We start from the raw sequence: 57,671 nt of genomic DNA on the forward strand, positions 1-57,671 counted from the left end.
ACATCTCACCCGTACAATATGAGATGAAATTAATGCAATGCGCCTAACAATCTGTCCATGAATACTTGACCATTACATAGGGCAGGGTAACTTCTAGAGTTGGAAACCTATACTGATGTGACTCCCCTTTTTTACCTTGATTGGAATGAGCGATAATTTGATTATTTTCAAGTAAATAAATATCGACTTGTTCTAGTTGGCTAAAAGCGACATCTATCACCCATTTTTTATTTTCGGTGACATTACTAATGCTGGTATGTAGCCATACTCCTTTTTTCGAGATTCCATAATTTGATTTACCTGCCGCTTGCCAAGTAAATTCACTTTTTTTATCTACGATTTGATCTAAGGTCAGCTCTAGGTTTGACTCTCGGAATACTTTTAGTTGTGGAGATAATCTAATGGAAGTGTCAGTTGATATTAATTGAATATCGCTTTGAGCCCACAGCACTATAGGTTGTAAAACTATTAACACACATAAACACTTGAGAAACCTATTCCACATTCAGTTTTAGCCAATAATTATAGTAGTTGGAGAAAGGCCTATTAAAGCACTCGATTGTTGTTAAAGGCAATCCCTGAGTACTCAAACCAGTTTAAATTAAATGGACAGAGTAATATGTTCCGCGGTGAATAATGTTTATCCTGAGATGGTAAGAAATATGTTTATCTTTTGGTGATTTAATCCAGTGCATTAATAAGGTAACCTAGACCATTAGCATCTCATTCAGCAATCTATAAAGTGGTGTAAATAGTCCAGCATGAGCCAAGAAACTATAATTAATAAAGATGGCATCGAACAACTCACGATGCGCCGTTTCACCGAAGAGTCATATTTAAACTACTCCATGTACGTCATTATGGACAGGGCATTGCCACACATTGGCGATGGCCTAAAGCCAGTACAAAGGCGTATTGTGTATGCTATGTCCGAACTAGGGCTAAATAATGCTGCTAAGTACAAAAAGTCAGCCCGAACCGTAGGTGACGTGTTAGGTAAGTTTCACCCCCATGGCGATTCGGCTTGTTATGAAGCTATGGTCTTAATGGCGCAACCTTTTTCTTATCGTTATCCACTAGTAGACGGCCAAGGAAACTGGGGGGCCCCGGATGATCCTAAGTCATTTGCTGCTATGCGTTACACTGAATCTAGGTTGTCTAAATTTAGTGAGGTGTTATTAACTGAATTAGGTCAGGGCACAGTAGATTGGCAGCCTAATTTTGATGGCACTTTAGATGAACCTAAAGTGTTACCTGCTCGATTACCGCATATATTGCTAAATGGTATTACTGGTATTGCAGTTGGTATGGCGACGGACATACCTCCGCACAATGTGCGTGAAGTGGCTAACGCTTGTGCCCACTTATTAGATAACAGTAAAGCTGAATTACATGAGCTCTTAGAGTTTGTGCAAGGTCCAGATTACCCTACTGATGCAGAAATCATTACGCCTAAAGAAGACCTAAGCAAAATCTATCAAACAGGTAAAGGCTCAGTAAAAATGCGCGCGGTTTATCATGAAGATAACGGTGACGTGATAATTACGGCCCTTCCGCATCAGGCATCTGGTGGTAAAGTGTTAGAGCAAATTGCTGCTCAAATGCAAGCTAAAAAACTGCCAATGGTCAGTGATTTACGAGATGAATCTGATCATGAAAACCCTACTCGCCTATTGATTACACCTAGGTCAAATCGGGTTGACGTTGAACAGCTTATGCAACATTTGTTCGCGACTACAGATTTAGAAAAAAGTTATCGCGTTAACATCAATATGATCGGCTTGGATGGTCGTCCACAAGTTAAAGATCTGCGCATGATTTTGACTGAGTGGTTGAGTTTTAGAAAAGACACAGTGATACGTAGATTACAGTTTAGGTTAGATAAAGTACTAGCCAGATTGCATATTCTTGAAGGTCTAATGATTGCCTTCTTAAATATTGACGAAGTGATTCGAATCATTCGCTATGAAGATAAGCCAAAACAAGAATTGATGTCTCAATTCTCTCTGTCAGATATTCAAGCTGAAGCAATCCTAGATTTAAAATTACGTCATCTTGCCAAACTAGAAGAAATGAAAATTAAAGGTGAGCAAGACGAGCTAGCTAAAGAGCGTGATGAATTACAACAATTATTAGGCTCAGATAGACGTTTAAAAACCTTAATTAAAAAAGAAATTTTGGCCGCAGCTGAGTTATACGGAGATGATAGGCGTTCACCCATAGTCTCTCGTGGTGAAGCCAAAGCCTTATCTGAAAAAGAGTTAATGCCGTCTGAAATGGTCACTGTAGTCTTATCAGAAAAAGGTTGGGCTCGTTGTGCTAAGGGTCATGACGTTGACGTAGAAGGTTTAAGTTACAAAGCCGGTGATAGTTATCAAGCGAGTGCTAAAGGTCGTAGTAATCAACAAGTTATCTTTTTAGATTCATCTGGCCGCGCATTTTCTTGTGATGCTCACGGACTGCCTTCTGCAAGGAGTCAAGGTGAACCGTTAACCGGCCGTTTTAATGTGGTGGGCGGGGAACATGTAGAACATGTGATAATGGGGCAAGATAACCAGCAGTACCTTATGGCTTCAGATGCAGGTTATGGTTTTGTCGGTAAGTTTAGTGACATGGTAAGTAAAAACAAAGCGGGTAAAGCGTATTTGTCATTGTCTAGTGCAGCTAAAGTGATTAAGCCTCAAGCGGTGCACGACCTAAATACAGACTGGTGTTTAGCTATTTCAAATGAAGGGCGAATGCTGATGTTCCCACTCAAAGATTTACCTTGTTTAGGTAAAGGTAAAGGTAATAAGTTAATCAGTATTCCAAGTGCTAAAGCTCAGTCGCGGGAAGAATATGTCAAAGTATTAGCAGTTGTACCATTAGGCGCGAATGTTAAAATTCTTGCCGGTAAACGGGGTATGACATTAACCGCTAGCGACTTAGAACATTATCAAGGTGAAAGAGGCCGTAGAGGTAATAAATTACCTAGAGGTTTACAACGAGTGGATGGTATTGAAGTAGAAGCGCCAGCATTGCCTACAGATAATATTATTGAGTTTGACGATCCTAATCAAATGGATAATCAGCCTGATTAAATGCAATAAAATAAGAGTGACAAGCTTAGCTGTGAGCCACTCTTATTTTTCGCAATGTTGCGCTTCTTGCAAGGCAATATAATGTTGTAATGACAAACAATTTGAAGTTTCGAAAGTATGCTCCGTTGAAGTTAAACGGGTTATTTTGTCTAATCTAAATACGCGGTAATCTTGGCGTAATAAACACCAAGCAACGAGTGTCCAAACCTTGCCCCAATAAACCAAACCTAAAGGCCAAATCCCTCTTTCGGTTTGTCGGTTGTCTAAACTCTTGTAGCCAATCGTGACTTGCTGATTGGTCTTTATTGCCTTTTTTAATTTTTCATTAATATCAACATCATTGATTTGCTTAAATTTAGGTACCACCAACCAGTTAGCTTGTTTATCATGGCGGCTGTGCAGTGAATCTGGCAATATGGCTTTTATTTTATCGAATGCTCGTGATGCAGCGTCACCTAGCTGCTGGTCACTCCAGCCTTGCACCATTTTTACCCCAAGCAACAATGCTTCTAGTTCGTCTTCTTGAAACATAATAGGTGGAAGATTAAAGCCAGGTTTGATTCTGTAACCCACACCAGCTTCTGATTCTATCGGGATCTTAGATAAAGACAGAGCTTGCATGTCACGGTAAATAGTTCGAGGTGATACTTCGAGTAAATCAGCTAGTTCTTGACCTGTGATTACCGTCCTGCGGCTACGCAATATATTCAATAATTGGAATAATCGCTCTGCTTTTCTCATAAATGATCCACTTTATTAGTTTTGTTTAGTTTGACATTGTCCGCTATCAACCAAAATATGGCGAATAATTATACATATATCATTTATTAGTGTGTTAAGGGTTGGTTTAACTCTGAAGGATAACAAGCTCAATTGTCATCATTGTGTCAGTAGTCTTTTGGCTGGAATGACAAAAAATCATAAGCCGAAAAAGTTGTGTTTGCACAAAAGAGTCGTTAGTGTCGTTGGCCATTAATTATTTCTTACAGATGGAAGGCAAGATGCAATTCGTCAAAGCTTATTTAATTTTATTTACCCTTCTAGGTTGTTACACAACAAGTGCCAATAGCCAAGAAAAAGGCAACGCCTTAGTACGCATCAAGCAAGGTGAATTGTCAGGAAGCTTAGAGTTACAAAAGCAAGTTCGGGCATTCAAAGGTATTCCATATGCTGCCGCACCGGTTGGAGACTTACGTTGGCAACCGCCGCAACAAGCAGCTGTTTGGCATGGTACTCGCAATGCTCAGTATTTTGGCCACAAGTGTATGCAAAATCCTATGTTCAGTGATATGCAATTTCGCGATGCTGGCACCAGTGAAGATTGTTTGTTTTTAAATGTGTGGACTCCAGCTAAAAAAGCTAAAAATCTTCCTGTGTTGGTGTATTTCTATGGTGGCGGGTTTGCTGCTGGCGATGGTTCTGAAAAGCGCTATGACGGAGCCAATATGGCTAAACAAGGCATAGTTACAGTTACGGTTAATTATCGTTTAGGTATATTTGGCTTATTTGCACATCCGCAGTTATCTACTGATTCGGGCTATCAAGGCTCCGGTAATTATACATTTATGGATCAAGCCGCGGCCCTTAAATGGGTGAGTGAAAATATCCAGTCATTTGGTGGTGATCCTAAACGTGTGACCATAGCGGGTGAGTCAGCGGGTTCATTTTCGGTCAGTGCGTTAATGGCTTCACCTTTGTCTAGGCAATATATAAATGGTGCCATAGGTGAAAGTGGCTCCTTTTTAGCTGGGCGATTAAATTCGTTAGAAGTGGCTGAAAAAAAAGGAGAAGAGGTTGCTAAAAGTATTTTAAGTGGATTGAAACTATCAGCTAAAGACACTATTTCTGCCTTAAAAGAGTTGTCCGCTCAAGAGTTGTTAGACGCGGCAACTAAAGCTAAGCATGTTTGGTTTACAGCTAATGTTGATAATTACGTTATTCCAAAAACTCTTACACAAATGTATGCTCAAGGTGACTATGCCAAAGTGCCATTATTGGCAGGTAACAACTCTCAAGAAGGTAGCTATCAGAGTGTTTTAGGAAATAGATCGGCAACAGTTGAAAATTATAAACAAGCTCTCGAGGCGCGTTACCCGAATATCTATGGAAAAATGTTGGAACTGTATCCAGCTAAAAATGAAGAGCAGGTTAAGGATGCTGCCCAAGCTATAGCCAGTGACGAATTTATCAGTTTGTCTACTTGGAACTGGATGGACTTAGTTACTCAAACCAATTCCCAGGCTACTTTCTTTTATAACTACACCCATGTTCGTCCTTTAATGAAAGCAGAATATTGGAGCAATAGTTGGAAACAATCTGCCGCACGAGGGGCGACTCATTCAGCTGAAATTGAGTACGCTTTGGGAAATTTAGATATAAATCCGTTATATGAATGGAAAGAACAAGATTATAAAGTGTCTAAAATTGTACAGCAGTATTTTGCTAACTTTATTAAAACAGGTAACCCCAATGGCAAAGGTTTAGCCAACTGGCCAATGTTTAAACACAATCAGCAATTGATAATTAATAATGCACCTTTTGCTGAAAATGTAGATTATTTACGTGTTCGATATACGGGTTTAAATAAATTAAAAAATTAACTGGTAAAGTACAAATTGAACACTACATAAATTGACTGTCTGCTAAACAAAGGCCTCTATATATTTGAGGCCTTGAATGACAAACGCTTATATTTTTTGTAATCGTTGAATAATTTCTGGCTCAATCAGTTCAATTACGTCTTCGCATAAGGATGTACTTTGTAAAGTGGGCGCTAGTTGCCCCTTATCGTTTACTTCGATTAATTGATTTTCTTTTAGTGCACTTATAAAGCTTGATAACACGTTTTTGTCAAAAAATTCTGGTGAGCTCAGTCCATGTAAACTGGATAACCTTTGGGCGAATTGACGACTTTTTTTCTCAAGTTCACTGCGGCTTATCAAAGTTTGCTTGGATAACAAGGTCAGGACTAGCGCATATCTATGTAAGGTTTCTTGAATACCTTGACCGAGCAACCACGCGGAATAAAAAGCTGGATCACTTGGAGAAGGAGGCTGAATTTGTGTTTGCTCTTCAACTACGGGCCCTTCAAGCCCTTTTTCCTCAATCAGCAGCCCCATGTTAACCATATTATCGACCAAAACTTCAGTGTAAGACTCTGCTTGTGACTGCGACATATATATAAACAATTCACATTTTAACAACGGATACAGGTCAGCTACTAGTTGTAATATTTGTATTTTAGTCACACTTTTATGGGCAAACACTATGGCTGCAATTAGGCTAGGTAAAGCATATAGATGCTGAGTATTGTTTCGGTAATAAGTTAAAGCTACGGCGTTCTGATTTCTTAGGGAGATGATTTTTCCATAATCATCTTCAGTAATAGTAAACTTGTTACGTTTTAGAGTTTCTGCCAGTAACGCTTTGCCACTCATCTGTGGGATCGTGGCTAAATCGCTGTAGGGTGAGTTTTTCAATAACTCCAAATAATGATCGATCGCTTGTTCTAATTCTGCTTGAGGTATGGCGTGTTTTTTCGCTGCCAATAGACATGTAGCGCAAATTGACATACCGCTAATAGCTGCTGCTTGGTTGATTTTTGCCATTACATCAGTAGCTAGCTCGTTTACTAATGGAGTCAACCATTGAGGCTTTTTGTCTTGATCTTGGTCTTTAAAATCTCGCCAATTTGGTTCGTGTTGATCAAGGTAGTTTGATAAGTTGATAGGCTCACCAAAATTTAAGTAACCAACACCATAATTTTTAAGTTTTTTGAGCGCAGAGAAAACTTGAAAAAATGATTCTTTCTTTTTACCCGTGCCATTCAATTCTTTAAGGTAGCTTGATACTTCCATCACATGATCATAACCAATATAGACAGGTACTATGCTGACAGGGCGATTTACCCCTTTTATAAGTCCCTGCAAGGTCATAGCTAACATTCCCGTTTTAGGCGGTAATAAACGTCCCGTTCGACTACGACCTCCTTCTGGAAAGTACTTTACCGAATAGCCTTTGTTAAACAATAACTCTAAATATTCCCGAAAAACCGCAGTGTATAGCTTGTTACCTGCAAAACTTCGTCGTAAATAAAATGCGCCGCATTTACGTAATAGACCACCAACAGGTCGGAAGTTTAGGTTAATACCCGCCGCGATATGGGGCGTAACCAATCCTTCATGGTAAATTACATAGGTAAGTAACAGATAATCCATGTGACTTCTATGACAAGGAACATAGATGATTTCATGACCGTTTTGAGCTAGTTCACGCACTTTTGACGCATGGCTAACCTTGATACCGTTATATATTTTGTTCCATACTTTAGTCAGTATATTAGCGCCCCATCTGACTAATCCTTCGCGATAATCGGCAGCAATTTCATCTAAATATTTTTTAGCTTGAGCTTTAATTTGACGCTGAGTTTTATTTTTTAATTTTGCCTCTTGAGTAATGATACTGGTTACTGATTTAGCGCCTAACACACTATTGTATAGCTGGTGGCGTTCGAGTAAATTTGGACCCGTGATAGACTGTTGCCGTCTATGAAAGTGCGTGCCTGCAACGCGTATTAGTTTGTGCGCGATTTCTTTATCACTTCCATTAAGTCCTATCATAACTCTTGAAGAAACTGCCTTGCTGTAACAAACAAAGTTGTCTCGACCTAAAAACAACACGATGAAAAACTTTCGTAACCAGCTAGGTGACACTTGGTTAGCTATAACGTCTGACCATCCTGATAAGTTTTTACCAGGCGCTCGTCCCCACAAAATAGATACGGGCACAATTTGAATATCCAGATCTGGGTTTTGGCGGTGTAAACTAAATAATTTGGCTGCGTTTTCCTTAATATCAGTATTTTTAATTTTACGATTTAGTACCGAGTTTGGATTATTTAAAAATAAGCAGGACGGAAATGAAAGGTTGTCTATTTCTATACTGATGGTTGGCTTAGGTAAACCTAAGGACAATGCCGACATTTTTAACGCTAGCTGATCTGTCACTGAATTCGTTCGCAACAAATAAACGATAGGTTTGGTTTTGTCTATACCTAACTCATGCTCTAAATCACTAGGGATGCTTTTGACTTTTACCAACCATTTGATGGGAGTGGTTACCATTAAAAATAGCAATCTATCCAACCACTGCATATAACTGACCTTTCATAATTAAAACGAAAGTAGGATAACACAAAAACAATGTTTGAGATTTATTGATAACTGTATATACTCACACTAACTGTATAGAAAAACAGGCTGTTTATGCGTCCACTAACTGCAAGACAAGAAGAAGTACTTCAACTTATCAAAAATACTATGCTAGAAACTGGCATGCCACCCACTCGAGCTGAAATTGCCCGTGAATTGGGCTTTAAATCGGCGAATGCTGCTGAAGAGCATTTAAAGGCTTTAGCACGAAAAGGAGTGATTGAAATTCTTCCCGGTACTTCTAGAGGTATTCGCTTGAATACGCCACTTGAAGACCAACTTGAAGATCTAGGTTTACCACTTATAGGTCAAGTAGCTGCAGGTGAGCCTATTTTGGCTCAAGAGCATATTGAAGGCCATTACAAAGTCGATCCTAGTTTATTTAGACCTAGTGCAGATTTTTTGCTTAGGGTAAATGGCATGAGTATGAAAGATATTGGTATTTTGGATGGCGACTTATTAGCTGTGCATCGCACCACTGACGTACACAATGGTCAAGTTGTAGTGGCTAGGGTAGATGAAGACGTTACGGTTAAGCGCTTAGAGAAAAAAGGTCGTGAAGTACTATTACATGCTGAAAACGAAGACTTCTCGCCGATTAAAGTCGATTTAGCCTCTCAGCCTTTTAATATTGAAGGTATCGCAGTGGGAGTGATCCGAAACGCTGATTGGCTTTAAATGGCAAAAATTGGCAAAATTTTTAATTACTAAAACATCATTGCATTAATCTTATCTAACGCAGCAATTTTTTATTGCTGCTTTTTTGTTTTTTAGACCCGATTCTTTTTCAAATTTTCTTTGACAAGTGCAAAATTCGCTTAATATCAATAAATTTACAAACAAATGTTTAAAAAATAATCGATTGATCGTAAATTAAACAAAAATACTAGACGTACCCCCCTTAAATAAGTAATCCTAAGCTTCTGTGTAACAAATTGATAACAATAAGTTTTCCTATTGTTAACTTTGGTGCTGTTTAACGTTGCGTTTAAGGACTCGTTTTGGGTTTTTTAGTTAATAAGAATAACAAGCGTTTATCACATAGAGGTGTCGAGTGAAAAAGATTTTGTCCAAAGCTGAATCTGTACTGGCGGTGTTGTTAGCCAACCCAGTATTTGCTGAAAGCGAAAAACATATTGATCAGTACAAATTAAATATGACTGAGGGTGTAACCGACATTAGCGCCAAGGTTTATGACTTACACATGTTGATGTTTTGGATTTGTGTAGTGATAGGAGCAGGCGTATTTATTGCCATGTTTATTTCTATGTATTTTCATAGAAAATCACGGGGCTACAAACCTGCTACTTTCCATGAAAGTGTCAAAGTAGAAATCGCTTGGACAGTTATCCCATTTATTATCTTGATTGCTATGGCAGTGCCTGCAGCCAATCTTCTGTTTGATATGGAAGACGCCAGCGAACCCGATTTAACCGTATTGGTAACAGGCTCTCAATGGAAGTGGCACTACAAGTACATGGACAACGATGTTGAGTTCTTCTCAAAAATGGCCACTCAAGCCGAGCAGATTGATGGAAAGTTTGCTAAGAACGAAAACTATTTGTTAGAAGTGGATCGCGCTTTAGTTATCCCAACAGGTAAAAAAGTTCGATTCTTAATTACTTCAGACGATGTTATTCACGCTTGGTGGGTACCTGATTTTGCGGTTAAACAAGATGCTAACCCTGGCTTTATTAATGATGCTTGGGCAAAAGTAGAACAACCTGGTGTTTACCGAGGCCAATGTGCTGAGTTATGTGGTAAAGACCACGGCTTTATGCCAGTAGTGGTTGTAGCCAAAGAACCAGCAGAATACGACAAGTGGATAGCTGAACAACAAGCGATTCAACAAAAAGCGAAAGAAGAAGAACAAAGATTATTAGCTATGAATATGACTATGGACGAAGCCATGGCATTGGGTGAAAAAGTGTATAACGCTAACTGTGCAGCTTGTCATATGCCAAATGGTGAAGGTTTACCTGGAGTGTTCCCTGCACTTAAAGGCAGCCAAATTGCTTTAGAAGATCAGCCAAAACATATCGATGTGTTAGTTAATGGTGTAACAGGTACGGCCATGCAAGCCTATGCTAAACAATTAAGCATGTCTGATTTAGCGGCTGTGGTTACCTATGAGCGTAATGCTTGGGGTAATAACACAGGCGACTTGGTGCAAGCCAAAGATATTAACGCAGCGATTAACGGAAAATAGGAGTAGGTGACCATGACAACAGTAACTGACGATTCGCATCACGATGATCACCATGAACATCATATTCCAACTGGTATCAAACGCTGGTTATACACAACTAACCATAAAGACATAGGTACTTTATACCTATGGTTTGCCTTCATCATGTTTTTGACTGGTGGTGCAATGGCTATGGTTATCCGAGCCGAATTATTTCAGCCGGGTTTGCAAATAGTTGATCCAAACTTCTTTAACCAGATGACTACAGTACATGGTTTGGTGATGGTATTTGGTGCGGTTATGCCTGCATTTACCGGCCTAGCCAACTGGTTAGTACCTATGATGATAGGTGCGCCGGATATGGCTTTACCTAGAATGAACAACTGGAGCTTTTGGATCTTACCATTTGCTTTTCTAATACTTTTATCATCATTGTTTATGGAGGGCGGTGGCCCAGCTTTTGGTTGGACTTTTTATGCTCCTCTATCCACCACTTACAGTAATGATGGTACCGCCTTGTTTGTATTTGCCGTTCATATTATGGGTGCCTCATCCATTATGGGTGCAATAAACGTTATTGTGACCATAGTGAATATGCGTGCACCTGGTATGACTTACATGAAAATGCCCTTGTTTGTATGGACTTGGTTAATAACCGCATTCTTGCTGATAGCCGTTATGCCGGTTTTAGCTGGCGCGGTAACTATGGTACTAACCGATAAATTCTTCGGTACTAGCTTTTTTGATGCCGCTGGTGGTGGTGATCCGGTTATGTTCCAGCATATTTTCTGGTTCTTTGGTCATCCAGAAGTGTACATTATGATTTTGCCAGCCTTTGGTATTATCTCGGCAATTGTGCCGACCTTTGCCCGTAAACGATTATTTGGTTATGCCTCTATGGTGTATGCAACAGCGTCAATCGCCTTGTTGTCATTTATTGTTTGGGCGCATCACATGTTTACTACAGGTATGCCAGTGGGGGCAGAACTCTTCTTTATGTTTGCCACTATGCTGATTTCAGTGCCTACAGGCGTAAAAGTTTTTAACTGGGTAGCGACTATGTGGCGTGGCTCTATGACTTTTGAAGTACCTATGTTGTTCGCTTTGGCCTTTATTGTGCTATTTACCATAGGTGGCTTGTCTGGCTTAATGTTGGCAATTACACCTGTTGATTTCCAATATCACGATACCTACTTTGTTGTGGCCCACTTCCATTATGTATTAGTGACAGGTGCTATATTCTCGATTATGGCTGCTGTTTATTATTGGTTACCTAAATGGACAGGAAAAATGTTCCACATTGGTTTAGCTAAGTGGCATTTCTGGTGTTCTTTAGTGTCGGTGAACGTGTTGTTTTTCCCAATGCACTTTGTTGGCTTAGCCGGAATGCCAAGACGTATTCCAGATTATGCTTTGCAATTCGCTGACTTTAATAAGTGGATCAGTATTGGCGGATTTGCTTTTGGATTGTCTCAGTTGATTTTCTTAGCTTTATTAATTAAAGCTTGTAAGAAACAAGGTGAGCCAGTTTCTGGGCAAGTTTGGGAAGGTGCAGAAGGGTTAGAGTGGGAAATTCCATCTCCAGCTCCGTACCATAGTTTTGAAACACCACCTGAAGTTAAGTAATAGTTAATAACAACTCACGGAAATAAAACGTATATGAATCAACAACAAAACCAAGCAAATAACAAAATTGTTATTAAATTACTGGCCATAGTGGTAGGTATGTTTGGTTTTGGTTTTGCCTTGGTTCCGCTTTATGACGTATTGTGTGATGCTTTAGGCATAAACGGTAAAACATCTGATATTGCTGCTGTTTATGAATCGGTGGAGGTAGACAAGAGTCGACTGGTTACCGTTGATTTTATTACCCGAACTAACACCGGTATGCCATGGGAGTTTAAAGCGCAAACACGCCAAGTTAAGGTCCATCCTGGAGAAATGAATCAGGTTGATTTTTATGTGAAAAATCCAGCCAACACAGATATTGTTGGTCAAGCTGTGCCCTCGGTATCACCCGGTCCAGCAGCCTTATATATGAATAAAACAGAATGTTTTTGTTTTGAGCAACAGACACTAAAAGCAGGTGAAGAAGTTATTATGCCTATGCAATTTTATGTCGACCCTCAACTACCAAAAGATATTACTTATTTTACCGTGCAATATACCCTCTATAATGTGACGTCTTCGAGTGAAGGTGTGGCAATGAATCGCGGGTAAAGGAGAACACTATGTCAGAAAAATATGAAAAGTATTATGTTCCTGCCGAAAGTCCGTGGCCATTTATGGGTGCTGTGGCCTTATTTTTATTGGCCGTTGGCGCTGGAAATTTGGTGATTGAAATCACTAGAGATAAAGAAGGTTTTGGTGGATACTTTTTGACCGCAGGCTTTATCACCCTATTCTTTATGTTATTTGGTTGGTTTCGTAATCAAATTCACGAATCTATGGCTGGTATGTACAGTGCCCAATTAGATCGTTCTTACCGTCAGGGGATGGCTTGGTTTATATTTTCTGAAGTCATGTTCTTTATGGCATTTTTTGGGGCTTTATTTTACGCACGAGTGATTTCGGTTCCATGGTTGGGAGGCGCGTCGAACAACTTAGCCACTTACGAAGTATTATGGCCAACTTTTGAAGCTATTTGGCCCTTAGTTGAAACGCCTGATGGCACTAAAACTCAAGCTATGGGTTGGTTTGGTTTACCCTTAATCAATACCGTTATTTTATTAATTTCTTCAGTTACTTGTCATATTGCCCATGTAGCATTAGAGAAAAACCAACGAGCAAAACTTAAACTATGGTTAGGTATCACTGTTTTGTTAGGTTGCATCTTCTTGGTATTACAAGTTGAAGAATATATTCACGCATACACAGAAATGGGCTTAACCTTAGACTCTGGAATATATGGCAATACATTCTTTATGTTAACTGGATTCCATGGCTTCCACGTAACCTTAGGTACTGTGATACTTTTAATTATGTTCCTTAGGGTTTTGAAAGGCCACTTCACCCCAGATAACCATTTTGCCTTCCAAGCAGGCAGTTGGTATTGGCATTTTGTTGATGTGGTTTGGGTATTACTATTTTTCTTTGTATATATTTTGTAGCAATAGACGGTGTTTATAAAAGAGCCACGTTTACGTGGCTCTTTAGTTTTTGCTAGTGTAGTTTTGAAGGAATTAAAGAGTAATATATCTTAATAAGGTCTAGGGTTTGGTGTGATTAAACCAGTGGCTACAGCTAGCAAGATAAGTACAATTATAACGGCAGAAGCAATTAACCTTCTACCTATAAACTTACTCATAGGTGGACTATCAGGTTCATTTTTTAACATTATCATCATAGCTTTAAAGAGGTTGAACACCATAAAAATAAGTAATCCACCGACCAATATTTTAATTAACACAACTATTCTCCTTTGGCGATGTGGTTAATGTGAATAATAAAAAGTATCGCCTACCTGTATTAGCTACATTAATCACTTTTTTAGCGGTTGTCATTATGTTTGCTTTAGGTGTTTGGCAATTACAAAGAGCAGAACAAAAGCAATTGCGTTTAGATTCCATTGCCCAAGCCAAAGTGTCCTCCCCTTTGGGCTTGAAAGAAGTTTTACACGACCTTGAGAATATGGTCGATATGCCACTCTCGTTTAATGCTAAGGCAGATATCGAACATTACTTTTTATTAGATAATAAAATTCATCAAGGAAGGGTGGGGTATCAAGTACTGGTGCCTTTAAAAACCAATCAAGGTGTTGTTATGACTAACTTTGGTTGGGTGTCTGCTACTCATAGTCGAGAGGTATTACCCAGTGTAGTTTTATATCCGGAGTTAGTTAAATTTTCTGGCATAGTGTCTTTTCCTACTAAAAATGCCATGGTGACTGAAACCGCAAAAATAGACGGAAATTGGCCTAAAGTATTACAAGCAGTTGACCTTAAGGTTATACAACAGCATTATAAACAATCTGTTTTGCCACTGGTGGTAAAATTGGCGCAATCCAAAAAATCTGGATTTGTTAGAAATTGGCAGCCAGTTGTTATGCCGCCAGAAAAACACCTAGCTTATGCTGTGCAGTGGTTTTTATTGGGTATAGCGGCCTTGGTTGTTTTTGTGATAGCCCAAAGAAAAAAAATAATAAGGAACGAGTGTGAGTAACACTACTAAAAAAAATAATAAAAGTATGATCCTCATCTTTGTCGCTGTTTTTGTATTACCAGTGATTTTAGCCAAACTTGCCTTAGACAATGGCTGGTTTAATCAAGCGGCCACTAATAAAGGTACTCTTATTCAACCTCCTTTAGATATGAGTAGTTTAAATGATGCTGAACACACGCCTAAGTGGAAATTAGTTTACGTATTACCCGAAATGTGTGACAAAAGTTGTGAAAACGCATTGTATAGTATTGTGCAAGTGTGGAGTGCATTAGGCAAACACGCTGATAGAGCTGAGGCTGTGGTGATTAGTCATAATAGAAGTAATCAAACACAATTAGCTGATTTAAAAAGTGCTTCTAAAGTTAGAATTATAGAAACTAGTCAAACAGATATTCAACAGATCTTTAAAGATAGCGGCACAGAAGGTGTTTTTATCGCGGATACCTTGAATAATGTAATTTTGCGTTATCCTCTTCAAGCAAATACTGAGACGGCGGTTTTAGAAAGCCGAGACATTTTGGCTGATTTACGTAAAGTACTAAAATTGTCGCGGATTGGCTGAGGAACCTAAAATGAAAAAGCTCGTCTTTTTAAGTATTTTATTGGCCATGGTGGTGATTGTACTGGGTGCATACGCTAGATTGACTGATGCTGGTTTAGGTTGTCCTGATTGGCCCGGTTGTTATGGACATCTGAGTTTTACTGAAACAACAAAAAATATTGAAACCGCTCAACAAGCATTTCCTGAACGTCCTTTTGAAGAACACAAAGCATGGAATGAAATGATCCATAGGTATTTCGCCAGTGGCTTAGGGTTTCTCATTCTAGTTATTTTTATTAGGAGTTTATTTCGCAAGGGCTTCAACACGCCGAAAAAATTGCCATTTGTGTTGGTTTGTTTAGTGTGCTTTCAAGGCGCATTAGGCATGTGGACAGTGACTTTAAATCTATTACCTGTGGTAGTAATGGGGCATTTGTTAGGCGGTTTCACGGTTTTATCAGGCCTTTTTTTACTGTACTTACGGCTTATACCTTACCGCATTCCTGGCGGTGATCCCCGCATGCGCAGGTTCGGTAAATACTCGACTATAGGTATTATTATTCTGGTAGTACAAATAGCATTAGGTGGCTGGACCTCTGCTAATTATGCGGCATTAGCTTGTACAGAGTTACCTGTGTGTGAAGGCTCTTGGTACGAACAATTGAGTTTTTCAGGCGCGTTTAGCGTGCCAGAGGCAGACAATTATGAATTTGGGGCTCACCCATATAATGAACGCATGACCATGCATATAATGCATAGACTTGGGGCCTTGATTACTTTTTTATATTTGTGCTGGTTAGGCATTCGATTATATGCCGCAGCTGCTTCTCGTCTAATTAAAAATTTATCAGCACTGATGGTTGTGGTGTTAGGTGCTCAAGTTATTTTAGGTGTGAGTAACGTAGTCTTTAGTTTGCCAATTTTGGTTGCTGTTTTACATAACGCAGTAGCAGCTTGTTTGCTGCTAGTATTAATAAGTATCAGTTATACTTTGTATCGTAAGACGTAGGAGAGCAAAGTGAGTAAGGTAATGGCCGCCCAACAGAGTTCCAGTTCAAGTTTTTTGTCTAGTTGTAAAGATTATTATGAAATGACCAAGCCTAATGTGGTTTTGTTATTGTTATTAACCGCGTTAGTGGGCATGTGTTTAGCCAGCGAAACATGGATAAGTTGGCACATTTTGCTAGCAGGTTTAACCGGTATTGGCTTTTTATCGTCTGCGGCAGCTGTGGTAAATCATGTGGTGGATCGCAGAATAGATAGTCAAATGGCAAGAACCTCTAATCGACCTGTTCCCAAAGGTAAAGTGACGCCTAAGAAAGCTATTATATTCGCATCTGTGTTAACTATTGTTGGTTACCTGATTTTGGAGTTATGGGTTAATCGGTTAACGGCAGTCCTAACCTTGGCAGGCTTATTAGGTTACGCAGTGGTTTATACCATGTACCTTAAACGTGCCACGCCACAAAATATTGTGATTGGTGGTTTAGCAGGGGCTATTCCTCCATTATTGGGATGGACAGCTGTGACCGGTGAAATTCATCCCCATGCCTTGTTGTTGGTATTGATAGTTTTTACTTGGACTCCTCCACATTTTTGGGCTTTAGCCATTCATCGAGAAAAAGATTATGCACGGGCTAAAGTACCTATGTTGCCTGTTACTCATGGTGTTGAATTCACTAAAACTTCGATTTTGTTGTATACCATTTTATTGTGTGTTGTATGTTTGTTGCCATATTTAATCGGTATGACAGGCATTATTTATTTGCTTGGCTCTACCTTGTTAAACGTTGGTTTTTTATATTACGCATGGAAATTAAAGTTTGGTTCCACAGAAAAAACAGCCATGCAAACCTTTAAGTTTTCTATTATTCACCTCATGGTGTTATTTGTAGTGTTATTAGTAGATCACTACATTCATTTTTAGACTCAATCACATTCAGGTTCATTATGAGTAAATTACAAGCTGGGATCGTCGCACTATTGGTTTTGGTGATTGGTATTGTTGTAGCAATTAACATAGCACCTTCTAAATCCGCCGAACCGCAACATATTCGCATGTACCCGCAACCCAGAGCGTTGCCCGATTTCACACTAATTGATCAACAGAACCAAGCATATACAAAAACTAATTTGTTAGATCATTGGAGCTTGTTATTTGTGGGGTATACATATTGCCCGGATATTTGCCCAACTACTTTGGCCGAATTAAAAGGTATTTATCCAGAGTTAAAAAAAATCCAATCTGAGCATTCAGTGCAAGTGGTTTTACTGTCTGTTGATCCTAAACGAGACACACCTGAACGATTAAATGAGTACATTAACTTTTTTAATCCAGAGTTTTCTGCTGTAAGCGGTGAACATGCACAATTGTTCCCGTTAGTTAGAGCTATGGGTATGATGTATTCAATGACTGAAAGTACCGATAATCCAGATTACCTAGTTGATCATAGTTCTTCAGTAGTGCTAGTTAACCCCAAAGCACAAGTAGTAGGGCGGTTTAAGCCTGATTTTATTCCAGGGAAGTTACCAATAAGTGAAGGGCAAAAAATCCTAGCTGACATGCCTTTACTTATTAGTCAGTAAACTAGCCATTAAGTTTACAGATGGAAATTCGTCAAGCTAAGCAATCAGATGCAAAGGTTTTGGCGCAACTCATTTATGATTCCGCATTCAGTCTATTAGACGCTACTTTTAGTCTAAATTCGCAATATTCCGCATTGGGGTTTTTAGCCGCAAGTGTAGTGAAACCCTATGGTCAATATGGTTTTAAAAACCATTGGGTAGTAGAAAAAAATCAACAAGTGGTGGCCTGTATTAGTGCATGGCACAGTGAAATGCCGGAAAGTTTTCATCAAGCTACATTAAGTAGTATTGCTGATTATTTCGGTTTAGAGCATGCAATTAAGGTATTAACTAATAATCAAACCCTGCAGGACTTTATTCCTGACATTCTGCCAAATGAATGGTGTATAGGGCACTTGTCAGTGGTTAAACAATATCAACGCCAAGGATTAGCTTCAGCACTACTAGAGTTTATGCAGCTACAAGCTAAACAACATAAAAAAACTGAGATAAGTTTAGATGTAGAAGCTAAAAACACAGGGGCGATTGAGTTTTATCTAGACCAAGGTTTTAGCAAAAGCGCCGAATCTACGCTCAGCGCTAATATGCTTGAATTGGGCCTTGGCCAGCATTGTCATCTAACCAAACCCTTAATCTAACCACTTCCCTTGGTTAGTGGGCACAAAGAAAGGGTGAGACAGCCAATAATATCTGCCTTTTAGTTGTTTACTGGGGACTGTACAGTTCACTTTATGTCTGCCGGGTTTCGCCTTAATATCTACCTTAATTGACATCAAACCATCAGATAATTTGTGTGGTATTTTATCGCCACTTTTAAAACAAGCGACTTGTGATGGATTAATGTCGTCACTGTTTATTTGGAAAGTTAAATCGACTTGTTTAATCGAAGAAGCCAATTCAGGCTCTTGTGGCAGTACTTTACTGACTGGCATGGCTAAACTATTTAACTTCACCTTTAACGTATTTATGTTGCTATAAATACCTGCAGCAGGAAATCTAGGTAAAGCCGAAAAATCACTGTGTGAGGCTATAGCTCCACTATGTTGGGCAAAACTTACATAGCCCAGTTGGGTTAATTGTTGCTTGAAGGCTTGGTTAAATTCACCGTATGGATAGGCGAAATATTTTAAGCTATATCCGAGTTTTTCAGTGAGCAGTTGTTCTGCTTCAGTTACATTCTTGGTTACTCTTGATAACCAATCTTGTTTTGATTCATTTGTTTGTTTTTGTAGGGAGTGTAAGTGGGCATTTCCATGATTAGCAAAACTGACATTCTGTTTTTGTAGCTGCTTGACTTGCTGCCAAGTTAATTGGGAATTTAGCGTGTCTATTAATGCTGGGTTGATAAAAATGGTGTAGTGAAAGCCAAATTTCTGCAATATGGGGTGAGCATTCTGATGAATGTTTTGATAGCCATCATCAAAGGTAATCACCACAGTTTTATCTGGTAGCGCTTGCTGGTTTTGTAATTTTTCAATCACAGTTTTTAGCGGTAACACAGTGTGATTATCAGCTAAATATTGCATATGTTGTTCAAATATCCGCGGAGATACTGAGGTAGAGTTAGGCGTGTCTTCACTCACATGGTGATATACTAAGATAACTGCATTGTCACTCGCTTGAGTATTGGTTGTTGATACTAGGTAGGCTAAAGTCAGTACAATAAATTTCCACATTGTTATTAATCAGTCTGTTCACAAATGATAGTTAGATGACCCATAGTCGTATTTTATTAAATTTTTTTCAAACAAGTTTGCATAAAAAAATTCTGCTCATTGCCCTGCCAATGATTTTGAGTAATGTCACCACGCCCTTAATGGGATTGGTAGACACTGCCGTGCTTGGCCATATGGATGGAGCGCATTATTTAGCTGGGGCATCGATTGCTGCTTTAGTGATCACGCAAGTTTATTGGGTGTGTGGATTTTTACGCATGACCTCAACGGGTTTAAGTGCGCAAGCCAAAGGCAGTAATCAAGCCGATGAAAATAACAAAAGTTTATTTCAGGGCATATTGATTGGTTTTGTCTTGGCCGGGATTATTTTACTGTTTAGCTCACAAATTTTAAGTGCGGGGATCTACTTTGCACAAACGAGTAGTCAGATTGAAACTATCATGTCTGAATACTTTAGTGTTCGTATTTGGGGCGCGCCTGCTGCCATGGCTAACTTAGCCATTATCGGCTGGTTAATTGGCCAACAAGCGGCTAAAAAAGTGTTAGTGATTCAGATCTGCGGCAATTTATTAAATGTGGTTTTGAATTTTTGGTTTGTTTTAGGCTTAGGTCTAGAAGTGTATGGCGTTGCTTTAGCAACTGTAATATCTGAATATTTTATATTTGTGACTAGTTTGCTCGTGGCTTTGCAGGTACTGGGTAAACCTATGCTTAAAAAACAGTGGTTTTCCTTGGCAAACTTAACCCCTTTGTTTTCATTAAACGCTAATACTTTTATCAGAAACTTAGTGCTGCAAGCCTGTATCGCATTTTTGATATTTAGTGGCGTAGGTTTTGGCACCCAAGCTGCGGCAATTAACGCCATTATCATGCAATTTTTTACTTTAATCGCATTGGGGCTCGATGGCGTAGCGTTCGCTGCTGAAGCTTTAGTAGGAGAACATAAAGGTAAAAAAGACCATGACGGAGTAGTACAGGCAAGCTTACACGGACTTGTTTGGTCAACATTATTAGCGGTAGCTTACAGTTTAGTTTTTTATTGTTGGGGAATGGAGATCACTGGGTTAATAACCGATCAAACCAGCCTGCAATTAGCAATGCAAGATTATATGCTGTACGTGATTTTGCTGCCCATTATTGCCCATTGGTGCTTTTATTTTGATGGCATATTTGTGGGCTTAACTCGGGCCAAGGCCATGCGAAATAGCATGATATTTAGTGGACTTATTATTTATTTTCCAAGCTTTTGGCTATTTTCAGATCACCAAAATCAAGGGTTGTGGATAGCCATGTTGTTATTTATGTTGTCGCGAGGTGTGACTTTAGGCGGCTATTTTAGTCATCTTTGTCAAAAGAGGCTGGTGGCCGTTTAAAACCGGCTGTCATGCGGTGAGCTAAAATCCCAAAATAACCTATTGCTGCGGGTATTAGACCGATAACTAATAACAATAATCCAGGGATCTGTAACCAAAACCAATATTGGGCGCCTAATAAAATTAACACGGCGCCTACACCAAAAATTCCTAAGCCTAGGGTAAATCTTCGCCAGCTTTGATTTGGATTGTCAGCTAAGCGCTTAAACCAGTTTTGCTTTGGCACTAAATTAACTTAAGTTTTAGTAGTAAGAGTGTTCGCCTGCTTCATGTTCTGTGGCGTCTTTAACACCCGTTAATTCATCGGCAAACTGTTCTAACATTTGTTTTTCAATACCGTCTTTCAAGGTTAAGTCGACCTGAGAACATCCGTTACAACCACCGGCAAATTGTAAAACCGCAACTTTTTCTTTAGTGATTTCCACTAACATCACTTTACCGCCATGACTGGCTAACTGAGGATTAATTTCAGCTTCAATCATATAACTCACACGTTCAGCTAATGGTGCATCAGAGTCCACTTTACGAGCCTTAGCATTGGGGGCTTTTAAAGTGAGTTGTGAGCCCATTTGGTCGGTGACAAAATCTATTTCAGCTTCTTCTAAAAAAGGCGCGCTTTCTAAGTCAATTACTGCATTAAAACCATTAAATTCTAATACAGTATCGCTGTCTTCTACGGCATCTGCTGGGCAATAGGAAACGCCACACTCAGCGCTAGGTGTGCCTGGATTCACAACAAACACGCGAATACTGGTATTAGCGTCTTGGTTTTCTAATAGTTTTCCGAAATGGGTTTCTGCAGTTTCTGAAATTGAAATCATGGGATATACCTAAATTTTATTACTAGGCATAGAATAACAAAATTACTTGACTAAAACACTCAAGTAATCGTTTTTGCTTATGATTATTTTGACTATGAGGTATTAGCAAATTGCTAGGAAAGATTAACAGCCCATAAATTATCTTTGTAAGGTGATGCATATACTCCAAACATCGATCCTCAGTTTGGGATTGGCTTTGTGCAGTAAATTGTAAGCGCTGTTGATTGTGGTGCCCGTAGTGACTACATCGTCAAACAATGCAATATGTTGATATTCAATCAATTGCTCTAGTGCTGTGGGAGGTATGCAAAAAGCGTTGCGTAAATTCCTTTTACGGGCCACTGCTGTTAAGTCTGTTTGTTGGCGAGTTGATTTAACGCGATTCAACAGGTTAGTGTTCATGGGAATATTTGATAACTGACTAATATGCTTAGCTAACTCAATACTTTGATTAAACTTACGAGTCAGAAACCGATTTTTGTGCAGTGGAATGGGCACAATAAACTGAGGTTTATCGTCTCCCGTGGCTAAACAATTTTTTACGAATAAACGCGCTAGCGCATGAGCATGAGGGAACTTTGCTGAAAACTTAAGTCCAGTAAGTAATTTAGAGATAGGCCATTGGTAATCAGATAAGGCTAGTATGTGAGGAAAAGATACCTTTTTGAGTCCTTTTTGAATATTAGGACAATGCATTAAATTGTATTCGAATTGCTGGCAATTGAATAAATCCAAGTCAGACTGGCAATAAGCACAAATGGCATTGATGCTTTCTTGCCTGCAAATTAAACAGTTTTGTGAAAATAACGAGTTCAACTTTGTATCTTCCTTGTACCTATTCTTAACTTGATTAAAATAGCCATCCATTTTCATTAAGTAAGTCTAGTTCTAAATGTCATTAAACTTAAAATATTCCACAGTTGGTCAAGGTGAACATTTAGTATTTCTGCATGGCTGGGGTGTCAACAGTGGTGTTTGGTCGTCGTTAGTTCCTCTGCTTGAAAAAGACTACACTATCACTTGTATTGATTTACCTGGGTTTGGGCAAAACCACGATCAACTACCAAGTGTTTATGATTTAGACAATATTGGAAAATGTGTTGCTGATGTATTACCGGAAAAATGTCGTTTAATTGGTTGGTCATTGGGTGGTTTGGTTGCTCAGCAAATAGCCTTAACTTGTCCTGAAAAATTACAGCAATTGGTGTTGATTTGTTCTAGTCCTAAATTTTCTAAAAGTCAGGATTGGCCAGGCATACAACCACAGGTTTTAGAAGCTTTTACTCAACAACTAAAACATGATTTTTCAAAAACATTAGAGCGTTTTTTAGCAATTCAAGCTATGGGTAGCAACACAGCTAGACAAGACGTAAAGACAATGAAACAGGCTATTGAGGCTTATCCTCAACCTTCTGTGATTGCCTTAGAGCATGGTTTAAATTTATTACATGATTGTGATTTACGGGCTGAATTGGCCAACTTGTTAGTACCTTGTCATGGGTTTTTAGGACGGTTAGATAGTTTAGTGCCAGCTGAAATTGGCGCCTCATTGGAGCGTTTTTCTTCCCGTATTACTACCCAAACCTTATCAAAAGCATCACATGCACCTTTTATATCCCACACGTCTGAATTTGCCGAGCAGTTAAAAACAATCTTAAATTGAGCTAAATTTTATATACCTGAGTACGCTCTGGTATAAACAAAAATGCCTCTAAACCTTTAAAAAATGTCCGTTTTGGTTAATAATTGTACATGAGGGTAGTAAAGTAGTAGAGGTTATAATGAACATCAATCACAATATTAATTCTGCGATTGTTAGTGGTACTTTGGGTATCCAGCGAGCAGAAGATAACATATCACAGCATTCAGCTAATTTGGCTAGCTTGTCTATTCGTACACCTGTATCTGATGATCCTCAAGAAGTATTGGCTAATGCCAGCCTCAATCAGTTGAATGTCATTAAACAAACTTTGCCTCAGTCAGTGCCAAATATTACCTCCGACTTGGTTGGTTTGTCTGTTAATAGCACTAACGCACAAGCATCTGCTAAGGTAGTTGATGTGGCTGGTGATACTATCGGTACTATTTTGGATATCTTGGCTTAGCTGTCATGAATGTTATTCCTCCGGTGCCTACTCCTGTCGTATTTAATACGGGAACTGTTAATACAGAATCCGTAAAACGCGACAATACCCAGCGCGAAACTATTCCAGCTCTTTCTGGAAATGAAAGTTCTAGTGCTGAAAAAGGTGTGGGTTCGGAATCTGATAAAGTCAAAACCCCCGGTCAAAATCAGCAGCCAGCTACATACGAAAAACCAAACGTACAAAATAACCAAACCGTTAATAGCCAATCCAATCCTGAAAAAGATAACGCTGAAGACCAAAGTGCAGGTAAAGAAGAGGCTGAAGAGCGTCAAAAAGAACAACAAGCGCAGCAACAGCAGCAAGCTGAAAAGAAACAAATAACAGAGTTAAAACAAAGGGATTTAGAAGTACGATCTCATGAGCAAGCTCATGCAGCGGTAGGCGGATCTTATGCAAGTTCACCTCAGTATCAATATGAAAAAGGGCCTGATGGCCGTCGTTACGCAGTTGGTGGTGAAGTTTCAATAGATGTCTCGAAGGAAGCGACGCCTGAGGAAACTATTCGTAAAGCCCAACGAGTAAAAGCTGCTGCTTTAGCGCCAGCAGAGCCTTCTCCGCAAGATTTACGAGTCGCCAATGAAGCTATGCAGTTAGCTGCAGAAGCCCGCAGAGAAATAGCTCGTGAGCAGGCCGAAAAAGCTCGAGAAGCCTTTAGAAAGGCTGTGGGTAGAGAAGAATCAAAACCGAATCAACTTAATCTAGATCTTGATGATTTTATTACTGGTACTGACTTTAATTCAGTGCCTCGACGATTAGATGATTCTGAAGATGTTAGGGCAGAAGAAAGTGCCGCGGTAAGCCAAGCTGCTCAAACTCGAGATTTAGAGATATCTAACAGAGTAGCGGTGATTGAAAGTTTCTATCAAAAAGTCGGAAACCCTGATGAAGGTAGACTTGATTTAACAGCTTGATTTACTAATTTATTTACAACAGTACTTTTAATTAACTAGGCCCTCAAGTGAGGGCCTTTTTAGTATTTATAGAAAGTGATTATTAAGACGCTGCTATTTTTTTGCTTTAGCAAAGGCATCAGCGAAGGCATTGCCCATCATTTGATTAGTTTGTTTGGGCGCTGAACTTCGATTATGTTGTTTAGCTTGTTGTGTACGCTCTTTTTTATGTTCAACACGTGCTTTTGTTTTGTTATTCGCACTTTGGTTAGGACTGTCGCCTAAACGCATGGTAAAAGATACCCGTTTTCTAGGCGCATCGACTTCCATCACTTTGACTTTTACTATGTCGCCAGCTTTTACTATTTCTCTCGGATCAGAAATAAACTTATCTGTCATAGCACTAATATGTACGAGTCCATCTTGATGTACGCCCACGTCTACAAAAGCACCAAAATTAGCTACGTTACTTACTACGCCTTCTAAGATCATGCCTACTTTTAAATCACTTAAAGATTGCACATCTTCTTTGAAGTTAGCAGTTTTAAACTCTGGTCGAGGATCTCGGCCAGGTTTATCCAGCTCGCTAATAATGTCGCATACAGTGGGTAGACCAAACTGTTCAGTAACAAAGTCATCTGGTTTTAATTGTTTTAATATTTCACTATTACCCACAATATCGTTTACTGCCAGTTCTGATTTTTTTATTATGGAGTTTACCACTGGGTAAGCTTCTGGATGCACAGCTGAAGCGTCTAGTGGGTTTTCACCGTCCATTATTCTTAAAAAACCAGCGGCTTGTTCAAAGGCTTTTGGCCCTAAACGTTCCACTTCTTTCAAGGTTTTACGACTAGAAAATGCGCCGTTTTTGTCTCTAAAGTTGACAATGTTATTGGCGAGTGTGCGATTTAAACCTGATACATGGCTAAGAAGTGCACTGGATGCAGTATTAATGTCGACACCCACCGCATTTACGCAGTCTTCTATAACTGCACTTAACGATTTGCCTAAGTTGCTTTGGCTCACATCATGTTGGTATTGGCCCACACCAATAGCTTTAGGTTCGATTTTGACTAGTTCAGCTAAGGGATCTTGCAATCGTCTAGCAATTGATACTGCACCTCTAAGTGACACGTCCATATCTGGAAGTTCTTCAGATGCAAGTTCAGAAGCTGAATATACGGAGGCACCTGCTTCACTAACAACTATTTTTTTTAGGCTAAGCTCTGGGTTATTTTTAATTACTTCGCCGGCTAGTTTATCTGTTTCTCTGGAGCCAGTTCCGTTGCCAATACTGATAAGTTGGACTTTATGTTGTTTACATAAAGTCGCAATGGTGCGACTTGATTTGTCCCATTGATTTTGTGGTACATGAGGGAAAATAGTGCTCGTAGCCAGTACTTTGCCAGTGGCATCTACAATTGCCACCTTAACTCCGGTACGTAACCCTGGATCTAAGCCCATGGTGACTTTAGGTCCGGCAGGAGCGGCCATTAATAAATCATTTAAATTTTTAGCAAAAACGTTAATTGCGTCTTGTTCTGCTTGTTCACGAATTGTACCAAACAATTCACTTTCCATATGTAAATGTATTTTTATGCGCCATGTCCATTGCACCACTGAGGCTAGCCATTTGTCTGCTGGTTTGTCATTAAAAGTTAAATTTAAGTGCTGGGCAATAATGTGTTCGCAGTAAGAGTTTCGATTGCCTTCTTCTTTTTCAGGGTCGGCATCTAGGCTCACCTGTAAAATATTTTCATTTCTACCACGAAACATAGCAAGTGCGCGGTGTGATGGTACTTTTTTTAATAACTCAGTATGGTCAAAGTAATCTTTAAACTTTTCACCTTCTTTTTCTTTGCCCGCTACAACTTGGCTTTTTATGTGGGCATTTTGATTTAGGTATTGGCGAATTTTTTGCAGTAAATCAGCGTCCTCAGCGAATCGCTCCATTAAAATATATTTAGCACCATCTAACGCGGTTTTTGTATCGACGATTGATTCTGAAATAAAAGCATTTGCTTCATGTTCAGGATCTAATTCAGGGTTATTGAACAATGCATCAGCTAACGGCTCTAAACCTGCTTCTATGGCAATTTGGCCTTTGGTTCTGCGTTTGGGTTTAAAGGGCAAATATATATCTTCAAGTTCAGTTTTATTATCTACCGCTAACAGGCGAGACTTTAATTCTGGGGTGAGTTTTTCTTGGTCTTGAATGGATTTAATAATGACTTTTCTTCGATCTTCTAAATCGCGAAGGTAGGTTAAGCGTTGTTCAAGTTTCCTAAGTGAAACATCATCTAAACCGTCTGTTGCTTCTTTACGATAACGAGCGATAAAAGGTACCGTTGAACCTTCATCTAAAAGAGTCACTGCTGCTTTAACTTGATGCGCTTTTACTTTTAATTCTTGCGCAATTGTTTCAATGATCATATTCCCAAAAACCTATGGTATTACTTTTTAACTAGGCTTTGATATATGGGTACTAAGATTAAATTACCAGTGCCTAATTAACAAAACTCATAATTAATTTTGCTAGGAGTGATGAGTTGCTAGTGGTTTCTCCGATCGTTAAACTTTGGTACTAGTTCAACTGCTTCATATCCAACTTACCTTAAACGTGTGGCAAAGCCTAAAAAGTATAGGAAATTTTAGCGTGTCATTTTAATAGATTTTGAAATTACAATTTGTGTATGTAGCTATTGGTATTAATCTAACTAATAGTTTTTGGTAAGGTTATGCTAATAGTTGTACCAATATTTTCGGTACTTTGAATATCAATCGTGCCATTTAGCTTTTGTAAAACAATGTTGTAGACAATATTCATTCCTAAGCCCGTTCCTCCTTCACTGCGCTTTGTTGTATAAAACGGTTCGTAAATTTTGTCTAATATTTCTTGTTTCATACCACAACCATTGTCAAAGAATTTAATGATGGCCCTATCTGCTGTGTCTTCTAGTACCTGAATTTCTATTTTAGCCTGTCGTTTATTTATGATTGTTTCAGGAAATGCATGACTAATCGTATTGGTCACTAAATTGGTTAGTACTTGCGCTAGTGCACCTGGGATAGTCATTACCTTCATTGGACTGGCTTCAATAGCTTGGTAGTGAATACCTTTTTTCTTTAATTGGCTTGATAGGGTATCTAATAATTCATTGATATATTTAACTAAATTTAACTCCCTCGGTTCCTCAATTACATGGTCAACGGCCACTTGTTTAAAGTTTGAGATCAAGGTGATAACTCTAGTTAAAGACTTATTCGATACTTCAGCTGATTGGGCTATATCATTCATAAAACCCGTAAGTTTACTTTTGGTTAGTTTATTTTCTGTTATTTTTTCAGTTAATTCCTTTGCTCTATCTTGTATAACACTTAACGACGTGACAACTATGCCAATGGGAGTGTTAATCTCATGAGAAATTCCGGCTGTTAATAAACCTAATGAGGCCATTTTTTCTGATTGTACTAATTGGCTTTGGGTATCCTCTAAATTTTTTAAGGTATCTTGAAGTTGAGCTGTGACCTTGCGATTTCGAATAAATAGAAAAACAACAAGTAGCGTAAACATGGAGACAATAATGATAAAAATTGCAGTGTATGCCAAGTAGGTATTTTTACTTTTTATGGTTTGATCTTTGTTACTAATTTCAGCTCTTTGTTTTTTTAATTGAGCTAGCTGCTGATCAATTTCTGCTTTATTCTGTGAGATTATTGTACCTAGGTTAGCAATTTGACCTTCTTTTTGTTGTACATCAATTATTTTTTGTTCTAATTGTTTTTGAGATTGGGATAGTGCTATGTTCCGTTGTTTTGATATTTCAATTAGTTCTTTTTCTTTTTCTAGGAATAAATTTTGCAATTGAGTTAGTTTAGATTGTTGATTTTTTAGTTCGGTATTTTGTTTTTGTATGGCTAACTCTCGTTGTTTTAATGCGATATTATTTTCAGTTAATTGTGTTTTTGAATTTTCTAAATTGTTTGCGGCTAACGACAATTGTTCTTGTAATGACGCTATATTTTGTTGCAATTTACTTTCACGTAATTTAGTTTTTTGCATGGCTAACTCGGTTTCACGATATAAAGTCGCTACATCTAACTCAGTCCCGCCAAGCAACAATAATTCGTTTGAGATAACTAATTTTTCGTAAATTAAATTTGATTTATTGATCTCGAAAGAAAGATTATTCGTGTCTAGGTTTTGCACAAAGTTAATCATCACGTCTTTTTTATTCAGGGCATTATGCGTAATTAACAAAGTTTCTGAGCGGCGAAGTTCAAATGCTATTTGCTCAAGGTTGTCGTTTAATGATTCTGGAATAACCACGACTTCAGCGCGTTTTGTGTCGTCCAAACTATCTGCACTAATAAATTTGATTGGTTTGTTTTTAACTTTTTTGTCGGTTAATAGGTTTACAAGAGTGTTATGAAAAGTTTGATCTTGATAAGTAGCAATGGTAAAAAAATTCTTCGACGTCTCGTTTGGCCAACTTGTATGTTTCATAAAGTTAAAAATAAAAACAGCTTTAACCTTGTCTTCATTAATCTTTTGCGCACAAATAGCTGAAGAGTTAAGTATTAAGCTAGTACATATTATTAAAATTAATCGCATTTTATTCTTCATTCAATACCTGAATTATCAATTGATTTTTAAAATACAAATTAAAGATAAATCGCCACTTACTGTAAGCCATAATGAATATTTACAATATACCAAGTTTTTAAGCCTGTCGGTGTTTGCACTTGGCATTCATCGTCGACCCTCTTTTTGATTAATGCGCGTGCCATTGGAGAATCAATTGAAATATAACTTTTTGCATCTCCATATATTTCATCTGGTCCAACAATTCTAAAGTTTTTTAACTCGCCGTTTTCATTTTCGACTTCGACCCAAGCACCAAAAAACACTTTTCCATCTTGTTCCGGCGCATAATTTACAACTTTTAACTCTGGTAATAATTTTCTAAGGTATCTAACTCGGCGGTCAATTTCCCGCAATTTTCGTTTATTGTACTGATAGTCAGCGTTTTCACTTCTATCACCTAAACTGGCAGCCCAAGTAACTATTTTAGTAATTTTAGGTCGAGTGTTATGCCATAAGTCATCGTGCTCATCCTTTAACTTTTTATATCCTTCGGGGGTAATTAATTTAGTTTTCAAAATCGGAGTCCAATTTATACCTAGTTAATTGAAACGTACTAACGATAAAGTATTGAGTATTTTACTTAACTCTATGAAGGTTAAGTAAAAGTTTAGGTAACGGCAAGCCTTTAGTTTTTGTTACTCTAAAAATATTTTTATTATTGCTTTTTATTACTAAGAATAAGCTCCTTTGGAAGTGCAAAAAGTGAATATTGAACTAGTCTTATAGGTAATCAAAGTATGACACTTTGAGGGGCAGGATATTAAAGGCGTTGCCCAACTAATGTCCTTTGTTTATTTAGATTTTAATATTGTTTTGATGATTTTAACCTGGCAACAATTAATGTTAAGGACTTAATCAATAACCAACACTTTAAAGTTAAATAACATTTTTGAAATTTCAATTACCCGTTTATTCGGGAATAGCAGCCCTTTTGAAGGGCAATAGAAGTTAAGGAATAAGGCGCAGCAAGGAAATGGCTGATAGTGTCAAAGAAAATATATAGCCGAACATGGCAACATGTTCGGTTTTTCTATACAACTAATATAGCCGTCGGCAATCATAAGCTTAAGGCAATTAGGGTTTTTTGAATAGCGCCATTATTTGACTTAAGTACATCTCCACCGGCTTCTCCACTGGATGCCTTTTCAGCAACATTAGTCAGCCAATAACTACAAGCATTTGTAATATCTTGCGCATTGTTAACTAGCTTAAGTGCCCCTACTTTTTTTAACGTTTGATTAATCTCTGGATTATTGTAAATCGAAGAACCCATCATAATTGGTACATTAAAAGCAGCTGGCTCTAGTGCATTGTGCCCACCTCTCTCAGCGATACTGCCACCAACAAAGGATAAATCTGCTAAAGCATAAAGTGAACGTAAAATTCCCATTTGATCACATAACAATACGTATGTGTTATGGCTAATTGGTTTGTTTTGGCTCATGCGTTCAACATCTATAGATTGTTGAAGTAATAATTGATAAACCTTTTCAAATCGTTGTGGGTGCCGAGGTACTAATATTAATAGTAAATTTGGAAATTTACTTTTTAACATTAAAAATGCATCTATTAGTATTTGTTCTTCTGGTTCATGAGTGCTGCCAGCAACAAGCACTATTTTATTGGTTATATTGTAGTCTTTAGCTAATTTTTTAGCTTTTAGAGCATCGTCAGGCGATGTATTAAATGAGAATTTAATATTATTCGTTAAAGTTAAATTGTCTTTTTTTACTCCTAGGGACAAGTAGTTTAGATAATCTCTTTGTCCCTGAGCGCAAATATGAGCAAAGCTCTGCAACATAGGGTGAAATAACGACGGAAGTTTTTTATATTTTTCTGTGGACTTTTCACTCATTCTGCCATTAATTATAAACAACGGTATTCGCATTTTGTAGCAGGTGGAAACAAAGTTTGGCCATAGTTCCATTTCGTTTATCAGTACCTTTTGAGGAGCAATACTTCTTAAAAATAGCCACATAAATAACGGAAAATCATAAGGGATATATTGGTGAAATACTCTATCTTTAAATAAAGAAGCTACTCGTTCAGCGCCAGTTGTGGTGTTTGTGGTGATGACAATTGACAGCTGAGAGTGCTTACAAAGTATTTCCTCGACCAAGGATTGAATCGCAACAACCTCGCCGACTGAAGCACAGTGGATTAATATGTTAGGAGAATTGTTTTTTAATCGGCAAATTCCAAACCGAGAAAATCTAGCTAAAGTATACCCAGAATTTTTTTTTAATAATAAAAATATGAAACGAACAAACAGAAAGGGCACTACTATTAACCATAATAAAGAATAAGTGTATCTTATTGCGATTTGTTTTGTGTTCATCAACAATGAATTTTTCATTAAAATGTTTGTTGGTTATTGGTGTTAATGTGTAGCCGATTCTAACAGAGAATCATAGTTGAGTAATTGGGAATAAATTGATAAGAGCTTGAATGAATGCTATTTTTTGTAAAAGTGGTAGCTTTTTTTGCCAGCTAATTTAGTATAAAAACATACCCTACTGGAGTTTTTTTGCTACAAATGAAATACTTTATTATCTTCTGTGTCTTTTGGATTTGTATATTTGCTGGTATTCGGAGTGAAGCAGCACAAAGCCAATTTCAGAAAGTCAAAGTTATTGTCAATACTTCAGTTCCAGCCTCAACAGTCTCAGAGCAGCAAATACGTAGAATTTTTTCTATGCGCCAAACTGTTTGGGCTAATAACCAATCCATTACCGTATTTGTGTTAGACAAAAAGCACCAAGTCCATCAGGCGTTTAGTACTAACACTTTAGGTATGTTTCCTTATCAATTAGAACGTGTTTGGAATAAGTTGGTGTATTCAGGGTTGGGAGAGGAGCCTATTAAAGTTAACAGTGAGCAAGAAATGCTAGATAGAATTAGTCGAAACCCAGGTTCAATAGGCTACATTAATTCAAATACCGAATATGAAAATGTCAAAGTGCTCAAAGTGATAAAGGAGTAAGTGAAATGAAACTTTTATCACCATACCGAATTTATATTTTGTGCTGTATTTTTATATCAGGACAAGGCTTTTCTGATTCTCTTAAAGTACATGGCTTTGTATCACAAGGTATTGTACAAGCTGTTGATTCTAATTTTGTAGATGATGATGAAGACGTTTCGTTTAAACTAACAGAAGTCGGTTTAAATGCTTCGTATAGAATAAATAACAATCTCAGGGTGGCTGGACAAGGTGTGTATCTAAATGGAGGTAATCGATACCCAGAAGGTTTACGGATTGATTATCTATTTTTAGATTGGCAATTACTTAATAGCCCTAATTGGAAAGTAAAAGCTCAAATTGGCAGAAATAAAAACTATCATTGGTTATATTCATCCACTCGAGATGTGCCACATACTCGACCATCCATAGTGCTCCCTCAATCTTTATATTTTGACGCTTTTCGTGATGTTGCGTTGGGGGTTGATGGATTGGTTTTGATAGCTACAACTGACAACGACTTTGGTGAGTGGGATGTTAATTTTAGTATTGGCAAGTCTAAAATTAGTAAACAAGAGCAACAAAATTTATTGGGAAAATCTGTTATAGGAGAGCTAAATCACGAGATAGACAAACAATTTAGTCTGTATTGGCGGCCAAAGTTAAGCAATATGCAATGGGGTATTTCTATATTGGATGCCGATTTTAAATATGATCAGGCATTAGGTGATACGTTTTTCGATGGAGATGAAACTTCCCAAAGGGTTATGTTTAATATGCTATATCAAGGAGAAAAGTGGGAGTTTGCATCGGAGATAATGAAGGAAAGGGTGATAGTTAATAATCTTTTATTTCCAGGCTATAAAAGTGATGCCACTGGAGAAGGTGGTTATTTGCAAAGCCGATTTTTTGCTACCCCTGATGTTACCCTAATGGCTCGATTGGACTTGTACGATCGAGATAGAAAAGATCGCCAAGGCTCTCAAATTGAACTCCTTAGTGGTGGCATGGTTCCTGGATATTTTGGCTATATGGATCAAGCCACTGTCGGTGCTAGTTGGCTCTTTTCTAAAAATATTCAAATTCAAGCTGAGTATCATAGAGTAAAAGGAACCAGCAGATTAGCGCCTTTCTTCACTCCGGATCTTATTGCAAATGATAGTAAATATTGGAGCATGTGGGCTGTTCAATTGATGTATTGGTTTTGATAGATGCGTAAATTTGTCAGTTTACCTTATAAAATAATGGGGCCATTAATGGCTCTATTATTAATGGCGAGTCTGTTAATTACTCTGTTATGGGTGAATAAAAATAATCAAGACTATGATATTCAACAACAAAAATTGCGACAACAGGACCAAAAGCAGTTTGAATTCATAAGAGAAATGTTACGGAATCGAATGGAATCTTGGTTGGAGTCATTTATTCATTTTCAGGCAAGCCATGCTGAAACTCCAAGTGATATTGCGAAAAATTTTAAGAATGAATTTGACTATATGCAATTGAATTGGCAAATCAATAATTTATGGATATTTAGTGCTGAACAGGAGCTGGTGTTTAGTACTACTAATAACACTCCTAACGATATAACGAATGACGTTGCACAGGTGATAAAATTTCAATCGTCAGTTTCTCAAATTAGATGTAACGAAAGCTGCCAAGTACAAACCAGTATGCCTATGTTGACAAACACAGGCGACCTAGTGATTTTGTCCATCAGTAATTCTTTATTAGAAACTTTAGCCTCTCTTCATCGTTCGACTTTCGCTCAGCTAGCCATTTTAAGTGTCAACGATTTGCAAAACAATGAAGTTGATATGGCGCAAGTATCTGTAAAAGATATGTTAGTTAATGCGCCAATAAGTAGCTCTAACCGAAAAGTTATGGAAGGCTTTTTAGAGCAACTACCAGAAAACCTAAATTTATTTGAAGTGCTCAATTCTGGGTATAGGTTGGATAATAACAAAGGCAGCTTTTTACTTAATTTATTATTCGTCGAGCCAGACGGTAATGATAAAACTTATGTGTTATTTGTGCATGATATTAGCGATGTGTCCTTAGCCCACCAGCAATATCAAACCCGTGTCATTCTTATCTCATTGACTGTGGTTATTTTATCGAGCTTGGCTTTGTTTTTTATGACAATGCAATTTCGCAGTCGTCTTATTTTGCTTGCACAACAATTACCTTTGTTAGCTGAGAAAAAATATAGTGAATTTAAAGCTAACAAGTTCTACAAAAATAAATTTTTTATTGATGAAATTGAATTACTTCAAGACTCTGCGAGTTTATTGGGTAAAGAACTTGAGTCGTTGGATCTAACGATTGAAAAAAATACTCGAGAACTCGAAAACATTGCAATGAATGATTGGTTAACAGGTTTACCTAATCGTAATATGTTGAATTTACAGATTGAAAAATTATTACTCAGCTTAGGTGACACCCATCAAAAGTTAACTGTGCTATTACTAGATTTTGATCAATTTCGTAAAATTAACGATAGTCATGGACATGATGTTGGCGATATTTTTTTAATTCATGCAGCGAAAAGGATCGCTGGATGTATTGACGAAAAAGATTTGCTGTTTCGTTTTGGTGGTGATGAATTTGTGTTGATAATCTTGGAAAAATCTAATCAGGATCGTGCGCCTATTATGGCGAGTAAAATAATCGACAGTTTTAGAGAGCCAATTGCTATTAACGAATTGATTTTTTATACGTCTGCCAGTATCGGTATTTTTAGTACCGAAGATAGTAGCTCTAAAATCGATGATTTAATTAGACGTTCTGATCTTGCCATGTACGCGTCAAAAGATGCGGGTGGCGGACAATACAGTATTTTTAACGAAAAAATGCAAATTAACGCTTTACGAAAAGTAGAAATTGAAAAAGAAGTGCGAGATGCTTTAGATAAAGGAGAGTTTAGTTTTGCCCTTCAACCTCAAGTGGATATATCAAGTGGCAAGTTACTCGGTTTTGAAGCACTAATCCGATGGTTTCACCCCGTTCGTGGTTTTGTTCCTCCAGATGAATTTATTCCAGTAATTGAAAATTCAGGATATATGTTGGAAATTGGATATTGGGGTATTAAACGAGCATTTTTGATTTTACAACGTCTTGATGAACTTGGGTTTAAAGAACTAAAAGTGGCGGTTAATTTGTCTGCAAGCCAGTTTCTTGATCCGGATCTAATTCCTTTTTTGGAAGGGCAGTTAAAAACTTTTGAAAGGGATGCCTCGCAAATTGAGTTAGAACTTACCGAACGAACCCTAGTTGCTGATATTGAACAAACCTTAGAAACCATGCAGCAATTGAAAAAAAGGGGCTTTATTTTTTCAATCGATGATTTTGGTACCGGCTACTCCTCCTTAGCGTATTTAAAACAAATGCCGGTAGATATTATTAAAATCGATAGAAGTTTTGTTTCAAATATGGAGAACAATAGTGCCGATATGCAAATAGTGTCTTCAATTATCGCCATGGTTAAAAAGTTGGGTATGACAGTGGTCGCAGAAGGTGTTGAGAATTCTATTCAAATGAAAATGTTGAAAAATTTAGAATGCACTATAGGTCAAGGATATTTCATCTCTAGGCCGATCCCTGAATCTGACCTTTACGAGTTATTGCCTGATAAAATTCATTACCAAGTTTGGGATGGTTTAGATAATCTGGACTGAAGGATAGGTGTACATAAATCTTTGCAGCTATAAATTAACAACTTTCAGACAAAATTTTATTCTCTAATTCCTATCTATAATATGACTCTCATTAATTATTTATTATATCAGAGGGTTTATGGATCCTGAATTTTATACTCGTTTATCACAGCAAATCTCTGACACCCAGTCTCAAGGTTTGTTTAAACAAGAACGTGTAATTGCTTCGAGTCAACAAGCTAAAATTACCCTTATAAATCAAAACAATGTCATCAATTTTTGTGCTAACAATTATCTTGGTTTAGCTAATCATCCAGAGTTGATTTCTGCGGCCAAAAGAGGGTTAGATAGTCATGGTTTTGGCATGGCATCTGTAAGGTTTATTTGCGGTACGCAAGATATACATAAACAATTAGAGAATAAAATAAGTCGATTCTTAATGACCGAGGATACCATCTTGTATCCCTCTTGTTTTGATGCGAATGGAGGTTTATTTGAAACAATTTTGGGGCCAAAGGATGCCATTATTTCTGATGCTTTAAATCATGCCAGTATTATCGACGGTGTGCGTTTATCTAAAGCTAAGCGATATAGATATGCAAACAACGATATGCATTCACTTGAACAACAACTCATTGCTGCTGACAGGGACAGGGCCAGAACTAAAGTTATTGCGACTGATGGTGTTTTCTCAATGGATGGGGTGATCGCTGACCTAAGTTCTATTTGTGATTTAGCTGATAAATATAGTGCCCTGGTAATGGTAGATGATTGTCATGCAACAGGGTTTCTTGGGGAAAATGGTCGTGGTAGTCATGAATATTGCAAAGTATTAGGCAGGATAGATATTTTAACCGGTACCTTAGGTAAAGCCTTAGGTGGCGCCTCTGGTGGGTATACCTCGGGTAAAAAAGAATTAATAGCTTGGTTACGTCAGCGTTCTCGTCCCTACCTTTTTTCTAATTCAGTTGCTCCGCCTATAGTTTTTGCCTCACTAAAAGTATTCGATATGATGGAAAATGCTGGAAGTTTAAGGCAGCAATTAAACCGCAATAGTAAACATTTTAGAAAACGTATGTCTGATGCTGGTTTTATATTATCTGGTCAGGATCATGCGATTATTCCAGTTATGCTGGGTGATGCTAAATTAGCTAGCATAATGGCTGATAAAATGCTTCACAAAGGTGTTTATGTTGTAGGCTTTTCATTTCCTGTTGTACCTAAAGAGCGGGCTAGGATCCGCACTCAAATGTCTGCGGCACACTCTATTGAGGATATTGATTTTGCAGTCGAAGCTTTCATTGAAATAGGTCGAGAACTTGGAGTGATAAAATGAAAGCACTGGTTAAATTACATAAGCAAGCGGGTATTTGGTTAAAACAACAACCTAAACCTAAGGTTGGGCACAATGATATATTGATTCAGATCCACAAAACAGCTATTTGCGGTACCGATATGCATATCTATAACTGGGATGATTGGGCTAAGAATACTATTCCAGTTCCCATGATTATTGGTCATGAGTATGTTGGTGAAGTAGTCCAAATTGGCCAAGAAGTAACAGGCTTTAGTATTGGTGATCGTGTTTCAGGTGAAGGGCACATAACTTGTGGTCACTGTCGTAATTGTCGTGCTGGGCGCAGGCATTTGTGTCGAAATAGCATTGGAGTGGGGGTGAATCGGCAGGGCGCCTTTGCAGAGTATTTGGTGATACCTGCTTTTAACGCTTTTAAAATTCCAGATAATATTCCTAGTGATTTAGCGGCTATCTTTGATCCATTCGGTAATGCTGTGCATACAGCCCTGTCTTTCGACTTAGTGGGCGAGGACGTTCTAATTACTGGTGCAGGAGCAATTGGCATTATGGCTGCTGCAGTGGCTCATCATGTAGGTGCGCGAAATGTGGTAATTACAGATGTAAATCCTTACCGTCTATCTTTGGCTAAAGGTATAGGAGTAACAAGGGCGGTTGATGTCTCCAAAGAGAACCTTAAAGACGTGATGCTGAGTTTAGGAATGACCGAAGGTTTTGACGTTGGCTTAGAAATGTCAGGTGTTGCATCTGCGTTTCGAGATATGTTAGAAAATATGAATAATGGTGGCAAAATAGCTTTATTAGGGATCCCTCCAAAAGAGCTTTCAATAGATTGGAATCAAGTAATTTTTAAAGGATTACAAATTAAAGGAATTTATGGTCGCGAAATGTTTGAAACTTGGTATAAGATGGCTAGCTTGATCCAAGGTGGCTTAGATCTGACTCCAATTATTACTCATCAATTTTCAATTGATGAATTTCAACAGGGGTTTGATATTATGGGCTCAGGGTGTTCAGGTAAGGTTATATTAAATTGGTAATTATTTGGAGGATCGCGAATGGAGCAATTTGCTCATATTTCAATACAAGAAACACAAGAAAAGTTACGAGCTGGGGTAGCTAAAGTAGTTGATATTCGTGACGAAGCTTCATTCATGGCTGGTCATATTCAAGATGCAACACATCTCACCAATGGCACTTTAAATAACTTTGTGGCAGAAGTTGAATTTGATACCCCTGTAATCGTGGTTTGTTACCATGGTCATAGTAGTCAACAAGCTGCACAGTTTCTTATCCATCAAGGTTTTGAGGAAGTTTACAGTATGGATGGAGGGTTTGAGGCTTGGCGTCAAACATTACCTTTTAACAGTGCAAAAGAAGCACCTTAGATTTGTCTGACTCAATTAAACTAGTTGCATTTTCAAAAGAGCAACCCGCACGACTATTAACGCATTACCTTCTAGAGAGAAAGCTACAAGCAGCATATCAGTACGCGGATGGTGAGTACTGTCATTCAGTAATATTAAAAAATTTAGCTGATGAGCAAGAAGCTAAAGTTATTGCTCAAGAGTTTATTCTTAATCCCGATGATGAAAAGTATCAGTCAGCAGCGTGGCAATCTGGTGAATCAGTTGATTTAACCCCTGAAAAGAAAGTGTCGTTAAAAAATGTTACTATGGTTTTACGCTCAGCCCCTTTTACTGCGTTAATTTTACTACTATGTGCGGCTACTTTTTTATTGGCTAATATTGGAATTACTGCTCCTTATTCTTGGTTACATATTCAGCCAATAGGTACATTAATTGACAGTCAACAATGGTGGCGATTACTTGGGCCAGCTTTACTCCATTTCTCATTACTGCATATTGTATTTAATTTGTTGTGGTGGTGGTCATTAGGTAAACAAATTGAAAGTACTTTTGGTTTGAGTAGTTTATTTTTGTTGTTTGTATTTTCTGCAGGCGTATCTAATGTGGCTCAATTGCTTATCGATGGACCAAATTTTGGTGGATTATCAGGTGTAGTTTATGCTCTTGTTGGTTGCGTCTGGTGGTTAGGCTGGTTAAAACCTAGTTGGGGAATAGGTCTTCCTAAACCAATTGTGGGCTTTATGCTTATATGGTTAGTTGTTGGTTATATTGGTATTTTACCGATAAATATGGCAAATACCGCGCATACAGTAGGTTTAGTTTGTGGTTGTTTATTCGCTTGGTTTTTAGTTAAAAAAGGCAACTAAAAGTAATTTGTTGCCGATTTAAATTGATGGGGATTTATAAAAGCAGCCTTTGGGCTAACTTTGATGGTATAAATATTTAGTAAAGATAACATCTTTGATCATATTTAAACCGGTTTCTTTGCGCATTAATTCTTGTAATTTTTCTAGGCAATTTCGGCGAATATCTTCCCGTCCGGTCAAAGACCTTACTTTTTCTTCTGTTTGCCTACCAAACACTTCAATTGCTGCAGCTCTAATTAATGGAGAATGATGTTCAGCAGCTTCTAAATATTCAGCATCTTCTAACATCAATTCGATTGAAACCCGCACAAATCCTAATTTTCTGGCTGATGAACCTAAAAAATTGGTAACAATATCTGGTTCAAGACTGAAATATGCATAATTTTTCCTTTTTACATCTTGGGCATATGCCAAATTTTGGTAACTGAATAATAACAATAAGCTTGCCATGACTAGCTTGAATTTATTCATAACCTTTTTCCACCTTGAATACTTTTATAACGCTAGTGTATCAACTTTTTATACGAACCATAAAATATATTTAGTGACTTTAGTATTAGAAGCTTCAGTCTTAGTTTGCTAATTGATATTATCAACCTAAGTTCATTCACTAGTTAAAAATATTGAATTCACCTTATAGATTTCCGGTTGGGATCTCCTCACCTTGGTTAGCGCCTAAATTGTTACCTATTCCAAATGAAAACTTACGTACTTGGTTACTCAATTCAGGTTCGTTAACTGAAAGATTGGTTGCAAGGTGCACTGATTTTCAACTTACAATTCTTGGTCAAGAACGCATAAGTTTGACAAATGATGAATTTTCGCAAGTATGCGAACCGGGTCAAAAATTTAATGAGCAAGACTGGTTAATTAGAGAAGTCATATTATGGGGAGACGGCACACCTTGGGTATTCGCTCGTTCAATTATTCCGATAAGATTGTGGCAGCAGGATTTTACTGATTTAAATTCGCAGCCTTTAGGGCAAAGAATTTTTAACGATGTTAGATTTAAGCGATTACCATTTCAAATTACTAAAGTGGGTACCAATCAGTTGTTTTCTGAAAAGTTAAATGTTTCCAATAAGCATGATTTATGGGGCCGTCGTTCTGTATTTTGTTTCGAAAATTTAAAAATGATGGTGTGTGAAGTGTTTTTGCCCGATAGCCCAGCTTATACAAAAATTGGTACAGCTTTAGATGCAAAATAATCTTGTACATAATATTAAGTGGAACGCATATTGGCGTTTGATGCGAGCTGATAAGCCAGTAGGAATATACTTGTTGCTGTGGCCATGTATTTGGGCACTTTGGATTGCTTCATCTGGCTTACCTGATTTGCATATACTAATTGTATTTGTACTTGGTGTTATTGTGATGCGCTCAGCCGGTTGTGTGATCAATGATTATGCTGATCGTAAAGTTGATGGAGCGGTAAAACGAACTTCAAACCGCCCCTTAGCTTCAGGTGAATTAAGAGAAAAACAGGCCTTAGGGTTGTTTATTTTACTTATTCTTATCGCGTTTCTATTGGTATTAACATTAACTTGGCAAACAGTTGTGATGTCAGTTGGTGGTTTATTACTGGCAACCATTTATCCATTCATGAAACGTTATACTCATCTACCACAAGTTGTCCTTGGGGCTGCTTTTGGTTGGTCTATCCCTATGGCGTTTGTGGCTACACAAGCTCCTTTTGACTGGGTTGTTTGGGCGTTGTATTTTGCCAACCTATGTTGGACTGTTGCTTACGATACTCAATATGCCATGGTGGATCGTGATGATGATATAAAGATTGGCATAAAATCGACCGCGATTTTATTTGGTCGATACGATAAATTTATTATTGCTATTTTACAACTCATTGCTGTGTTGTTATTGCTTGCAGTTGGGGAGCATTTGCAGTTTAGTTGGATGTTTTATTTGGCTATATTTATCAGTCTACTTTTATTTATGTATCAACAATGGTTAATTAAAGGCAGGCAAAGAGACTTATGTTTTAAGGCTTTCTTACATAATCATTATGTTGGTTTGACAATCGCCATTGGCGTTATTACCCACTATACTTTTAATTAATCAGTTCTGTTCATGTATAAAGCCATATACATCACGGATAGCAAATTCTATAGTAGAATTATCTAAAACGATAACAATAAGTATACGTGCAGTATGAAAGATAAAAAGTTCCCTGTTTTAACCAGCCAAAGACTTAAGCTTGATCGGCTAACTCAGAAAGATATTAAAAATATCTTTGGAATTTTTTCAGACCCAGCGGTAATCGAACATTACGACGTTGAAATATTTAAAGATAAAAGTGAAGCCAGTGAGCTAATTAAATATTTTAACGCTTTATATGAAGGAGATGGTGGCATTCGATGGGCTATTAGGGATAAAAAAACAGGCACATTTATCGGCTCATGTGGTTATAGTAATTGGAATCCTTTCGATCACTCGGCTGTTATCAGCTACGAGTTATCTAAAACACACTGGGGTAAAGGTTATGCCAGTGAAGCATTAACTAGTATTATCAATTTTGTATTTGATGAAAACTTTCATTTTTATGTACATAGAATTGAAGCTTTAATTTTACCTTCTAATAAGCCTTCGGAACTTTTGGCTAAGCGTCATCATTTTGAATTTGAAGGGACATTGAAAGAGAAATGTTACTGGAATAACAGCTTTCATGATATGAATATGTTTGCCTTGTTACGGAAAGATTGGTCTAAGCTATAAGTTTTATTTTAACCAGGTGTGATGGTCTATTTAGTTAATTGTCTTTTCTTTACCGCATGATGTGCACCATTTGCCACAAACCTAAGTTGTAATTTCACTCTGTCTGCTACTTTTTTCTTTTGACTATCAGTGGCGTCTAATGCTTCTGCACCGGCACTGAACACTAGTTTGACCATAGCTTCAGCTTGTAAATTGGCAATTTTATATGGTAGACCGGTAGACGCTATTGTGTAATCTGTTAGTTCAACATTAAAGTGTTGGATTTCTCGCAATACTGCCGCTCGAAAAGCTGTAGATGTGCCTGTATGTTCACGTAACAACAATCTAAATACATTGTTGTTAGCCGTAATAAACTCCATAAAAGTATCTACTGAGGTACTAATTACTCCGCCACCAGAAGCAATTCTTAATCTAGCTTGGCGCATAAGTTGGCGTAAAGCCAATCCAGCCTCATCAACTAAGGTTAAGCCTAGCTCATCGATATCCTTAAAGTGCCGGTAAAAAGAAGTGGGGGCTATGCCTGCCGCTCGAGCCACTTCTCGCAAACTTATACTCGATAAACTGCGTCGTTCATCCAATAAAGAGAAAGCTGCTTCGATTATAGCTCTGCGTGTTCTTAGTTTTTGTTCTTGGCGACTCAATGGAGATTCTTTAATGGTTGATGTTGAGTTAATTCTAACGCGAAAAGTTAACAAATAGACACCATAAATATAAGTTAACTTGAACATATTACTTGCTTAAGTTTGTTAGCAAAGTAAAATAGCGTACACTTGTAAGCTGAAAGTATTTTTAAATGAAAAAACCTCGCCTCCTTTTAACCAATATTTTGGTTTTTATTATTACTGGACTTATAGCCTTAATATTGGTGCCGTTTGAAGCAGTACAAAATGGTTTTGATGGAATTGAGATCGCTGCCTGTGTCGTATTAATTTATTTTTCAGGTATGTCGATTACTGCTGGTTATCACCGACTTTGGTCACATAAGGCCTATGAAGCAAACACTTTTGTTAAAGTAGTATTGGCGCTCGGTGGTGCTATGGCACTACAAAATAGTATTTTACATTGGTGTTCAGATCATCGAATTCATCATAGGCACGTAGACGACAATGAGCAAGACCCTTATTCAGCTAAAAAAGGGTTTTGGTACTCTCACATCGGATGGATGTTAAGAGAATATCAAATACATCGCTATTCTGATTATAGTAATTGCCGAGATTTACAAAAAGATAAAGTGGTTATGTGGCAACACAATCACTACCTGGCCATAATGTTAATCGCCAATTTTGGTATACCCTTGATATTAGGTTTGTTAAATGGTGATGTATGGGGCATGTTGTTGCTGGCCGGAGTGTTTCGGTTAGTGGTGGTGCATCATGTGACATTTTTTATTAATTCCCTTGCACACATATGGGGGCGTCAGCCCTATACCGATGGGAATACTGCTCGTGATAACGATATTTTGGCTTTTTTCACTTTTGGCGAGGGATACCATAACTACCATCATATCTTTGAATATGATTATAGAAACGGCATTAAGTGGTGGCAGTTTGATCCAACTAAATGGTTAATACGTGGTCTATCTTATATAGGTTGGACCAAAAATTTACGACGTTGTCCTGAAGAGCGTATTGAAAAAGCCAAAGTGGCAATGCAATTAAAACTAGCTAAAGAAAAAGTTTCAAAGTTACCTAATGCTGATGAAGTTTTAGCTCGAATCCAAACAGAATATGAACTATTAGCAAAGCGTATGACTGAATATTATTCGGCTAAAAAACAATTGATGGAATTAAAAAAGCAAAGTTTACAACGCAGTTACAAAAGTTTGGAAATTCAATATACGTATAAGGAATTGAAACAAAATTTGGCCATTCAAAAAGAAAAATGGTTACAGCTGAATAGGTTTGATTTTTTACCCGCGACATAGAGCACTCAATTATCTTCATATGTAAAGGCCTCCTCCAGAAGAGGCCTTTTTAATGCTTTAATATTCGAAGCTCAATAGTTTTAGGTTTCAGATGAACATTGTTAGTAAAATAAGCCACTGCATCGAATGTAAGGAGCATTTACCTTTTGCACCTAGACCTATTTTTCAATATTCTGAGATTGCTCAAATAATTATTGTTGGTCAAGCACCAGGTATTAAAGCTCATCAATCTCATCTAGCTTGGAATGATGCTTCTGGTATTAGATTACGTGAGTGGTTAAATATGAGTGATAGCACTTTTTATAATAAAGAGCTGATATCAATCATTCCTATGGGGTTTTGTTATCCAGGAAGAGGTAAATCTGGTGATTTACCTCCAAGGCCAGAATGCGCAAAAAAATGGCATTCTTCATTATTGTCGAATAGTCGACCTAAGCTACAAATATTGATTGGAAAATATGCCCAGGACTATTATTTACAAGACAAAAAGACTTTAACTGAAAGGTTAAAAAACTGGCAGGACTACTTGCCTGCTTACTTGGTACTGCCGCATCCATCACCGAGAAACAATATTTGGTTGAAAAAGCACGCTTGGTTTGAGCAAGAAGCTCTACCTGCAATGCAAAAAGTAGTTAACAAGTACTTAAAATAAAAAAGGCTGCAAGTAGCAGCCTTTTAATCAATATCAATAAATCATCTATACTTCAAATGGATGACGTAGCACTATTGTTGCGTTACGTTCAGGACCAGTTGAAATAATATCAATTGGCACGCCAGTCAGTTCTTCTAAGCGTTTAATATAATTTTTAGCTGCCTGTGGTAACTCATCGTATTCGGTTACACCAAAAGAGTTTTCACTCCAACCTGGCATGCTTTCATATACTGGAGTGATAAGCTCATAGTCGTCAGCTGCCATTGGTGGTACATCTGATATGTTGCCAGCAGCATCTTTGTAACCCGTACAAATGCTCAAACTTTCAAGACCATCAAGTACGTCTAATTTGGTTAAACAGAAACCTGTGATTGAGTTGATTTGTACGGCACGTTTCATAGCAACGGCATCAAACCAACCAGTGCGACGTTTACGACCAGTCGTTGCGCCAAATTCATGACCTTTAACACCTAAGTGTTGGCCTACTTCGCAATCTAATTCTGTAGGGAAAGGGCCTGAACCTACGCGAGTGGTATAAGCTTTAACAATTCCTAAAACATAATCTAGGTTAAGAGGGCCAAAACCTGCACCTGTCGCTACACCACCAACGGTAGTATTTGAAGAGGTTACATAAGGATAAGTACCATGGTCGATATCGAGTAAAGTACCTTGCGCACCTTCAAACATAATCGCGTCACCGCGCAGGCGGGCTTTGTCTAATACGTCGGTAACATCGACAACCATAGCTTTCAAAATATCCGCAACTGCTAACGCATCGGCTAATACTTTTTCATAACTTACTGGCTCAACTTTATAGTAGTTGGTCAGCATGAAGTTATGGTATTCAAGGATGTTTTTAAGCTTAACGGCAAAGTCTTCCGGGTTGAACAAATCGCCAACACGTAAGCCACGACGAGAAACTTTGTCTTCATATGCTGGGCCAATTCCTCGGCCAGTGGTACCAATCGCTTTATTGCCAAGGGCTTTCTCGCGAGCAATATCTAGCTCTATATGATAGGGCAAAATTAACGGGCAAGCTTCACTAATACGTAAGCGTTCTTTAACCGGTACACCACGCTCTTCAAGCATAGCGGTTTCTTTAAGCAACGCTTCAGGGCTAAGTACCACACCATTACCGATTATACAGGTAACGTTTGAACGTAAAATACCAGAAGGGATCAAATGCAGAACAGTTTTTTCACCGTCAATTACCAATGTGTGACCAGCATTGTGTCCACCTTGATAACGAACAACATAGGTCGCTTGATCTGTTAGTAAATCTACAACCTTACCTTTACCCTCATCACCCCATTGGGTGCCGAGTACAACAACATTTTTAGCCATGAATAGAACGGAGTCAGAAAATTAGGCGGGGATTCTATCAAAAAATAAACGTCAGCTAAATAGCAAAATAGCGCAAGTTATAATCAACAGGCTTATGGGGGGTATTGTTTATACCAAATATAGTAAACTGACGATGCCAATCGTCACCAATACCCCTCCTGTAGCACGTAACTGATTGACTGGTTGTTGGGAAAGGTGGTGTAAAAAGCGTTGCCATTTGTTGGCAAATAACATGGGGCCGATTCCTTCAATAATTAGTACTAAGGCGACGGAGATAAGTATACTATTGGTCATTGTTGTTACCCTAAAGTAATGAAATTAAAGGTAATATAACTTTATTCTAAATTTATATGCGTAAAATTATTAAAAAAAGCACTTTACTGTTCGGACTTAGTTTAAATAGTGTAAATTGGAACATATGGATACTTTAAATCATTACGCAACGTTAACTCCACAGCAATTAAAACAGCTCAGGCTGGTTAGTCTGGCCGGCGCGACTTTGATGTTATGTTTTATTTTTGCAGATTTACAAATATTACCAGCGTCATTACATCAAGTATATTTGATTTCTAGGTTGCTGATACAAGTCCCTCTATGCGGTTTATTTATACTTATTACCTTTATCCCTTTTTATGCAAAAATTCATCAATGGGCAGTGTGTTTCATTTTACTGGGTGTTGTTTATGCTAACTATTGGTTGATACTCAGGTGTTGGCAATTAGAGGGTTTTTCTTTTCCTTATGAAGGCACAGTGATGTATAGCCTATTTGTATTGTTTGTGTTTCGGATTAAATTCAATTTTGCGCTATTTTTTGTTACTTGTACTTTAATAGGGTTTGTTTTGCTCATTACAATTTACCCTATATATGGCGACAGAAACTCAGTGAGTTTAGGCTTTGTTATGTGTGGGTTAGTGGTGGGCTTGATGGGCGTGTATCAAATTGAAGCTGTTTTAAAAAAGCTTTCTTTTATGAATCAAAAACTTATTCATCTGAGCCAAATTGATCAACTAACGAATATTCTAAACCGTGGTACTTACGAAATTTACTTTACTCATTTACTCGAATCAAATAAACGCAGTGCTTGCAGTATATGTATATTTTTCATTGATTTAGACAATTTCAAAGCATACAACGATGGTTATGGTCACGTAAAAGGAGATGAAGTGATTAGGTTGCAAGCTGACATTTTGAAGAATATTTTTCGCAGAAATACCGACATAGTGGCGCGATATGGTGGTGAAGAGTACGTTGTGGTTACCTCGAATTTAACCCAGCAACAATGTATCGATAGTGCAAAAGAGATTATTCACGGCTGGAAACAACATAAAGTCCCCCATGGTAAAACAGCCGGACAAGAGTTTGTGAGTTGTTCAATCGGTTTCTACCAAGAAATTTTAGATAAAACCTCTACCAAAGAAGAGCTTGTTGATAAAGCCGATAAAGCCCTCTATCAAGCGAAAACTAGGGGACGAAATCAGTTTGTTCAGTATATTGATTAGTTATTTGGGACGATTGGCGGCTTTTCTCCAAGTTCATGATGCACTAAAGGTATTAATTTTTTTTGGTTGTTTTTCATACAATGCATTGGCCGAGCCGGTTGTTACTAATCGGTTGGTTAATCCATCTTCACTATTTAATTTTGAAAATATAAATATGGTTGATAACCAAATACTAAGTTTAGCTGGAAAGTGGTGTTTTAATTGGTCCGAATTTATTGACCCTGAAACTCCTTGTCCGGCAACTAGTCAATCCATGGTTCTACCCTCCAAATGGAATAATTTGACATCAGGTCAAACTAGTTTTGCTAGGCAAGGATACGCTAGTTACAGTACAACTATTATGTTACCCAAAAACGCTCCTCCAATGGGTTTGTATGTACCTCTTTTTTATCGCGCCGGTGAGTTTTTTATTAATGGTCGTTCAGTGTTAAAAGTGGGGCAAGTCGGTGAAACGAAAGATACTGAAGTGCCGCGAGACAAACGTTCAATCATTGCCTTACCAGAGGGTGTTCAAAGGATAAACTTGGTTATTCATGTTTCAAGTTTTCATCATATCGAAGGGGGCTTAAACAACGAGTTGCAAATTGCTCCACTTACTGTTTTATTAAGTGAAGAGCGTATTCGTTCATTCAGTTCAATATTTTTAGTGGGCTCTTCTTTAAGTTTTGCAGTTTACTTCTTTTTTATTGGCCTAGGGCCAGCGAGGCGTAAAGATTTTGTTTATATCGCCGGTGCCACTTCCATATTTACCTACACCTTACGTATTATCGGCACTGAGCAAATTTGGTTGTTTATTGTGCCAGACATGCCTGCTTTTTGGACGCTAAAATTTGAATATTATGGGATAGTGCTGGGGCTACCTGCTTATTTATATTATCTGTATTATTTATTTCCTGACAACGTTAATAAACTACTTTGTCGTGGCCTATTGTTGTTAGGTCTGATGTCATTTGTTGCTATTAATGTTTTGCCAACGGAAATTTATGTTTGGTTGCGGGATCCTTGGATTGCATTGTTTGCTTTTTTTATGCTGTATTTTCTGTATTGTATTGTGCAGGCCATAAAACAAAGGCAACCTGATTCTTATATAGTGGGCTTTATTGTCATCACTGTCATTCTTACTATCTCACATGATCTGTTTATTTGGTTTGGCGTGTTTAGTGGTAATAGATTAGTGAACCTAACATACCTGTCTTTATTATTGGGAAACGCGGCAATATTAACCACTCGCATGATCAGAAGCGCAAACCGAGAGGTGGTGTTAGCTAAGCAAATTAACCTACTCAATCTAAGCCTGCAAAATAAAGTCGAAAAACGCACAAAGCAGTTAGCGCAAAAAGTGAATGAGCTTGACCAACAAAGGCACATAGCTGAAAAAGCCAATTCAGCTAAGTCTAAATTTTTAGCTACGGCAAGTCATGATTTACGTCAACCTTTGCACGCTTTGGGTTTGTTTATTGGCTCTCTTAGGTTTTCTCGCAATAACCAAGAAAAAGCTGAAATTCAAGATAAGTTGGAGGCCACCCATAGTTCGTTAACTGAACTTTTTGACGGGCTTTTAGATATTTCCAAGATTGATGCCGATGCCATAGATACCGAAATTCAACCGGTGGCGGTTAAACCCCTGTTACAAAAAATCCAACAAGAGTTTGAAGTAAGCGCCATCAATAAAGGCATTCAATTACGCTTTCATGGTAAAGATTTATATGTGATATCTGATCCCTTGTGGCTAGAAAGGATTGTTCGAAACTTATTAAGTAATGCGTTGCGTTATACCAATCAAGGAGGGGTGTTACTCACAGTTAGATTACGTAAAAACAAAGTATTGATCCAAGTTTGGGATACAGGAATAGGGATTCCTAAAGAGCAGCAAAGCAGCATCTTTGAAGAGTTTACCCAATTAAAAAATCCCAGTCCGGCAGGCAGGTTGGGCTTAGGGTTAGGTTTGTCGATTGTGCAAAAATTAGGTGTATTGTTAGACCATAAAGTTACCGTGCAATCAAAGGTAGGGCAAGGTTCGGTGTTTACTGTTGAAGCTGAAATGGCTGAGGCTATTTCCATTGTCCCTTCGGTTTCTCAAATATCAGGAGGTTTAAACCCACTAGCCGGAAAAATTATTTTGGTGGTAGACGATGAGGCGCCTATTTTAGACGCTATGCGTTTAATGTTAGAAAAATGGGACTGCACAGTATTCACTGCAAACTCAATGGCAGAGGTTAAAAGCGTTCTTGAATCTCAGGTCATACTACCTGATATGTTAATTACCGATTATCGATTCCCCGGGGATTATACTGGTTTAGATATTATTCAATTTATTAGACAAAGTGTGAATAAGCACATACCTGCACTTATGGTCACAGGTGACACATCTAAAGATAAAGTGGAGTTGTTTAAATATGAAGGGGTTAAAAACGCAGGAGTGCGGGTATTGCATAAACCTGTACAACAAGCAAAGATTCGTTTGATGTTGAATCATCTGAGTAAAGAACTTGAGTAAGGGGAAACTCAGGCTTGATTTATTAACCCTCTAGTTCTTGCGACGTTGACACATTCAATACGATTGGTCACGCCTAAAATTTGAAACAAAGCCGCTACATGTGACTTTACAGTATTTTCGGTACGGTGTAATTGTTGGGCGATGGTTTGGTTTGAATATCCGGCTACAATTAGCTGCAATACAGCATATTGTTTGGCGCTGATCCCAGCGTGTTTAGCGTGAGGCGGTAAAGTTGTTGATGTGGGTGCAGTAGTCTTTCGATTAAGCATATTCAGTATATTTTCAGGCAAATACACATTACCGGTTAATACTGTTCTAAAGGCATCTAACATTGAAGCTGCACTAAGGGACTTAGGTACAAAACCCAATACATTTTGTTCAAGAGCCTGGCGAATAAAGCTTAAGTTTTCTTCTGCCGACACCACCACTACGGGTATGCAATATTCTTGAGCCGAAAATCGTTGTAAAAACGAAAACCCATCTTTTCCTGGTAAGCCTAAATCGAGCAAAATTAAATCAAAGTCATCTTGTTTATCTAATACTAACATAGCCTCATCTATAGCTAAGGCTTTGCTAATACTTACCTGTTCATCCAATTGTCTTAGTACTTGGCTTACCCCGTCAATAAACAAAGGATGGTCGTCAATAACTAGTATGTTCACAATGTGGATTTCCTATCTGCCAGTTTCTTAAGTATATGATAGCAGTTAACTCAAATTCAAAATTCATACTTTCGGGTGAATCTATTTTTGCTTGAACCTTCTAAACTTTTATTTATTCAGCCTTCCGGAGGCGGGAATTTTTACTTTTTGACATTGGAAAAAGGACAACTTTATGTTCTTACTTGTATGTTTATTTTCTAGCTTAATTGCACTGCTGCTATTTGCTATGACTGAATAACGTGGAAAAAATACACGTTTTGCGCGTCAAAACTTTGTAAACCAAGACAAAAATTTAATGATTGGAATAATCACTTTAAAGGAATATTTAGTATGAAACTCTCCAAGCCATCTAAACTCGTGTTCTACATACGTGTTGGATTGTTTGCCGCTAGCAGTCTTACCTGTTTAAGAGCGGTTGCTGAAATCAATCAAACTTTTAATCTCGACTTTTCACTGCAAAATATAAATACCTTTGGTAACACCAGTTTACAAGGTAGTGGTGATCTTAATCTGTTTAATTTTAGTGAAGGCTTTAATTTTGGTGGCACAAAAAACTTAAAAATCCCGCCAGTTGGCCCCAATTTAGGTGAGTATGGTTTTAAGGCAAGTGGTCATGTCAGTGCCGAATCGGGACTTCGATATGATTACGACCTTGGCCAGCATAGTTTTAACTTAAACCTGCCTATGAGTATCGATTTACAGGTTAGCGAAATTGATGCGCAAAACCGTATTACTATTAGCTCTTCCTATTCGCTCGGCAGTGGCGCTGGTATTGCGCCTATCGTAAGCACATCTGATGCTTTTCTAAAAATTGATCCTTACTTAGCTATGTCTGCTGGCATTAATGCCAGAGCGTGTCTTAAAAACTGTACTACCCTAATTAATGAAAGTGTAAGCATCGATACCCGCGGAGGTGACCCAGACAAGTACTTAATTGATGTAAGTGCTGCAGATTTGAATGTGTCTATCAACGAAAATATGGGTAGTACGCAAACGGGGGAACAACTTGCTAGGTATGCGGACTTATTTGGCATTGAGTTTGATTCAAGTGTGCATCGTGAAATCGGCAAGCAAGCACGTAAGGCTGGTCTAAATAGCTTGATTACCCATATTCCCGGTGATGAGTTTGCTCTTATCGCTGAAGGCGCTGGGCAAAGCCCTCGTAATAATAGTTTTAACTTAACTGCCAGTGGTCGCGACGATTTTTTTGAGTTTGGTGTGGATATGATCAACCTCGCAGCAAGCATGAAACCTGGTATTGGTGACAAAGTCGCTAAGGTTTTACACAGTAACTTTCAAACAAAATTCGCTGGGCTTGATTTTAGCGCTGGCTGGGACTTACTCGACATAGACACTACCACCACAGCCTTTATGGACCAAAACTTTAACTTTAATGCCACCCCTACCATAGACTTCATGTTATCCAATAATCAATCTTATAGCATGCAGGCGGGGGATGAGTTGGTGATCCAACTAGGTCAGGATATCGATTTTATCGATCTAACCCCCACCTTTAATTTGGGCGGGCGCTTCAACAGTACATTTGATTTGGGCTTTGGCCTAAATGCTGAGCTTGAAACCCTGGGGTATGATTTATCGTTACCAATAGGCAATGTATCCTTACCCGCGGGTCGTAAAGTTAAAGATTTTGGTATCGGCAATGTAGGCACATCTCGAGCCCCAATCTCGGTGTCAGAAGAGGTTGAAACCGACGTGCAAATCGCTTCCACTAGCCGCAATTTAAATCAATTTTCCAGTGTTGTAGGCACAACCTTGACCACAGCCCTGCCCAGCGTTAGCGAGCATGGGACCAGCGGCAATGACATACTCGAAGGCACTCATGGACACGATACGCTATCAGGGGGGGCGGGTAATGATACGTTAATCGGCAGGGCAGGCGATGATGTGTTAGATGGCGGCTCAGGCATAGATACTGCTAGTTATTTAGATGCTTCGCAGGGAGTGTCAGTGAATTTATCGGTCGGTCTTCAGGGGTTTGGGCATGGCAATGACACTCTGATTAACATTGAAAATGTCACTGGTAGTAATTTAGACGATATCCTTCTGGGTGACGACAAAAATAACATTCTTAGAGGCCAGGACGGTGCTGATTCACTCTATGGTCTAGCTGGCGACGATACGTTAATTGGTGGTATTGGCAACGATATTCTTGATGGTGGTGATGGATTCGATACCGCAAATTATCGTTATATCGATAAAGGGCCTATCGTCGCAGACGGTGTTGAAGTTGACCTGCAACTGGGGACGGCTATAGACAGAGACGGTAGTGAGGCTGATACGTTAATTAGTATCGAAAATGTACGAGGGAGTCTATATAACGACAAAATATATGGGGACAGTGGCAATAATGAATTGCGCGGAGATAATGGACATGACACGCTTTGGGGCAGAAATGGAGACGACAAGCTCTACGGTGGCGGCGGTATTGACGCACTTAATGGTGGTGATGGGAATGATTCTCTAACCGGAGGCGCTGGTTCAGATAGACTCTATGGTAGTACTGGCGATGATACGTTTTATCAAACCGTTGATGACTTTTTTACCGGAATAGATACGTTAATAGGCGGTGAGGGTTCCGACACGGTTGACTACACAGGTATGAGAAACACCTATTATGTAAGCCCGTTTCAATTAGTTGGTGGGTTCGATATTTCTGACGAGCCACAAGACGGATACAGTAAACAGCAATACGGTATTGGTGTGTATGTCAATCTGGAAGATGGGGAGGCATACTCACAATTTGGGGGTTCTCTCGAACCTTTTTATCCAGATTTCTCTCCAGGACACTATGAAAATTTTAAACAAAATAAACCAAATTTCACAAATACCCTTACCGGCATAGAGAACGTTAATGGCACAGAATTTAGCGACACTATATATGGTGATGACAGCAACAACATTATCAACGGCCGAGGCGGAGACGATAAGTTGTATGGCAGAGGCGGTGATGACACCTTTGTGTATAGTGCCGGTGACGATATATACATGGGGGGGGCTGGAGTCGATACACTTGACGCTAGTGAGCTCAGTACAGGTATAAATGTTCTATTATCTTCCTCATCTTATGATCTTGAAAATGTTATAGGTACTCGGTTTGATGATCGCATAATTGGCGACGGTAAACATAATCGTTTAGACGGTGGTGCGGGTAATAATGAACTTACTGGTGGTAATGGGCACGATACCTTTGTTGTGCATAACGGTAAAAATGAAGCAAATGCTACCAATACCTTAAACGGCGGTGGAGGCAATGATACCGTGTTATTAACTCAGCAAGTAAAAGAAAGCGAGTTTGTGGCAAGTTATCAAAACGGCGATTTAGTTTTAGGCTTAAATAAAGGGCATCAGGTGATTCTTGAGCAGCAGTATCAAAATTCTGCTGATAGAACTGAACGATTAAACAATGCTGGAATCGGTATTAAAGATATCAATGGTTCATACGAGGCATTGGTAAATCGAGGGAACTTTCAGCAGTATCAAATTGATAGTGAATTTACTACTCAACAAAATATGATCAATCGCACTAAGCTGATCAGTAACGCCAAATTAATCAATAATCACAGGTTAACGAATAATGGCACTTTTCACAGTGATGGCACACTGGAGAATAATGGTCAGTTGGTCAATCGAGGTAGCTTGATAGTAAGTAGTTTGTTTGACAATAATGGTGAACTGCGTAATGAACAGGATGGTGTGATCCAGTTTTTGGCTGATAATCGCGTGAATGGCAATATTGTTAACAATGGCCTTATCAGCGTGGCTCAGAATAATTGGTTGAAAATAGGTGGTAATTATTCAGGGTCTGGTTTTTTTGCCGGCAATGTCGCCTTTGAAAACGTTTCGTTGAATATAGGCAATAGCCCGGGTGATACGAATGTAATGGGTAATGCTAGCTTTTCTGAGGTGGACTTTAATCTAGAAGTTGGCTTAGATTCATTTGGTAACATAGTGTACGACACATTTAATGTACTGGGTGACTTTACCCTTGCTGGTGGCATGAATATCGGTGTGTCATTACTCGATGGTTTATTATTTGACGACGTGTTTGGCCTTGATTTTAATTTTATCAATGTAACGGGAGACGTTTTTGACGGAGCTGGAGAACAGTTAACGATTGATGACTTATTGGCATACAGTTATGAAGTGGCAGATAACGTTTTTGCACGCTGGAACTATTTCGATGACCTTGGATATTCTTTGAGTTTTAGCGGTACAGACCTGCTCTTAGCCAATGGGGGGGGATTACCAACTGTTCCTTCGGATGTTCCTGCACCTAAAACATTAAGTCTATTGTTGGCTTCCATTTTGATTGTGTTGTGGTGTAGAAAAAAGTTGCCTAATTAAGTATAACGCAGTGTTCAAAAGCGTTTAAGTATTCAAAGGTCACTAGTCAGTGGCATTTTTTATTAAGTGCTGTGAATCTAATTTTCCACTCCCTGTGGAGTGAATTTATAACCTACCCCCCATACGGTTTGTACTATTTGTGGTGAGGTTGCGTCGATTTCAATTTTGGCCCTTAGTCTATTGATGTGAGAGTTCACTGTATGTTCATATCCACTGTGGTGATAGCCCCATACCGATTCTAATAATTGGCTACGACTAAAAACTTGATTAGGGTGACTGGCCAAATGGTGCAGTAATTCAAACTCAGTTGCAGTAAGTTCTAATATCTGTTGGTTAAAAATCACCTGATGATTTTTTTGGTTGATACTTAAGTTTCCAATCACAAGTGGGCTGTCCTCATCATCTACCTTTTCACAATTCGCCGCTTGTAATACGTGCACTTTACGTAGTTGCGAACGCACACGAGCTTGTAACTCCCGTACACTAAAGGGTTTAGTCATGTAATCGTCAGCACCTAACTCTAATCCTAATACTCGATCGGTTTCTGAACTTTTGGCGGTCAACATGATAATAGCTTGAGTAGGTTTTTTTTCTCTTACTTGTCGGCAAATATCCAAACCATTTACGCCTGGTAACATCACATCTAAAATAAGTAATGAATAGTTCTTTTCTAAGGCAAGCGTTAAGGCTTTATCACCTTGATCTTGATGGGTGGTTTCTACTCCTAATTCGGTTAAGTTAACACGAATAAGATCAGCGATATCTTTATCGTCTTCAACTATTAATACGCTGTCAGACATAAAATTGACTCCACTTTATAAAACAAAAACGCCCATTTAGCTGAGCGTTTTTATATTAACCTGTTAGGGGCTGTTAATCATTGGTGAATTAATTTTGTTTAAACTAAACGCTTTTCTAATCGAGGCGCTGACTTTTAGGCCTAATGGATTAAGTCATAAGTCAGTAACAAAGAGTAAAACGCGTTTAGAACGAACCCTTCGGGCAGTATAAATGCCGCATAACTCACTGCAAAAACATACACCAAAGATCAACAGCCCCTCATAACAGATTATTCAGTACGGGTTACCATAATGTGAATCGCAGGGTTGTCAAATTTATGCTGTACAGTTAATACAGAATTAGTCAATCCGTCATCACTTGTGACCACACCTGGGTGCATAGATACAAAACCCGTGTCTGTGCGTGTAGGGTTAAAACCTTCGCCACCATCTGCTGGCCCAGGCATAGTGCCTGCCATTTCAGAGTTAACCTCAGTTCCTGCATCATAAACACCTGCTGTAGTTGACCAACTATCGCCAGCGGCTAAGCTACTTAGGTCTAGAGCATTTAGTCCGGTAAAGGCGTCATTGGTATTCACTAACATGGTAGTGATAGATAGTTTTGCATCAGTGATATCTTGCACTTTTACACTAATCGTTTCACTAGCTCCTGGGCCAATTGCACCAGCACCAGAAGCTGAAGCCATACCTAATGCGAGTAAACCAGTGTTCATGCCACCTTCCGCCATTTTCTCTAATTCAACTGAAGGCACCATTCCCACTTCAAATAAGTTACCGTCAGCATGTAATACTACTGCTGCTGGTGATAGTGGTTGTGCATTGGTTAAGTTAGTAATAGTGACTTCATAACTTACGTCAACAGGTGTAGGTACGGGAGCGGGTACTTCTACAATAACTTCAACCTCTTTAATGACTTCGACTTCTTTGATCACTTCCACTTCATCATCACTACAGGCACTTAATGCCAGCGGTAGAGCTAGCATGAGAGCAAGCTTAAGCTTTTGATTTTTAATTTTAATTAACATAACAGTCTCCTTATTGAACGGTTACTGTTACTTTCGCTACAGGATTCAACCAACGATGTACTGTATTGGTCACGTCACTTTTACCATCGGTAGCTGAATCGTCACCAATGTTGCCAGGATGAATATGGATCATAGTGTTAGTTTCGGTTGCTGTTACACCACTACCATTTGTACCTAAAGTTAAGAAAGGTGGAGCTGGCATACCTGGAACACCAGGCGCTCCGCCACCTATTATTTCATCATTGGCTTCAGTACCAGCATCATAAGCATTTAAATAAACGGTATAGGTGCCCGCTTCTGTAGGGATTGTCCAGTTATCAAGGCCGATAAAACCGTCATTTGAAGGTAAAATCATAGCGACAATCGATAATACTGTATTGCTATCAGCGGTCATAAAAGAGCCTGACACTTTTGCCGTAGGAGCTAAAGGTCCTGCTGCTGTTTCAGCTAGCATATCCGCATTAATAGCAGTAGCAATTGTTGTTAAACCAGCAAGGCTACCGCCTTCTGCCATTTCTTGAATTTCACTTGAAGCCATTTCGCCTACTTCAAAAAGACTAGAATCAGAAGTGTGGGCCACAGTGGCGATAGGTGTAAAGTATAAACCTTGGGTGAGGTTTTTAATTTCAACTGTAACGTTTGCAGCAAAACTTTGTGTTGTAGCAAATGTTAGTGCGCTCA

Annotated in this window: 52 protein-coding genes (1 of these 52 running past the window's edge); 32 read left to right on the top strand and 20 right to left on the bottom strand. The window is 38.4% G+C overall.

Features of this window, described 5'->3' with window-relative positions; all coding sequences use genetic code 11:
- Positions 1 to 43: 43 nt before the first annotated feature.
- The gene (locus L0668_RS19350; protein WP_235314375.1) at positions 44 to 475 is read right to left on the bottom strand and encodes a 7TMR-DISMED2 domain-containing protein; all 432 of its coding nucleotides are present in this window, start codon (positions 473 to 475) and stop codon (positions 44 to 46) included.
- 286 nt (positions 476 to 761) lie between these two features.
- On the opposite strand from L0668_RS19350, the gene parC reads away from it, so the two are divergent.
- Positions 762 to 3,080: a DNA topoisomerase IV subunit A gene (gene parC / locus L0668_RS19355; RefSeq protein WP_235314376.1), complete on the top strand. Its 2,319-nt coding sequence runs from the start codon at positions 762 to 764 to the stop codon at positions 3,078 to 3,080.
- A gap of 42 nt (positions 3,081 to 3,122) precedes the next feature.
- On the opposite strand, the gene L0668_RS19360 is transcribed toward parC, so the two are convergent.
- A complete protein-coding gene (locus L0668_RS19360) occupies positions 3,123 to 3,821 on the bottom strand; it encodes a helix-turn-helix transcriptional regulator (RefSeq protein ID WP_235314377.1) in 699 nt (232 codons plus the stop codon).
- A 260-nt stretch (positions 3,822 to 4,081) separates the two neighbouring features.
- On the opposite strand from L0668_RS19360, the gene L0668_RS19365 reads away from it, so the two are divergent.
- Positions 4,082 to 5,680, top strand: a complete 1,599-nt coding sequence (locus L0668_RS19365) for a carboxylesterase/lipase family protein (protein WP_235314378.1) — start codon at positions 4,082 to 4,084, stop codon at positions 5,678 to 5,680.
- An 87-nt stretch (positions 5,681 to 5,767) separates the two neighbouring features.
- Here L0668_RS19365 and plsB read toward each other — a convergent pair whose 3' ends face one another.
- Positions 5,768 to 8,233: a glycerol-3-phosphate 1-O-acyltransferase PlsB gene (gene plsB / locus L0668_RS19370; RefSeq protein ID WP_235314379.1), complete on the bottom strand. Its 2,466-nt coding sequence runs from the start codon at positions 8,231 to 8,233 to the stop codon at positions 5,768 to 5,770.
- Between the two features lie 111 nt (positions 8,234 to 8,344).
- On the opposite strand from plsB, the gene lexA reads away from it, so the two are divergent.
- The 5 genes from lexA to L0668_RS19395 all read left to right on the top strand — a co-directional run bounded on the left by lexA (position 8,345) and on the right by L0668_RS19395 (position 13,588).
- Complete coding sequence (lexA, locus tag L0668_RS19375) at positions 8,345 to 8,968, top strand: transcriptional repressor LexA (protein WP_235314380.1); 624 nt, start codon at positions 8,345 to 8,347, stop codon at positions 8,966 to 8,968.
- Between the two features lie 415 nt (positions 8,969 to 9,383).
- The gene (gene coxB / locus L0668_RS19380; protein ID WP_235314424.1) at positions 9,384 to 10,499 is read left to right on the top strand and encodes a cytochrome c oxidase subunit II; all 1,116 of its coding nucleotides are present in this window, start codon (positions 9,384 to 9,386) and stop codon (positions 10,497 to 10,499) included.
- A 12-nt stretch (positions 10,500 to 10,511) separates the two neighbouring features.
- Complete coding sequence (gene ctaD / locus L0668_RS19385; RefSeq protein ID WP_235314381.1) at positions 10,512 to 12,104, top strand: cytochrome c oxidase subunit I; 1,593 nt, start codon at positions 10,512 to 10,514, stop codon at positions 12,102 to 12,104.
- Positions 12,105 to 12,137: 33 nt separating this feature from the next.
- The gene (locus tag L0668_RS19390; RefSeq protein WP_235314382.1) at positions 12,138 to 12,698 is read left to right on the top strand and encodes a cytochrome c oxidase assembly protein; all 561 of its coding nucleotides are present in this window, start codon (positions 12,138 to 12,140) and stop codon (positions 12,696 to 12,698) included.
- Positions 12,699 to 12,709: 11 nt separating this feature from the next.
- Positions 12,710 to 13,588 carry a cytochrome c oxidase subunit 3 gene (locus L0668_RS19395; RefSeq protein ID WP_235314383.1) on the top strand — a complete coding sequence of 293 codons (879 nt, stop codon included), beginning with the start codon at positions 12,710 to 12,712 and terminating at the stop codon, positions 13,586 to 13,588.
- Positions 13,589 to 13,677: 89 nt separating this feature from the next.
- Here the strand turns inward: L0668_RS19395 and L0668_RS19400 are convergent, their stop codons facing one another.
- Positions 13,678 to 13,887, bottom strand: a complete 210-nt coding sequence (locus L0668_RS19400; RefSeq protein ID WP_235314384.1) for a DUF2909 domain-containing protein — start codon at positions 13,885 to 13,887, stop codon at positions 13,678 to 13,680.
- 29 nt (positions 13,888 to 13,916) lie between these two features.
- Between L0668_RS19400 and L0668_RS19405 the strand changes: the two genes are divergently transcribed.
- From L0668_RS19405 to L0668_RS19430, 6 genes are read left to right on the top strand one after another with little or no spacing between them, the layout of a single operon-like run.
- Positions 13,917 to 14,639 (top strand): SURF1 family protein, encoded by a 723-nt coding sequence (locus L0668_RS19405; protein WP_235314385.1) that lies wholly within the window; start codon positions 13,917 to 13,919, stop codon positions 14,637 to 14,639.
- Between the two features lie 25 nt (positions 14,640 to 14,664).
- Positions 14,665 to 15,201, top strand: a complete 537-nt coding sequence (locus tag L0668_RS19410; protein ID WP_235314425.1) for a redox-active disulfide-containing membrane protein — start codon at positions 14,665 to 14,667, stop codon at positions 15,199 to 15,201.
- Positions 15,202 to 15,211: 10 nt separating this feature from the next.
- The gene (locus tag L0668_RS19415; protein ID WP_235314386.1) at positions 15,212 to 16,189 is read left to right on the top strand and encodes a COX15/CtaA family protein; all 978 of its coding nucleotides are present in this window, start codon (positions 15,212 to 15,214) and stop codon (positions 16,187 to 16,189) included.
- 21 nt (positions 16,190 to 16,210) lie between these two features.
- Positions 16,211 to 17,107, top strand: a complete 897-nt coding sequence (cyoE, locus tag L0668_RS19420) for a heme o synthase (protein ID WP_235314426.1) — start codon at positions 16,211 to 16,213, stop codon at positions 17,105 to 17,107.
- 23 nt (positions 17,108 to 17,130) lie between these two features.
- Positions 17,131 to 17,766, top strand: a complete 636-nt coding sequence (locus L0668_RS19425; RefSeq protein WP_235314387.1) for an SCO family protein — start codon at positions 17,131 to 17,133, stop codon at positions 17,764 to 17,766.
- 20 nt (positions 17,767 to 17,786) lie between these two features.
- Positions 17,787 to 18,404 carry a GNAT family N-acetyltransferase gene (locus L0668_RS19430; protein WP_235314388.1) on the top strand — a complete coding sequence of 206 codons (618 nt, stop codon included), beginning with the start codon at positions 17,787 to 17,789 and terminating at the stop codon, positions 18,402 to 18,404.
- Here L0668_RS19430 and L0668_RS19435 read toward each other — a convergent pair.
- Entirely contained in the window at positions 18,396 to 19,442 is a 1,047-nt protein-coding gene (locus L0668_RS19435) for a polysaccharide deacetylase family protein (protein ID WP_235314389.1), read from the bottom strand. The two genes, L0668_RS19430 and L0668_RS19435, sit on opposite strands and share 9 nt — an antisense overlap.
- Before the next feature lie 35 nt (positions 19,443 to 19,477).
- Here L0668_RS19435 and L0668_RS19440 point away from each other — a divergent pair, with 35 nt between their 5' ends.
- Positions 19,478 to 20,815 carry an MATE family efflux transporter gene (locus tag L0668_RS19440; RefSeq protein ID WP_235314390.1) on the top strand — a complete coding sequence of 446 codons (1,338 nt, stop codon included), beginning with the start codon at positions 19,478 to 19,480 and terminating at the stop codon, positions 20,813 to 20,815.
- Here the strand turns inward: L0668_RS19440 and L0668_RS19445 are convergent.
- The 3 genes from L0668_RS19445 to L0668_RS19455 all read right to left on the bottom strand — a co-directional run bounded on the left by L0668_RS19445 (position 20,778) and on the right by L0668_RS19455 (position 22,452).
- Positions 20,778 to 21,041 carry a hypothetical protein gene (locus L0668_RS19445; RefSeq protein ID WP_235314391.1) on the bottom strand — a complete coding sequence of 88 codons (264 nt, stop codon included), beginning with the start codon at positions 21,039 to 21,041 and terminating at the stop codon, positions 20,778 to 20,780. The genes L0668_RS19440 and L0668_RS19445 overlap by 38 nt on opposite strands.
- A 16-nt stretch (positions 21,042 to 21,057) precedes the next feature.
- On the bottom strand, positions 21,058 to 21,636 hold the full coding sequence (nfuA, locus tag L0668_RS19450; protein WP_235314392.1) for a Fe-S biogenesis protein NfuA: 579 nt from the start codon (positions 21,634 to 21,636) through the stop codon (positions 21,058 to 21,060).
- Between the two features lie 138 nt (positions 21,637 to 21,774).
- Positions 21,775 to 22,452 (bottom strand): ComF family protein, encoded by a 678-nt coding sequence (locus L0668_RS19455; protein WP_235314393.1) that lies wholly within the window; start codon positions 22,450 to 22,452, stop codon positions 21,775 to 21,777.
- A 76-nt stretch (positions 22,453 to 22,528) separates the two neighbouring features.
- Here L0668_RS19455 and bioH point away from each other — a divergent pair, with 76 nt between their 5' ends.
- The 3 genes from bioH (at position 22,529) to L0668_RS19470 (ending at position 24,694) form a co-directional block, all read left to right on the top strand.
- Complete coding sequence (gene bioH / locus L0668_RS19460; protein ID WP_235314394.1) at positions 22,529 to 23,299, top strand: pimeloyl-ACP methyl ester esterase BioH; 771 nt, start codon at positions 22,529 to 22,531, stop codon at positions 23,297 to 23,299.
- 118 nt (positions 23,300 to 23,417) lie between these two features.
- On the top strand, positions 23,418 to 23,741 hold the full coding sequence (locus L0668_RS19465) for a hypothetical protein (protein ID WP_235314395.1): 324 nt from the start codon (positions 23,418 to 23,420) through the stop codon (positions 23,739 to 23,741).
- Between the two features lie 5 nt (positions 23,742 to 23,746).
- Positions 23,747 to 24,694, top strand: coding sequence for a putative metalloprotease CJM1_0395 family protein (locus L0668_RS19470; protein WP_235314396.1), 948 nt, complete (start codon positions 23,747 to 23,749; stop codon positions 24,692 to 24,694).
- Between the two features lie 93 nt (positions 24,695 to 24,787).
- On the opposite strand, the gene L0668_RS19475 is transcribed toward L0668_RS19470, so the two are convergent.
- The 4 genes from L0668_RS19475 to L0668_RS19490 form a co-directional block, all read right to left on the bottom strand.
- Complete coding sequence (locus tag L0668_RS19475) at positions 24,788 to 27,106, bottom strand: Tex family protein (RefSeq protein ID WP_235314397.1); 2,319 nt, start codon at positions 27,104 to 27,106, stop codon at positions 24,788 to 24,790.
- 280 nt (positions 27,107 to 27,386) lie between these two features.
- A complete protein-coding gene (locus L0668_RS19480; protein ID WP_235314398.1) occupies positions 27,387 to 29,300 on the bottom strand; it encodes a YfiR/HmsC family protein in 1,914 nt (637 codons plus the stop codon).
- Positions 29,301 to 29,356: 56 nt separating this feature from the next.
- Positions 29,357 to 29,836 (bottom strand): transcription elongation factor GreB, encoded by a 480-nt coding sequence (gene greB / locus L0668_RS19485; RefSeq protein ID WP_235314399.1) that lies wholly within the window; start codon positions 29,834 to 29,836, stop codon positions 29,357 to 29,359.
- A 542-nt stretch (positions 29,837 to 30,378) separates the two neighbouring features.
- Positions 30,379 to 31,677: a 3-deoxy-D-manno-octulosonic acid transferase gene (locus L0668_RS19490; RefSeq protein ID WP_235314400.1), complete on the bottom strand. Its 1,299-nt coding sequence runs from the start codon at positions 31,675 to 31,677 to the stop codon at positions 30,379 to 30,381.
- 180 nt (positions 31,678 to 31,857) lie between these two features.
- Here L0668_RS19490 and L0668_RS19495 point away from each other — a divergent pair, with 180 nt between their 5' ends.
- From L0668_RS19495 to glpG, 7 genes are all read left to right on the top strand, one after another.
- Positions 31,858 to 32,304: a type 2 periplasmic-binding domain-containing protein gene (locus tag L0668_RS19495; protein ID WP_235314401.1), complete on the top strand. Its 447-nt coding sequence runs from the start codon at positions 31,858 to 31,860 to the stop codon at positions 32,302 to 32,304.
- A 5-nt stretch (positions 32,305 to 32,309) separates the two neighbouring features.
- Entirely contained in the window at positions 32,310 to 33,491 is a 1,182-nt protein-coding gene (locus L0668_RS19500; protein ID WP_235314402.1) for a TonB-dependent receptor, read from the top strand.
- Between the two features lie 3 nt (positions 33,492 to 33,494).
- Positions 33,495 to 35,960: a putative bifunctional diguanylate cyclase/phosphodiesterase gene (locus L0668_RS19505; RefSeq protein WP_235314403.1), complete on the top strand. Its 2,466-nt coding sequence runs from the start codon at positions 33,495 to 33,497 to the stop codon at positions 35,958 to 35,960.
- A 118-nt stretch (positions 35,961 to 36,078) separates the two neighbouring features.
- Positions 36,079 to 37,275 carry a glycine C-acetyltransferase gene (locus tag L0668_RS19510; RefSeq protein WP_235314404.1) on the top strand — a complete coding sequence of 399 codons (1,197 nt, stop codon included), beginning with the start codon at positions 36,079 to 36,081 and terminating at the stop codon, positions 37,273 to 37,275.
- Positions 37,272 to 38,294 (top strand): L-threonine 3-dehydrogenase, encoded by a 1,023-nt coding sequence (gene tdh, locus L0668_RS19515; protein ID WP_235314405.1) that lies wholly within the window; start codon positions 37,272 to 37,274, stop codon positions 38,292 to 38,294. Before L0668_RS19510 ends, tdh begins: the two co-directional genes overlap by 4 nt.
- An 18-nt stretch (positions 38,295 to 38,312) precedes the next feature.
- Positions 38,313 to 38,642, top strand: a complete 330-nt coding sequence (glpE, locus tag L0668_RS19520; RefSeq protein ID WP_235314406.1) for a thiosulfate sulfurtransferase GlpE — start codon at positions 38,313 to 38,315, stop codon at positions 38,640 to 38,642.
- Positions 38,643 to 38,644: 2 nt separating this feature from the next.
- Positions 38,645 to 39,490: a rhomboid family intramembrane serine protease GlpG gene (gene glpG, locus L0668_RS19525; RefSeq protein ID WP_235314407.1), complete on the top strand. Its 846-nt coding sequence runs from the start codon at positions 38,645 to 38,647 to the stop codon at positions 39,488 to 39,490.
- Between the two features lie 54 nt (positions 39,491 to 39,544).
- Here glpG and L0668_RS19530 read toward each other — a convergent pair whose 3' ends face one another.
- Positions 39,545 to 39,961, bottom strand: a complete 417-nt coding sequence (locus L0668_RS19530; RefSeq protein WP_235314408.1) for a flagellar basal body-associated protein FliL — start codon at positions 39,959 to 39,961, stop codon at positions 39,545 to 39,547.
- 152 nt (positions 39,962 to 40,113) lie between these two features.
- Here L0668_RS19530 and L0668_RS19535 point away from each other — a divergent pair, with 152 nt between their 5' ends.
- The 3 genes from L0668_RS19535 to L0668_RS19545 all read left to right on the top strand — a co-directional run bounded on the left by L0668_RS19535 (position 40,114) and on the right by L0668_RS19545 (position 42,220).
- Entirely contained in the window at positions 40,114 to 40,698 is a 585-nt protein-coding gene (locus tag L0668_RS19535) for a chorismate--pyruvate lyase family protein (RefSeq protein ID WP_235314409.1), read from the top strand.
- Positions 40,688 to 41,563, top strand: a complete 876-nt coding sequence (gene ubiA, locus L0668_RS19540; RefSeq protein WP_235314410.1) for a 4-hydroxybenzoate octaprenyltransferase — start codon at positions 40,688 to 40,690, stop codon at positions 41,561 to 41,563. The genes L0668_RS19535 and ubiA overlap by 11 nt, the downstream gene beginning before the upstream one ends.
- A gap of 93 nt (positions 41,564 to 41,656) precedes the next feature.
- Positions 41,657 to 42,220, top strand: a complete 564-nt coding sequence (locus tag L0668_RS19545) for a GNAT family N-acetyltransferase (RefSeq protein ID WP_235314411.1) — start codon at positions 41,657 to 41,659, stop codon at positions 42,218 to 42,220.
- A 26-nt stretch (positions 42,221 to 42,246) separates the two neighbouring features.
- Here L0668_RS19545 and fabR read toward each other — a convergent pair whose 3' ends face one another.
- Entirely contained in the window at positions 42,247 to 42,861 is a 615-nt protein-coding gene (fabR, locus tag L0668_RS19550) for an HTH-type transcriptional repressor FabR (RefSeq protein ID WP_235314427.1), read from the bottom strand.
- 152 nt (positions 42,862 to 43,013) lie between these two features.
- On the opposite strand from fabR, the gene L0668_RS19555 reads away from it, so the two are divergent.
- The gene (locus L0668_RS19555; RefSeq protein WP_235314412.1) at positions 43,014 to 44,144 is read left to right on the top strand and encodes an acyl-CoA desaturase; all 1,131 of its coding nucleotides are present in this window, start codon (positions 43,014 to 43,016) and stop codon (positions 44,142 to 44,144) included.
- A gap of 91 nt (positions 44,145 to 44,235) precedes the next feature.
- Positions 44,236 to 44,796, top strand: a complete 561-nt coding sequence (locus L0668_RS19560) for a uracil-DNA glycosylase family protein (protein ID WP_235314413.1) — start codon at positions 44,236 to 44,238, stop codon at positions 44,794 to 44,796.
- Between the two features lie 45 nt (positions 44,797 to 44,841).
- Here L0668_RS19560 and L0668_RS19565 read toward each other — a convergent pair whose 3' ends face one another.
- Together L0668_RS19565 and L0668_RS19570 are read right to left on the bottom strand one after the other, a co-directional pair.
- Positions 44,842 to 46,140 (bottom strand): adenylosuccinate synthase, encoded by a 1,299-nt coding sequence (locus L0668_RS19565; protein WP_235314414.1) that lies wholly within the window; start codon positions 46,138 to 46,140, stop codon positions 44,842 to 44,844.
- Between the two features lie 108 nt (positions 46,141 to 46,248).
- On the bottom strand, positions 46,249 to 46,434 hold the full coding sequence (locus tag L0668_RS19570) for a DUF2065 domain-containing protein (RefSeq protein WP_235314415.1): 186 nt from the start codon (positions 46,432 to 46,434) through the stop codon (positions 46,249 to 46,251).
- A gap of 124 nt (positions 46,435 to 46,558) precedes the next feature.
- Between L0668_RS19570 and L0668_RS19575 the strand changes: the two genes are divergently transcribed.
- Together L0668_RS19575 and L0668_RS19580 are read left to right on the top strand one after the other, a co-directional pair.
- Entirely contained in the window at positions 46,559 to 47,641 is a 1,083-nt protein-coding gene (locus tag L0668_RS19575) for a GGDEF domain-containing protein (protein ID WP_235314416.1), read from the top strand.
- Entirely contained in the window at positions 47,622 to 50,138 is a 2,517-nt protein-coding gene (locus tag L0668_RS19580; RefSeq protein ID WP_235314417.1) for an ATP-binding response regulator, read from the top strand. The genes L0668_RS19575 and L0668_RS19580 overlap by 20 nt, the downstream gene beginning before the upstream one ends.
- Before the next feature lie 8 nt (positions 50,139 to 50,146).
- Here L0668_RS19580 and L0668_RS20965 read toward each other — a convergent pair whose 3' ends face one another.
- Complete coding sequence (locus L0668_RS20965) at positions 50,147 to 50,800, bottom strand: response regulator (RefSeq protein WP_235314418.1); 654 nt, start codon at positions 50,798 to 50,800, stop codon at positions 50,147 to 50,149.
- A 330-nt stretch (positions 50,801 to 51,130) separates the two neighbouring features.
- Here L0668_RS20965 and L0668_RS19590 point away from each other — a divergent pair, with 330 nt between their 5' ends.
- Entirely contained in the window at positions 51,131 to 55,165 is a 4,035-nt protein-coding gene (locus L0668_RS19590; protein WP_235314419.1) for a hypothetical protein, read from the top strand.
- 77 nt (positions 55,166 to 55,242) lie between these two features.
- Here L0668_RS19590 and L0668_RS19595 read toward each other — a convergent pair whose 3' ends face one another.
- From L0668_RS19595 to L0668_RS19605, 3 genes are all read right to left on the bottom strand, one after another.
- On the bottom strand, positions 55,243 to 55,965 hold the full coding sequence (locus L0668_RS19595) for a winged helix-turn-helix domain-containing protein (RefSeq protein ID WP_235314420.1): 723 nt from the start codon (positions 55,963 to 55,965) through the stop codon (positions 55,243 to 55,245).
- A gap of 269 nt (positions 55,966 to 56,234) precedes the next feature.
- Positions 56,235 to 56,990 (bottom strand): spondin domain-containing protein, encoded by a 756-nt coding sequence (locus tag L0668_RS19600; RefSeq protein WP_235314421.1) that lies wholly within the window; start codon positions 56,988 to 56,990, stop codon positions 56,235 to 56,237.
- Positions 56,991 to 57,000: 10 nt separating this feature from the next.
- Positions 57,001 to 57,671: the 3' portion of a spondin domain-containing protein gene (locus tag L0668_RS19605; protein ID WP_235314422.1), read on the bottom strand. 28 nt of this gene lie beyond the right edge of the window; 671 of the gene's 699 nt are visible here — the last part of the coding sequence; the start codon falls outside the window, past its right edge — the gene reads right to left on this strand; its stop codon occupies positions 57,001 to 57,003.

It is taken from the genome of Paraglaciecola algarum, from assembly GCF_021532655.1.
Lineage (GTDB): Bacteria > Pseudomonadota > Gammaproteobacteria > Enterobacterales > Alteromonadaceae > Paraglaciecola > Paraglaciecola algarum.

Coding starts and splice junctions, on each gene's coding strand:
- L0668_RS19440 (WP_235314390.1), top strand. CDS start 19,478: ATGACCCATAGTCGTATTTTATTAAATTTTTTTCAAACAAGTTTGCAT.
- L0668_RS19415 (WP_235314386.1), top strand. CDS start 15,212: ATGAAAAAGCTCGTCTTTTTAAGTATTTTATTGGCCATGGTGGTGATT.
- L0668_RS19395 (WP_235314383.1), top strand. CDS start 12,710: ATGTCAGAAAAATATGAAAAGTATTATGTTCCTGCCGAAAGTCCGTGG.
- plsB (WP_235314379.1), bottom strand. CDS start 8,233: ATGCAGTGGTTGGATAGATTGCTATTTTTAATGGTAACCACTCCCATC.
- L0668_RS19425 (WP_235314387.1), top strand. CDS start 17,131: ATGAGTAAATTACAAGCTGGGATCGTCGCACTATTGGTTTTGGTGATT.
- L0668_RS19510 (WP_235314404.1), top strand. CDS start 36,079: ATGGATCCTGAATTTTATACTCGTTTATCACAGCAAATCTCTGACACC.
- L0668_RS19365 (WP_235314378.1), top strand. CDS start 4,082: ATGCAATTCGTCAAAGCTTATTTAATTTTATTTACCCTTCTAGGTTGT.
- L0668_RS19555 (WP_235314412.1), top strand. CDS start 43,014: ATGAAAAAACCTCGCCTCCTTTTAACCAATATTTTGGTTTTTATTATT.
- L0668_RS19500 (WP_235314402.1), top strand. CDS start 32,310: ATGAAACTTTTATCACCATACCGAATTTATATTTTGTGCTGTATTTTT.
- L0668_RS19595 (WP_235314420.1), bottom strand. CDS start 55,965: ATGTCTGACAGCGTATTAATAGTTGAAGACGATAAAGATATCGCTGAT.
- cyoE (WP_235314426.1), top strand. CDS start 16,211: ATGGCCGCCCAACAGAGTTCCAGTTCAAGTTTTTTGTCTAGTTGTAAA.
- glpE (WP_235314406.1), top strand. CDS start 38,313: ATGGAGCAATTTGCTCATATTTCAATACAAGAAACACAAGAAAAGTTA.
- nfuA (WP_235314392.1), bottom strand. CDS start 21,636: ATGATTTCAATTTCAGAAACTGCAGAAACCCATTTCGGAAAACTATTA.
- L0668_RS19435 (WP_235314389.1), bottom strand. CDS start 19,442: ATGTGGAAATTTATTGTACTGACTTTAGCCTACCTAGTATCAACAACC.
- L0668_RS19475 (WP_235314397.1), bottom strand. CDS start 27,106: ATGATCATTGAAACAATTGCGCAAGAATTAAAAGTAAAAGCGCATCAA.
- bioH (WP_235314394.1), top strand. CDS start 22,529: ATGTCATTAAACTTAAAATATTCCACAGTTGGTCAAGGTGAACATTTA.
- L0668_RS19590 (WP_235314419.1), top strand. CDS start 51,131: ATGAAACTCTCCAAGCCATCTAAACTCGTGTTCTACATACGTGTTGGA.
- ctaD (WP_235314381.1), top strand. CDS start 10,512: ATGACAACAGTAACTGACGATTCGCATCACGATGATCACCATGAACAT.
- L0668_RS19410 (WP_235314425.1), top strand. CDS start 14,665: ATGATCCTCATCTTTGTCGCTGTTTTTGTATTACCAGTGATTTTAGCC.
- L0668_RS19490 (WP_235314400.1), bottom strand. CDS start 31,677: ATGAAAAATTCATTGTTGATGAACACAAAACAAATCGCAATAAGATAC.
- L0668_RS19565 (WP_235314414.1), bottom strand. CDS start 46,140: ATGGCTAAAAATGTTGTTGTACTCGGCACCCAATGGGGTGATGAGGGT.
- L0668_RS19390 (WP_235314382.1), top strand. CDS start 12,138: ATGAATCAACAACAAAACCAAGCAAATAACAAAATTGTTATTAAATTA.
- L0668_RS19560 (WP_235314413.1), top strand. CDS start 44,236: ATGAACATTGTTAGTAAAATAAGCCACTGCATCGAATGTAAGGAGCAT.
- L0668_RS19545 (WP_235314411.1), top strand. CDS start 41,657: ATGAAAGATAAAAAGTTCCCTGTTTTAACCAGCCAAAGACTTAAGCTT.
- L0668_RS19470 (WP_235314396.1), top strand. CDS start 23,747: ATGAATGTTATTCCTCCGGTGCCTACTCCTGTCGTATTTAATACGGGA.
- L0668_RS19505 (WP_235314403.1), top strand. CDS start 33,495: ATGCGTAAATTTGTCAGTTTACCTTATAAAATAATGGGGCCATTAATG.
- lexA (WP_235314380.1), top strand. CDS start 8,345: ATGCGTCCACTAACTGCAAGACAAGAAGAAGTACTTCAACTTATCAAA.
- L0668_RS19495 (WP_235314401.1), top strand. CDS start 31,858: ATGAAATACTTTATTATCTTCTGTGTCTTTTGGATTTGTATATTTGCT.
- tdh (WP_235314405.1), top strand. CDS start 37,272: ATGAAAGCACTGGTTAAATTACATAAGCAAGCGGGTATTTGGTTAAAA.
- L0668_RS19575 (WP_235314416.1), top strand. CDS start 46,559: ATGGATACTTTAAATCATTACGCAACGTTAACTCCACAGCAATTAAAA.
- L0668_RS19480 (WP_235314398.1), bottom strand. CDS start 29,300: ATGAAGAATAAAATGCGATTAATTTTAATAATATGTACTAGCTTAATA.
- L0668_RS19570 (WP_235314415.1), bottom strand. CDS start 46,434: ATGACCAATAGTATACTTATCTCCGTCGCCTTAGTACTAATTATTGAA.
- L0668_RS19600 (WP_235314421.1), bottom strand. CDS start 56,990: ATGTTAATTAAAATTAAAAATCAAAAGCTTAAGCTTGCTCTCATGCTA.
- L0668_RS19360 (WP_235314377.1), bottom strand. CDS start 3,821: ATGAGAAAAGCAGAGCGATTATTCCAATTATTGAATATATTGCGTAGC.
- L0668_RS19465 (WP_235314395.1), top strand. CDS start 23,418: ATGAACATCAATCACAATATTAATTCTGCGATTGTTAGTGGTACTTTG.
- L0668_RS19430 (WP_235314388.1), top strand. CDS start 17,787: ATGGAAATTCGTCAAGCTAAGCAATCAGATGCAAAGGTTTTGGCGCAA.
- ubiA (WP_235314410.1), top strand. CDS start 40,688: ATGCAAAATAATCTTGTACATAATATTAAGTGGAACGCATATTGGCGT.
- parC (WP_235314376.1), top strand. CDS start 762: ATGAGCCAAGAAACTATAATTAATAAAGATGGCATCGAACAACTCACG.
- L0668_RS19530 (WP_235314408.1), bottom strand. CDS start 39,961: ATGAATAAATTCAAGCTAGTCATGGCAAGCTTATTGTTATTATTCAGT.